The following is a 57,046-nucleotide window of genomic DNA, read 5'->3' as shown; positions in this document are numbered from 1 at the left end:
CGCAGGACGAGACCATGGCCGACCATAAATCCAGAATGCTGATCCTCGGTTCCGGCCCCGCCGGCCTTTCCGCCGCCATCTATGCCGCGCGCGCCAATATGGAGCCGATCGTCATCCAGGGCGTAGAACCCGGCGGGCAGCTGATGACGACGACGGAGGTCGAAAACTATCCGGGCTTCGCCGACATCATCCAGGGTCCCTGGCTGATGGAGCAGATGCAGAAGCAGGCGGAAAATTGCGGCGCCAAGCTCGTCTGGGACAATATCAGCGGAGTCGATTTTTCGGAGCGTCCGTTCAAGCTGATGGGCGATGGCGGCGATGTTTATCATGGCGATGTTGTCGTGATCGCGACGGGCGCGCAGGCGCGCTGGCTGGGCCTTGAGAGCGAGACGCTGCTGCGCGGCAAGGGGCTTTCGGCCTGTGCCACGTGCGACGGCTTTTTCTTCAAGGGCAAGAAGATCGCGGTCATCGGCGGCGGCAATACGGCGGTCGAGGAAGCGCTCTACCTTACCAATCACAGCGACGATGTGACGCTGATCCATCGCCGCGATTCGCTGCGCGCCGAAAAGGTGCTGCAGGACCGGCTTTTCGATCATCCGAATATCAGCGTGATGTGGGACAAGACGGTGGACAAGTTTGTGGGCGACGGCGATCCGCTCGGCCTCGTCGCCATCGATCTCAAGGACACGAAGACCGATGCGATCACGCAGATCGACGCGGAAGGCGCGTTCGTCGCCATCGGCCACGATCCCGCGACAAGCCTGTTCAAGGGGCATCTCGATCTCGACGACGACAACTACATCCAGGTCGCGACGGGCAGCACACGGACGAGCGTTCCGGGCGTGTTTGCCTGCGGTGACGTCATGGACAAGATCTACCGTCAGGCCGTCACGGCGGCCGGGACGGGCTGCATGGCGGCACTCGATGCCGAGCGTTTCCTGACAGGATCTGCTGATCACGCCTGGTAGGCGCGATCGCAGGCGGCTCTATGCGGCCTTAAACCGCTCCAGCGCCGACAGGCAGCTATCGCGCAGCCGTTCGAAATTGCCGTCATGCGCGAAACTGTGGGCGTCGGTATCGATCAGGTCGCAGGTGAAGCGCGGTTCCGATGAAAGAGCCTGCATCGCGCCCTTTCGCCATTCGTGATCGAAGGCGATCGCCGTCGCATCGCCCTCGGCGAGCACGACATGAGCGGGCAGGGGCCCTGACGCCATGGCAGCGGCCGTGCGCTCCGCCAGGCTGCCGGCGCCTTCGGACTTGGGCTTCCTGACGATCTTCATGACGCCGCGGACGGCCTTTCGGTAATCGATCCCGCCCGTCAGCAGGCGCTTCCAGCCATCAAGGCTCATCAATTGCTCACGATAATGTTTGCCGATGGCGGCAGGCGGCGGCTCGTTCGCCTGCGCCTCGACGACCCAGGGATTGGCGAGGATCATGCCGTCCAGCCCAGCCGCCGCGCCGTGCAAGGCCAGCGCCGTCGCGCCGTCGCACAGGCCATAGCCGATCACGCTGCGGACGGACGGGCATTTCTCCCGCAAAGCGCTTGCCGCTGCGCGGATTTCGGGGAGGGTGTCTTCGAAGCCCGGATCTTCGCCCGAACTATCGCCAACACCCCGGCGGTCGAAACGCAGGCAGGGATAGCCGGCCTCTGTCAGCGCCGCAGAGAGCTGTGCAAAGCCCCGATGTGCGCCGATACGCGTCTGACCGCCGCCGATGACCATGAGAACGCCGGTCTCGCCATCCGCGGCGTCCAGCGTGGCGCCGAGCCAATCTTCTTCACATGGAATGGCAAACAGGTTGCGCATCAGGCTAACCAATCGACGATTTTATTGGCGAGCGCGCGCGAGAATTCCGGTGATCCGCTCGGTTCGGCACGCCGCCAGACCGGCGTGCCGTCGATCTTGAAATCGGCGTCGGGAACGTCGCTTTCCAAACGGCCGGTGGTGACATCGGCGCGCTCGGGCAGATCGGCGTCGCGGAGCGCGCGGGCGAGCGCGACCGGCACCGGATAACCGCCGAGCATGGTCGGTCCGGTCTCGAACACGGCCTTCTGCGCTACTGCGTCGAAACCCTTGTCCGTAACGCCGCGCGCGCGGATCAGGTCGCGGATCAGGTTTTTCCCGGCAACGGGCGCAAAGCGCATCGCTTTTACGGTACTGCAGTCGTCGAGCAGGCATCCGCCGCGGAGCGAGAAAATGCCGGAAAACTGCTGCTCCTGGACGAGTGACGTCATGGCGTCACGCCAGTCCTCCCAATCAGTGGCATCGATCGTCTGAAGGCTTTCGCCCGTGCCGAGCAGATCGGGAAGCACGCTGAGGATCCCGGCGACCGCGAGGTCGCGCATCATGTCGGTCAGCAGTTTTCGGGAGCGATTGAGCTCCTCGAGCAGGGGCGGAAGGATCAGCAGCCGCGGACCGTTCTCCGGCCCCAGTTCGAGCATCCATTCGCGCCCGTCGCGCCAGGCATATTCGCGATAGCGCGGCTCAGGCGGGCTCACTGGAGCGCCTTGTCTCGCGAAAAGACGAGGAGATTGCCGTAAGTTTCAAGCATTTCCGCTTCGAATTCGTCATCGTCGATCCAGATGCCGAGCCGTTCCTCGATTTCCGTGAGCAATCCGGCGACCGCCATCGAATCGAGCTCCGGAATCGCGCCGAAAAGCTCGGTTCCCTCGTCGAACTTGCCGACTTCGTCCGCACTCAGCCCCAGCACGTCGACAAGCACCGCCCGCAGCGTTTGATCGACCTTTTCGGCTCCGGTTGACGTCATGAAATTTCCTCACGCCCTGTTTGCGGCTCGCCTAGCCTTGTGCGCCGCGCCGGACAAGGCCGGAAATCAGGCGCTTCGCCAGGGCAAACCATGCACCGGGGCGGCGCGGATTGAACATTTCGATGCGATAGAGCGTCCGGACTTCGTCCATCCAATCGGCTTTGTAGGGCTCGCTGCCCGTCCCATAGTCGATAATGGCGGGCGCATCCTGTTCGATGACATGCCGAAACATCGCCTCTCCAAGGATCGAACCGGGCGAAAGCTTCTTCGAGGCTTCGGTATAGGCGAGCTTGTGGATCGTCGCCTGACCGTTTTCGACCGTCCATAGCTGAGCGGCTACCGGTTCGCCGTCGATATACCCGACGCCCAGCCTGAGTGTCCCGGCTTTTCCTTCCGTCTCTGCGAAGTCGCGCATGAAGGGCCAGCTGCCTTCCTCGCCTTTCCAGCTCTGCGCGTAGATCGTCCGATAATCGTCCCATGCGGCCTCGTCGAACGTCCGATGGATACGAATGTCGAGATTCGCCTTTTTCGCCTTGCGTTTGACCGTGTTGCGCAGCCGGCTCGGCCGGCTCGCCCAATAGGTCTCGAAGTCGTTCGGCATGCGATGGAACCAGTTTTCGGTCTTCGGTTCGACGAACACTTTCCAACCCGCATTCCGAAATGCTCGGGCGATCGGTTCGGGGTCGCCGACGGGCGAGAGTTCGATACGCGCGAGATGCTTGAGGTTGCGCGCCAATGCCTCGGTCGACGCTTCGGTCTCGCCCTCGCCGGAAAGACCGAAATCCAGCGTATACCAGCTTGCCAGCGCTTGGGCGCCGCCAGGCTTGCGATCGAGGAAGAGCCAGGCGCTTCCCTTGGCGTTGCGCGCCCTGGCCACCAATGGCGCATGCGGGTTTCCGTCTTTGACGGTGCGGCGATACCATTCGAGCCGATTGTAGAGACCGGGTTGCTTCGCACGGTCGAGCGCGCCGTCCGCATCGGCGGCGACGGCGTCGAGCGTATCGAATAACTTTACGTCAACCATCTTGGCGCTATCCCGGGCGCCGCACGACGCGGCAATTCGAAACGGGACCTAACGCCAAGCGATGACGAAAGACTTAAATCCCGAGCCCAAGCCGCTCGACCATCTGACGTTGCGCGGCGCGCGCGATGCGATCGCGCTGACGGACAAGACGGGCAGCATGACGCATGGCCAACTCGATGCCGCCGTAGGCGCGATGGCGTCATGGCTGGCGGGGCAGGGGCTCATTCCGGGCGATCGCGTCGCGAGCTGGCTCAACAAGACGCGGCTCGCCTGCATCATGCCGCTGGCCGCCGCGCGGGCGGGTTTGGTGCATGTCCCGGTCAATCCGCTGCTGAAACGGGCGCAAGTCGCGCATATCTTGGCCGATAGCGGAGCCAAGCTGCTCATCGCTGGTGCGAGTCGCCTTAGATCTTTGGAAGAAGGCGACGTGCCGACCGGCTGCCGCACGGCCGATGAAGGTGACGTCGCCCTTGTGGGTGACGCGATGACGCCGTCCAATGCTTCACCCGACGAACTGGCGGCGATTCTCTACACATCGGGCTCGACCGGGCGGCCCAAGGGTGTGATGCTCAGCCATGCCAATATGTGGCTCGGTGCCGTCAGTGTGGCGCATTATCTTGGGCTTGCGGCGGACGACCGGACGTTGTGCGTATTGCCCTTCAGCTTCGACTATGGACAGAATCAGCTGCTTTCCAGCTGGTATGCCGGGGCAAGCGTCATCCCGTTCGATTATCTGATGCCGCGCGACGTGATGAAGGCGGTTGGCCGCTATGACGTCACTGTTCTTGCAGGCGTCCCGCCGCTCTGGGTGCAGCTTGTCGACTTCGAATGGGAGGATGACGTCGCAAGACAGCTCCGCACGCTCACCAATTCCGGCGGCAAGCTGCCCGTGCCGCTGGTACGAAAGATGCGTGACACCTGGCCTGCGGCGCGCATTCACTCCATGTACGGGCTGACCGAAGCGTTTCGCTCCACCACCCTCGATCCCGAGCTGCTGGATGCGATGCCCGAAAGCATCGGCCGGGCTATTCCCTTTGCCGAAACCATGGTCGTCGCGCCGGATGGCAGCGAAGCGGCGCCGGACGAACCGGGCGAACTCGTCCATGCGGGCCCGCTCGTCGCACAAGGCTATTGGCAGGATCCCGAGCGCACGGCGATCCGCTTCAAACCGGCGCCCTCATTTTCCGAATATGGCGGCACGGCCGTTTGGTCGGGCGATACGGTCATACGCGATGCGGAAGGTTTTCTGCGCTTCGTCGGCCGCGATGATTCGATGATAAAAACCGCCGGGAACCGCGTGAGCCCCAGCGAAATCGAAGATGCCGCTGTCGCCAGTGCTATGGTTGCAGAGGCCGTGGCATTCGGGGTGCCCGACGAGCGACTGGGCGCGGCCATCAAGCTGGTGGTCCGGGGCAGCGATGGCGTGCAGGACGAAGCGCTCAGACGCTATTTGAAAGCCGAATTGCCGAATTTCATGCAGCCGCGCGACATTGTGTGGCAGGACGAACTGCCGCGCAATCCGAACGGAAAGCTGGACCGAACGGCCATCGAGAAGGAATTCGCCGCATGAAGCCGATCGGCCCCATTCCACTGGCCTTCGCAAATCAGCGGGGCGAATTGCGGATCGGCGGCTTCACCGTATCCGAATTGGCCGGAAAGGCGGGGAAAACGCCATTCTACGCCTATGATCTCGACCTCGCGACGGCGCAGGTCGAGCGGTTTCGTGGAGCAATCCCTGAAGCCGTGCACCTGCATTTTGCTGTGAAGGCCAATCCTCATCCGGCTGTCATAAAACATTTTATTCCGATCACCGATGGCTTGGACATGGCTTCGGGCGGCGAGCTGGCCACCGTTCGCGATTGCGGCGCGGCTATGGATGACGTCAGCTTTGCCGGCCCCGGCAAGCGCGACGAAGAGATCGAACTGGCGCTCACGCTCGGCGCAACGCTCAATCTGGAATCGGAAACCGAAGCGGATCGGGCGTTGGCAGCGGCTGAACGGGTTGGCGTCACGCCGCGACTGGCCATCCGCGTCAATCCCGATTTCGAGCTGAAGGGGTCGGGGATGAGCATGGGCGGCGGCGCCAAGCCCTTCGGCATCGACCAGGATCGCGTGCCCGCGCTCGGGCGCAAACTGCTCGATGCCGGTGCCGACTGGCGCGGTTTCCATATCTATTCGGGCAGCCAGTCGCTCGACGCCGGCGCGATTGCAGACTGTCAGGCCGCCAGTATCGCATTGGCGGCACACCTGGCGGACGAGATCGGAAAAGCGCCGGAAACCGTGAATCTCGGCGGGGGTTTCGGCATTCCCTATACGGCGAACGATACGCCGCTCGACGTCGATGCGGTCGGCATGACGCTCGATGACGCCTTGACGTCGCGCCCCGATATTCTCCGCGACACGCAGTTCATGATCGAACTCGGCCGCTGGCTGATCGGTGAGGCGGGCGTCTATGTCGCGCAAATCCTCGACCGCAAGCAAAGCAAGGACGAGATATTCCTCGTCACCGATGGCGGGATGCACCACCATCTCGCCGCAACCGGCAATTTCGGTATGGTGATGAAGCGCAACTATCCCGTTGCGATCGCCAGCCAAATGGGTGCCGAGCCGGTCGAAACCGCCTCGATCGTCGGCCCGCTTTGCACGCCCCTCGACCGCCTTGCCAACCAGATCGCCGTGCCGCGCGCGGACATCGGCGATTTCGTCGCCGTCTTCGCCTCGGGCGCATATGGTTTAAGCGCCAGCCCGCAAAACTTCCTCAGCCATCCCAATGCCGCAGAGATCGTGGTTAAGGGCGGAAAAGTAACCATTTAGCTCAACGCGATTTTAACCGTTCGCGCTGCATAGCGGCCCATGACAAGAGGGCCGGAGTGTGCGCGACGATCGAGCGCACCAGAAGACGGCCCGAAACATGAGGGCCCGAAATGCGTAACTTCACCAAGTCGAAATCGCTTCTGTTTCTTGGCCTTTCGGCCACGGCGCTGTCCGGTTGCATGAGCGGCGGTGGACAGGAACTGCCGCCGGCATCGTTCGTCAGCAGCAACCAGGGCCCGGGCGAGGACTATGTCATCGGCCCGCTCGACAAGCTGACCATCTTCGTCTGGCGCAACCCCGAACTGGGCGCCGAGGAAATCCAGGTGCGCCCCGACGGCCGCATCACGACGCCGCTGATCCAGGACATGGTCGCCGTCGGAAAGACGCCGGCCATGCTCGCCGACGACATCGCGGTGATGCTGAGCCAGTATATCACCGAGCCGCGGGTATCCGTCATCGTCAACGAATTTGCCGGCACCTATGCCCAGCGCGTACGCGTGATCGGCGCCACGGAGGAACCGGCCTCGATCCCGTATCGCGCCAATATGACGCTGCTCGACGCGATGATTGCCGTCGGCGGCCTGTCCGAATTCGCTTCGGGCAACCGCGCGCGCCTCGTCCGTTACGATCGGGCCAGCGGGCAGCAGCGCGAATATGCGTTGCGCATTTCGAGCCTGCTCCGCCGCGGCGACACCAGCGCCAATGTCGAGCTGCAGCCCGGCGACGTCATCATCATTCCCGAGAGCATGTTCTGATCGAACGGGCTGATCTCATTTCTCGCGGAAAGGCGAAGCGAACGGCATGAACGGAATTTACGAAGAGATAAGGCTGGCCCTGCACGGCATCTGGCAGCATCGCTGGATGGCGCTGGGCGTCGCCTGGGCCGTGGCCGCGCTCGGCTGGCTCGTGATCGCGCTGATCCCGAACAGCTACCAGTCGCGTTCGCGCATCTATGTCGAACAGCAAAATGTGCTGTCGACCGAAATCGGTGTCTCGGAGCGCGAACAGCGCGCCAATATCGAGCGTATTCGCCAGACGCTCGCCTCGACCGAAAATCTCGAACAGGTCGTACGGCGCACCGAACTCGCCAGCGAAGCGGCGACGCCGGAACAGATTCGTTCGCTCGCAACGCAGCTCAAGGGCCGCGTCACCGTCGCCGCCGAACAGGACCCGACCCGCATCGGCGAGCCGGGCAACATGTTCGAAGTGTCCGTCTCATGGAACGCGCCGGGTCTGGCGCGCGAAATCAACCAGTCGCTGATCGACGTTTTCGTCGAGCGCAACCTTGCCGGCAGCCGGCAGGAAGCGACCCAGTCGGTCGAATTTCTCGATCGTCAGATCGCCGAGCGCGAGAGCCGGTTGCGTGAGCTGGAAGAGCGTCGCGCGGTCTTTGAAACCCAGTTTGCAGGGCTGTTGCCCGGCACCGGCACGATCACCCAGCGTATCGAACAGGCGCGCGCCGAGTTCCGGAACATCGAGTCCGATCTCGCCGCCGCGCAGAGCTCTTTGTCGACCGTACAGGCGCAGCTCGCTGCGACCCCGCCAACGGTCAGCACGCCCGGCACCTATATTCCGGGCGGCGCCGGTGCTGCAGGACCGAACACCGCACGATTGCAGGCGCTCGAATCGCAGCTCGCCGATGCGCGCGGCCGTGGCTGGACCGATTCGCATCCCGATGTGCAGGCGCTCAATCGTCAGATTGCGCGCACCCGTGCCGCAGCGGCGGGCGAAGGCAGCGGCGGAAGCGCAGGCCGCACTGTGGGCGGCGGCTCGACGGCCAATCCGCTGTACATGTCGCTGCGTTCGATGCTGGCCGACCGGCAGGCGCAGGTCGCCGCGCTGACCGCGCGTCGCGACCAGCTTCGGCGTGGGATCCAGATGCTGAACAATGGCGATGCCTCCGATCCGGCATCGCTCGCCGAACAGCAGCAGCTCGATCGCGACTATCAGGCGTTGCAGGCGCAGTATACCGACCTCGTCGCGGACCGCGAACGCATCCGCCTGCGCGGCGATGTCGCGCTCGAAACCGATACCGGGACCTATCGTGTGGTCGATCCGCCCAGCGCGCCGACGGCACCCGTGTCGCCCAATCGTCCGCTGCTGCTGATCCTCGTGCTGTTCGCAGCCATCGGCGCGGGCGTCGCGGCCGCCTTTGCGAAGAGCCAGCTCAAGAACACCTATGCCACCGCGCGTCGGCTCGGCACCGGCACGGGGCTGCCCGTACTCGGTGCGATCACCGAAGTCGTCAGTGCGACGACCGCAGCCTCGCGCCGCCAGAAATTCCGCCGCTTCGCCATTGCCTCGGTCGCGCTTGGCGGCGTGTTCGGCATGCTGATGGCGGTCGAGTTCATTCAACGCGGCATGGCCGCCTGAGGAGCGATACGATGAACAAACACAGCTCCATCCAAGCCTCCGGTTCGCTGCTCGAACGCGCGGCGCAGAAATATGATTTCGCGGCGGCGCTTCGCGGCGCGGCACAGGCCGAAGCCACTCCGGCGGCGCAGCAGCGCGAAGTTTTCACGCCGACGCAGCCCGCGGCGCGCCCGTCCGATATGTTCCGCGAGGCGTTCAACGACACGCCTCCCGCCTCAGGACGTCATGGAACCGTCAATCGCGCCCGGCTTGCCGAGGGTGGTTTCATTCTGCCCGACGAACGCCCCGGCGCGCTCGCCGAGGAGTTCCGCATCGTCAAGCGTCAGTTGCTCTTGCGTGCGGCGGGCGAGGCCGGTCAGCCGATCCAGAATGGCCGCATGATCCTCGTCGGATCGGCCAAGCCCGATGAGGGCAAGACCTTCTGTTCGGTCAATCTCGCGCTCTCGATGGCGCGCGAAAAAGACCTCGATGTCGTGCTCGTCGATTGCGATTTTTCGAAGCCCGAGATTCCAGGCCTGTTCGGCCTTGAGGACGGTCCGGGCATGATGGATGCGCTTGCCGACCCATCGGTCGATGCGGAGAGCTGCATCATCCACACCGACATTCCCAACCTTTCGGTGCTGCCGGCGGGGCGCCAGTCCCACGATGCCACCGAACTGATCGCGTCGCAGCGTACGCGCGACGTGCTCGACCGCCTGATCTCGCGAAGCCCCACGCGGATCATGATCTTCGATTCGCCGCCCGCTCTATCGGCATCGGCCGCCTCCGCGCTTGCCGCGCATGCGGGCCAGGCGGTGATGGTCGTCAAGGCGGACACCACCGACGAAGCGGAACTGCGCGAGGCGCTCGGTCTGCTCGACGGATGCCGGCACATTCAGCTGCTGCTGAATGGCGTCACCTTCACACCGAACGGCAAGAGATTTGCCAGCTATTATGGCTATGGGGACTGAAAATGCGTCGATTTTCAACCAATCTGACTAGCGCTGCGGCGCTCGCCACCGGGGCCGGCTTGATGGCCGCTCCGGCACAGGCGCAGCGCGTGGAGGTCAATCCTTATGTCGAGGTCCAGCAGGTGCTGAGCTTCGATCTGAGCAATGACGATCCGCTCGCCGATGACGTCCTGACCTACACCGCCGTCGCCGCTGGCGTCGATGCGTCGATGGACACGCGCCGCGTCCAAGTGGGAGCCAGCTATCGCTACGAACGGCGTATCGCCTGGGACGACGATCTCGCCGATGACGATGTGCATAGCGGTCTTCTGCGTGCCAATGTCGGCCTGACGCGCGGCCTCAGCCTCGAAGCGGGTGCACTCGCCGCACGGGCACGCACCGAAATCGGCGGCGACGATCTTGGCGCGCTGATCGGCGACAATGCCAACAGCACGCAGGTCTATTCCCTCTACGGCGGGCCGACGCTCTCGACCAATGCGGGTCCGCTTCAGATCGGCGCCGGCTATCGGATCGCCTATACGCATGTCGAAGACAATCTGAACGCGAACACCGATCCCAACCAGCCGGCGGTCGATTATGTCGACCATACGACCTATCATCAGGCTTATGCCAGTGTCGGCATGGTGGCCGGTGAGCAACTGCCCTTCGGCTGGACGGCGACCGGCGGTTACGAGCGCGAGGACGCCGACCAGCTTGATCAGCGTTACGAAGGCACCTATGCCCGCCTTGACGTCACCGTACCCGTGACGCCGGATCTCGCGATCATCGGCGGCGTCGGCTACGAGAATATCGAGGTTACGCAACGCGACGTGCTCGTCGATGCGAACGGCAATCCCGTGCTCGACAATAATGGCCGTTTCCAGAGCGACCCGAACTCGCCGCGCCTGCTCGCCTTCGAGACCGACGGTTTCATTTATGACGGCGGCATCCTGTGGCGCCCGAGCTCGCGTCTCGAACTGATGGCCGTGGTCGGCGATCGTTACGACACGACATACTATGCCGGGTCGCTCAACTATGCGGCGAGCCAGTTCAGCAACCTCAACCTGTCGGTCTACAACACCGTCGAAAGCTTCGGCCGCCAGACGACCAACACGCTGGCCGGTCTGCCGACCGACTTCACCGTCGGCCGCAACGGCTTCAACCAGTTCAACGGCTGCGCCTTCGGCGCGGGTGGCGACAATGCAGGCGGATGTTTCGGCAACGACTTCCAGTCGCTCAACAGCGCCAATTTCCGCAGCCGGGGCGTCAGCCTCGCCTGGTCGGGCGGCCGCGGGCCGTGGAGCTACGGTCTGGGTGGCGGCTATCAGAACCGCCGCTATTTCGCGCCGGCGACGGCCGCCAATTTCGCGCTCGACGCGGTGACCGACGAGGTCTTCGCGCTGCAGGGCGATCTCGGCTACGCGCTCTCTCCGAATTCGAACCTCGGCGGCAGCCTCTACGCGAACTGGTATAATAGCGGGATCGTCGGCGAGCCCGATGTGTTCGGCGCGGGCGGCTCGGCCACCTACAGCGTCAACCTGTATCGGGGTCTGAGCGCGCAGGCCTCTGCCGGCCTCTTCGCCAACCAGATCGAGGATCAGGACACCGACTGGCTCGGCTCGCTGCTCGTCGGCATGCGCTACGGATTTTAGGAACGGGACGAACGCCCGAGAGGAAAGACGATATGTATAGCGATCATTACGGCCTGAACGGCAATCCGTTTCAGCTCACGCCCGATCCGCGTTTCTGGTTCGAAAGCGAGACGCATCGCAAGGCGATGGCCTATCTCGGCTACGGCCTCGCGCAGGGCGAAGGCTTTATCGTCATCACCGGCGATATCGGCGCCGGCAAGACGACGCTGGTCGGCCATCTGATGGCGACGATCGACAGCGCGCGGCTGACGGCCGTGCAGATCGTCTCGACCCAGGTCGAGGGCGATGACATGCTGCGCCTCGTCGCACAGCAGCTCGGCATCGACAGCAATGGCGCGGAAAAGGCGCAGCTGCTCGACCGGATCGAACGCTTCCTCCATGGCCAGGCGCGCGAGGGCAAACGTACGCTGCTCATCGTCGATGAGGCCCAGAATCTCGGCATCTCGGCGCTCGAAGAGTTGCGGATGCTCTCCAACTTCCAGTCGGGCGGGCGGGCGCTCTTGCAGATTTTCCTGCTCGGCCAGCCCGAGTTCCGCGAACGGATCAAATCCGCACCGAACCTCGAACAGCTGCGCCAGCGCGTGATCGCGACGCATCATCTGGAGCCGATGCAGGCGAAAGAAATCGAATCCTATGTCGTTCACCGGCTCTCCATCGCCGGATGGCAGGGCAATCCGCAATTCACGGCCGATGCCTATACCGCTCTCTATGTGGCCACGGGTGGCGTCCCGCGTCGTCTCAACACGTTGATGGCGCGCGTGCTGCTCTTCGGAGCCGTCGAAGAGCGGACGACGATCGACGGCGCGGCGGTGCAGGCCGTGCTCGACGATCTGGCCGGCGAAGAGCCGCGCGAGGCCAATGAACATGCCGCCGAGGCTTCTCAACCAGAGCCGGAGCCGGAACTGGAGCAGGAAGACGAATTTGCCGACGATCCCGTTCTCGAGCGCCCCGATGAATTCGCGTCGCTCGCGCCGCAGCAGCCGGTCCATGATCCGATTGCGCCGGACAACGAGCCCGTTGTTTTCGAGACCGAGGAGCCGGAGACCGAACAGCATTCGGATCACGAGGTCCGCCAGGACGATCGGCTTGCAGCCATCGAGGCCCGCCTCGAAGAACAGGACGCCGCGCTCCGCCGTGTCTTGACGCTGCTTGTCGATTGGGTCGAGGAAGAGGAAGCCCGGCCGCAATTCGGCGTCGTGCGCGGGTCGGCGGCCTGATCGGCCCCGGCAAGGAGGCCCCAACCAGGAGGCAAGCTTCGCCCATGATCAACGCGCTTTCCGTCGATGTCGAAGACTGGTTCCAGGTCGGCGCGTTCGAGACCGTTATCGATCGCGGCGACTGGGACCGGCTGAACCACCGCGTCGAGCGCAATAGCGACGCGGTGCTGGCGCTGTTCGACAGGGCAGGAGTGAAGGCGACCTTTTTCACATTGGGCTGGGTCGCCGAACGCTATCCGCAACTGATCCGCCGTATCGTCGAGGCAGGCCATGAAATCGCCAGCCATGGATGGGATCATCGCCGCGTTTTCACCTTCGAGCCCGAGGAATTCCGCGCCGATCTGCGCCAATCGCGCGCTGCGATCGAACATGCGGCCGGCACGAAGCTGACAGGTTACCGCGCGCCGAGTTTCTCGATCGACGCGCGCACGCCATGGGCACACGAAGTGCTTGCCGAGGAGGGCTATGCCTATTCCTCGAGCGTCGCCCCGGTCGCCCATGATCATTATGGCTGGCCCGAAGCGCCGCGTTTCGCTTTTCGTCCAGTCACCGACACCGATCTGATTGAAATTCCCGTGACGACGGCGAAGCTGGGATCGAAGACGCTGGCTGCGGGCGGCGGCGGGTTTTTCCGCCTGCTGCCCTATCGCTTCTCGCACTGGGCCATCCGGCAGGTAAACGGCGAGGACGGGCGTCCCGCCATTTTCTACTTTCACCCCTGGGAGATCGATCCCGATCAGCCGCGGGTCGACAATGCGCCGATCAAGTCGAAAGTCCGCCACTACAGCCGCCTCCGCGCAATGGAAGGCAAGCTCGAACGCCTGCTCAGGGAATTCGAATGGGGCCGGGTCGATCATGTCGTCGAACTGCAGAAAGCGACGATCCAGTGAATGCACCGCTGACCCTTCACAAATTGCGAGTCCGTGCAGCCGATCTTCACGATGCGGAGGAATGCCGCCGCATCGACGCCTTTGTCCGCGAGATGCCGGAGGGGACGCCGTTTCACCTGACCGATTGGCTCAAGGCGATCGAAGAGGCCTGCGGCCAGACGCCGCATATGCTGCTTGCCGAGCGCGCGGGCGAGCTACGCGGGCTCCTTCCACTGCATGAAATGCACTCGCCACTGTTCGGCCGCGCGCTCGTGTCGAGCGGTTTCGCGGTGGGTGGCGGTGTCCTCGCGCACAATCGCGCCAATTCCAATGCGCTCGCTGACGCGGCTTGGAAATTGGCGCAGCGGCTAAGCTGCCCCGAGGTCGAGCTGCGCGGCGGGGTGCTGCCCAAAGCATGGGCGACGCGCCAAGGCACCTATGCCGGCTTCGTCCGCGATCTCGAAGCGAACGAAGACGACGAACTGAAGGCCGTGCCGCGCAAGCAGCGCGCCGAGATCCGCAAGGCGATGAAGAACGGACTCGAGATCACGACCGGGTCCGGCGAAACCGAACGAGCGGGTCACTATGCCATCTATGCAACGAGCGTCCGCAATCTCGGCACGCCGGTCTTCCCGAAGAGCCTTTTCGATGCTGTGCTCGATCGTTTCGGCGACGATGCGGATGTCCTAACGGTGCGGCACGAGGGCAGGGCGGTCGCCTCCGTCCTCAGCCTGTACTTCAACGGCACGGTCATGCCCTATTGGGGCGGCGGACTGTTCGACGCACGCAACCTGCGCGCGAACGAGATGATGTACTTCGCATTGATGAACCATGCGCGCGCCAAGGGCTGCACTCGGTTCGATTTCGGGCGCTCGAAAGTCGGGACGGGGCCGTATCACTACAAGAAGAATTGGGGCTTCGACCCCGAACCCCTTGTCTATGCCGGCAAGACGGCAGGCGGCGCGGCACCGCGCGAGATGAATCCCAACAGCCCGAAATACCGGCTGCAGGTGAAGCTCTGGCAGAAGCTGCCGCTGGTCGTCGCGAACCGGCTCGGCCCGATGATCGCCAAGGGTCTGGGCTGATGGGCGATATCCTGTTCCTGGTGCATCGCATTCCTTTCCCGCCCGATCGCGGCGACAAGATCCGCTCCTTCAACATCCTCAAAAAGCTGACCACGATCGCGCCAGTACATTGTGTCTGCTTCGCCGATGACGACGAGGATATGGCGCATGGCGAGACGCTGCGGCCGATGGTCTCCTCGCTTCATGTCGAGTCGCGCCGCACTTCGACGGCCGTTTCGTCACTCAAGGCGCTTGCGACCGGAAAGCCGGTATCGCTGACCGCGTTCAACAGCGCAGCCGTCCGCGCAAAGGTATCAGAACTGCTGCGCGAACGGGATATCGACACTGTCTTTGTTTTCTCGGGCCAGATGGCACAATATGTTCCGATCGATCTCGGCGGACGGCAGTTCATCATGGATTTCGTCGACATGGATTCGGCGAAATTTTCGGACTACGCTGACGATGCCCATGGACCGATGCGCTGGATGTATCGCAGAGAGGCCCGCAAGCTGTTCGCCTTTGAAAAGAACGTTGCTCGGCGGGCCAATCGCAGCCTTTTCGTGAGCGAGACCGAGGCGGCATTGTTCCGCGAGCATAGCGGTCTCGGCGCAAACGCCGTCCAGGCGTTGGAAAACGGAATCGACTTTCGCTTTTTCGACCCCAGCTTGGCCATCCCCGATGCCGAGATTCGCAGGAACGGCCCACTAATCGTCTTTACCGGCCAGATGGATTACCGGCCCAATATCGACGCCGTGACAAGTTTCGCTAACGACAGCTTCCCTGCGATCAGAAACGCGGTTCCCGACGCGCGGTTCGCCATCGTCGGGCGCAAACCGACTGCCGAAGTCGAGAAAATCACGGCGCAGCCGGGTGTTATCGTGACGGGCGGCGTGGTGGATATCCGGTCATGGCTGGCCGCCGCCGACGTGATCGTGGCTCCGCTGAGGATCGCGCGCGGCATTCAGAACAAGGTGCTCGAAGCGATGGCGATGGGAAAAGCCATCGTCGCGTCGAAGGCCGCGTTCGAAGGCATCGATGCTGTTCCGGACCGCGATCTGGTCGTCGCGGAAAAGACGGCGGAGGCCGACGCGGTGATCGGGTTGATCGAGGATGCCGAGCGCCGCGATCGACTTGGCGCGGCAGCACGCAAGCATGTCGTTTCGCGATACAGTTGGGACAGCGTCCTCGCACCGCTCGACGACATGCTCGGCGTATCGCCACCAACCGTTGAAACAAGCCAAGCGGCATGACGACGTTGCAGCAGGCGCGCGGGATGGGTCCTATCGCCCTCCCGGACGGTTGGGTGCGGCATCTCACCGCACTCGGCATCGTGGCGGCGCTGATCCTTGCAATCTTCTTCCGCGACGCCGCCGACATGACGGCGATCTGGTGGACGAGTTCGACCTTCAACCACTGTCTTCTGATCCTGCCGTTGCTCGGATGGCTCGTCTGGCAACGCCGCGCCGAACTCGCCGAGCTCACGCCGCAGACGTCTCTACTGGGCCTCGCGATCGTCGGGGCGGGCGCTACGGGCTGGTTGTTGGGCGAAGCCGCGGCGGTCGCCGTGGCACGTCACCTCGGGCTCGTCATGATGCTCCAGGGCAGCGTCGTCGCCATTTTGGGAACCACCGTCGCACGCGGTCTGTTGTTCCCGCTGTTCTATATGTTCTTCCTCGTTCCGGTGGGCGAGGAATTCGTGCCCGCTCTCCAGCTGATCACCGCCGACCTCTCTATGGTCCTGCTCAACCTGTTCGGCCTGCCCGCGCATATCGAGGGCGTCTTCATCACCACACCGTCAGGCTATTTCGAGGTCGCCGAGGCCTGTTCGGGCGTTATGTTCCTGATTGCCATGGTCGCGCTCGGCGCACTGATGGCCAATCTGTGCTTCTCCACCTGGCCGCGCCGTATCGGTTTCATGGCGCTATGTATCGCAGTCCCCATCATCGCCAACGGCATTCGCGCGTTCGGCACGATCTACATCGCAGACAGCAGCGGCATCGGCTTCGCCGAAAGCTTCGACCATGTCGTCTATGGCTGGTTCTTCTTCGCACTGGTCATTGCCATTGTCATGGCGATCGGCTGGCGTTTCATCGATCGCGAGCTGGACGAACCGGCCTTCGATCCGCGACAACTACAGCCGGGATCGGTCGCGCAGGAATCGACAAGCAGGATCGGCATCGTGTCCGGTCTCGCGCTGATCATCGCCATATTGCCGGTCGCGTGGAGCGCCGCGATGGCGCAGAGCGGTCGAGTCCCCGTGCCCACCGGTCTTGCCGCGCCGTCGATCGAGGGTTGGGAGACGATGTCGCAACGCTCGGACACGGAATGGACCGCCACCTATGACGGCGCCGATGCCATCGTCACCGCGCGCTATCGCCATCGCGACCACGCGCCGATCGACCTCGCCATCGGTTACTTCTCCGATCAGGACGAGGGGCGCGAACTGGTGGGTTTCGGCCAGGGCGGGCTGCCGGCGGAAAGCGAGTGGTCCTGGGTCGACGACAGCGCGCCCGTGGAAGGCGGCCATGCCTACCGCATCACCGCACCGGGACCCGTCAATCGCGAAGTGATCGACAGCTATGTCGTCGGCGATGCACCCGCGACGGGAAGTGCCAATCGGGCGAAGCTGACCACTCTTCGGACGCGGCTGATGGGTGGCAGCCGCCGTGCCATCGGTATCACGATTTCCGCCGAAGGGCGCGACGCGCGCGCTGCGATCGACGCCTTTCTCGCCGATAGCGGCGGTATCATGGGACTGGTTGACCGCGTGCCCGGCTTGGCCGACTAGCCGCCCATGTGCGGAATCGCCGGCATCTTCCATCTCGAAACCGCCAAGCCCGTCGATCCGGCCCGGGTCAGGGCGATGACCGATATTCTCGCCCATCGCGGGCCGGACGGATCGGGCGTGTGGACGGCACAGGGCATCGGCCTTGGCCATCGCCGGCTGTCGATCATCGACCTCGCCGGCGGCGACCAGCCGATGGCAACGGCGGACGAACGCTTCGTCATCGTGTTCAACGGCGAGATCTACAATTTCCGCGAGCTGCGCACCGATCTCGAAGCGCTCGGCCATGTCTTTACCACGGCGAGCGATACCGAAGTCATCCTTCACGGCTGGCGGCAATGGGGCGAAGGCTGCGTCGAGAAGCTGCACGGCATGTTCGCCTTCGCGATATACGATCAGCGTGAGCGGACGCTCGGGCTGGTGCGCGACCGTCTCGGCGTCAAACCGCTCTACTATGCGGAGGTTTCGGACGGCAGCCTGATCTTTGCTTCCGAGCTGAAGGGTCTGCTGGCGCATCCCTTGCTGCGGCGGCGGCCCAGCGAACAGGCGATCGAGGATTTCCTCGCCTGGGGCTATGTGCCCGACGACGCCTGCTTCGTCGCGGGTGTCGAGAAACTTCCCGCGGCGCATATGCTCGCACTTCGATCGGGCAACCCGAAGCCGGCGCCGCGCGCCTATTGGGACGCTACGTTCGCGCCCCGACGACGCTCGACCGCCAATGCCGAAGAGGAATGCACGGCGCACATGCGCGAGGCTGTGACGAGCCGGATGATCGCCGACGTTCCGCTGGGCGCGTTCCTTTCGGGTGGCGTCGACAGCAGTTCGGTCGTGGCGCTGATGGCCGAACGCTCGCGCGAGGCCGTGCAGACCTGTTCGATCGGTTTCGACGAAGCCGATCACGACGAAACGAGATTTGCCGACCAGGTGGCCGCCCGCTTCGCGACCGATCATCGCAAACGCATCGTCGCCGCCGACGATTTCGCGCTGATCGATACGCTGGTCGAAGCCTTCGACGAGCCCTTTGCCGACGCCAGCGCGCTGCCGACCTATCGCGTCTGCGAGCTGGCGCGTGAGAAGGTGACGGTGGCGCTGTCAGGCGATGGCGCGGACGAGGCGTTCGCGGGATATCGTCGGCACATCTTTCACGCGGGCGAAGAGCGTGTGCGCGGTTTTGTGCCGTCAGCGTTGCGGAAACCCGTCTTCGGGACGGTAGGCCGCTTCTATCCCAAGCTCGATTGGGCGCCGCAAATGCTGCGCGCGAAATCGACTTTCCAGGGCCTCGCGCGCTCCGGTGCGGAGGCCTATGCGGCATCGGTGGGAGTCACCGGTCCCGCGCAGCGCGACGCACTTTACAGCGATCGATTCCGCGCAGCATTGCAGGGGCATCGTGCCGAGGACCGATACATAAGCTGCATCGAAAACGCGCCCGCGGAAGACGGGTTGGCTGCCGTGCAATATGCCGATCTGAAGATCTGGCTGCCCGGCGATATCCTGACCAAGGTCGATCGCATGAGCATGGCGGTAAGCCTCGAAGCACGCGAACCTTTACTCGATCACCGGCTGGTCGAATTCGCCGCCAGCCTGCCGGTCAAGCAGCGTGTGCGGGGAGGGCAGGGGAAGTGGCTGATGAAGAAGGCAATGGCGGCCTATCTGCCCGATGAGATACTCTACCGTCGTAAACAGGGTTTCGTCACGCCGATCAGCGCCTGGTTTCGCGGCCCGCTGGCAGAAGAAGCGCGGCGCGTCGCCGCGAGCACGACGCTGGCCGAGACGGGCTGGTTCGATCGCGCGGCACTTGGCCGGGTGGTCGAGGAGCACCAGTCGGGACGCGTCGAGCATGGCCGGCTGCTTTGGCAATTGCTGATGCTCGAACGATCGTTCACGCGCATCTTCGCCTGAGCACTACGGGTAAACGGCCTCGACAAAATACAAACCCTCGGGCGGCGCATTCAGGCCGAGCGTCGTCCGATCCGCTGCATCGAGCGCCGCCTTCAAGTCATCCCCGCTCCACTTGCCTTGGCCGACCAGCGCAAGGCATCCAACCATCGACCGCACCTGGTGATGCAGAAAACTGCGCGCCGCCGCATGAACCGTCACACGCTCGCCATCGCGTTCGACATCGAGCCGGTCGAGCGTCCTCACCGGACTGTCCGACTGGCAATGTGCCGACCGGAATGTCGTGAAGTCGTGCCGTCCGACCAGATGCTGCGCAGCATCGTGCATCGCTTCGGCATCGAGCTGTTGCGGAATACGCCAGGCGAGCCCGCGTTCGAGCGCCAGCGGCGCGCGCCGGTTGACGATCCGATAGGCGTAGCGGCGACCGATGCAGGAAAATCGGGCGTGCCAATTGTCATCCACGGCCTCGCAACCGAGTATGGCGATCGGGGCCTCGCGCAACGTGGCATTGATAGCCTCGCCGAGCCGAAACCCCGTGATATCCTTCTCGACATCGACATGCGCCGCCATGGCTTCGGCATGTACGCCCGCATCGGTGCGTCCCGCGCCATAGACGAGGACCGTCTCACCGGTCACTTCGGTTATCGCTTCTTCGATGGCTTGCTGCACGCTGGGGCCGTGCGGCTGGCGCTGCCAGCCCATGAACGGGCCGCCATGATATTCGATCGTCAGCCGGTATCGCGTCATGCGAGACGTGTGCCGAGGGCCACGGGATAGCCACGCAGCAACTCGTCGATCGGCATCGCGCCCTTACCCGCGCGCTGGACCAGTGTCGGCCGGATAGCGCGATCCGCGCAAGCGATGGCCATCCGTTCGTCGATCACGGTGCCGGGCTCGCCGTGTTCATCGACGATGTCGGCGGCGAGGACCTTGAACCGCTCGCCTCCGATTTCGAAGAATGCGCCGGGAATCGGATTGAAGGCGCGGACGCTACGCTCCACCAGAAGCGCTTTCCGCGTGAAATCCAGCCTTGCCTCCGCCTTCTCGATCTTCGCGGCATAGGTCGCCGCTTCCTCATTCTGTTCGGCGGGCGGAAAGGCGATGAGATCGTCGAGCACTTCGACGATCAGCCCGCCGCCCATCGCCGCCAGCTCTTCCGTCAACTCACCGGCTGCCTTGTCTGCGATCGGGGTCAGGCGCTTGGCGAGCATCGGCCCGGTATCGAGGCCGCGTTCCATCTGCATGATCGTGATGCCCGTCTCCGCGTCCCCGGCAAGGATGGCACGCTGGATCGGCGCCGCCCCCCGCCATCGAGGAAGGAGCGAGGCATGGATATTCAGGCAGCCATGGGCGGGCGCGTCGAGGATCGCCTGGTTCAGGATCAGCCCATAGGCCGCGACCACCGCGATATCGGCCTCAAGCGCGGCGAAGGCGGCCTTTTCCTCGTCGCTCTTCAGACTGGCAGGCGTGCGGACTTCGAGCCCCAATGCCGCGGCCCGTTCATGCACAGCCGATGCGCGCAACTGCTTCCCCCGTCCGGCAGGGCGCGGCGGCTGGCTGTAGACGGCGGCAACCTCGTGTCCCGCCTCGACCAGCGCTTCGAGCGCCGGGACGGCGAAATCGGGCGTTCCCATGAAGATGATGCGCATGGCGATTCGATACTTCCGTTTGCCCTGAGCCTGTCGAAGGGCTGTTTTTGCCTTGGGCCGGGTTAGTAGAAAGGGCAGGGCTTCGACAAGCTCAGCCCATACGGTTTTGGGGTGGCGCGCAGTCAGTACCAGCCTCTATATCGCCCGCATGGCATCGCGGGAAATCGATCAGCTGACCCAGGCGCTCGCACGCCTGCCGGGCCTCGGTCCGCGATCGGCGCGGCGGGCGGTGCTGCACCTCCTGAAAAAGCGCGAGGCGGTGCTGACCCCGCTGTTGCGCGCGCTTGAAAACGTCGCGGACAAGCTGGCGACCTGCCATATCTGCGGCAATGTCGACACCAGCGATCCGTGCGGCATCTGCACCGATGCCAAGCGCGACCAGCGATCGCTCTGCGTCGTCGAGGAGGTTGCCGATCTCTGGGCGCTCGATCGGTCGCGGCTGTTTCCCGGCAAGTTTCATGTGCTCGGCGGGAGGCTCTCCGCGTTGGACGGTGTTCAGCCCGAGGATCTCGGCATCGATGCTTTGATCGCCCGCGTGGCGGACGGCGATGTCGACGAGGTGGTCCTGGCGATGAACGCGACGCTGGAGGGGCAGACGACATCGCACTATCTGGCCGAACGGCTCGAGAGCCACCCCGTCCGTGTCACCCAACTCGCCCATGGCCTGCCTGTCGGCGGCGAGCTCGATTATCTCGATGAAGGGACGCTGGCACAGGCGCTCAGGGCGCGGAGACCCGTGTCTTAGCGGCAACTTGAAACGCAACCGCTATCGGCTTAAATTCTCCCTATGGCCATTCTACCGATCCTTGAGGCGCCCGATCCACGGTTGCGCACTGTTTCCGAGCCCATCGACGAGGTGACGGACGAGACACGCACGCTGATCGCCGACATGTTCGAAACGATGTACGATGCGCCGGGCATCGGCCTCGCCGCGATCCAGGTCGGCGTGCCGAAGCGCATTCTCGTCATCGACCTGCAGGAACCGGCGCCGCACGATCACGATCACGCCCATGGCGAACATTGCGATCACGAGCATGAGGTGATCAAGGATCCGCGCGTCTTCATCAATCCCGAGATCCTCGAAACGGCGACCGAAATGCGCGCCTATGAGGAAGGGTGCCTCTCGGTCCCCGACCAGTTCGCCGATGTCGATCGCCCCGATTGGTGCGTCGCTCGCTGGATGGACGAGAATGGCAACCAGTTCGAGGAACGCCTCGAAGGCATGATCGCCACCTGCCTGCAGCACGAGATGGACCATCTCGAAGGCATCCTCTTCATCGACCACCTGTCGCGGATGAAGCGCACCATGTTGATGAAAAAGCTGGAAAAGGCGCGGCGGCTTCAGGCGGCGTAGTTTTATCTCACGCAAAAACGCTAGGGCATGAAGACTCCGCGCGCGGCGTAATCCAATTCTTCTTTGCGTCTTCGCGCCTTTGTGTGAGTCCAATTTCCTGATCTCGCTCACAGCGCCGCCCGGATTGGCGCTTGCGCGCTGCTGTCTCACGGCATAAGTTCCCCTTACGTTCCAACTTGCCGGGAAAACCATGGACCCGCTCATTACCGTCATTCTTGCCATCGTCGCACTTGTCGTTGGCGCATTGCTCGGCTGGTTTGCCGCCGGACGGACGACGGCACCGCTACGCGAGGATAATGCGCGGCTGCGCGAGGAAGTGCGTATCGCCGAAGAGCAGGGGCGGCAGACGGTCGCGGACCTTCGCACCATGCTTGATGGCGTGCGCGACGAGAGGGATGCGGCACAGCGCGAACTATCAGGGTTGAAGGCCGCCGCCGAGGAACGCGACCGGGCCTTCGAGGCGCGCCTCGCCGAATTGCGCGAGGCGAAGGACCTGCTGGCCGGCCAGTTCCGCGAAGTCGGCGAAAAGATGCTCGGCGAAGCACGCAAGAAGTTCATCGAGGACGCCGACAGCCGTTTCAACCAGGCAGGCGAGCGCAACGAGGCCAAGCTGAAGGCGTTACTCCTGCCGGTCGGCGAGCGCTTGAAGGCCTATGAGGAACAGGTCGGCAAGGTCGAGCGCGAGCGCACCGAGGCCTATGGCGACATCAAATCGACGATCGAGCAGATGCGAGCCGGGCAGGAACGCGTTCAGGCCGAGGCCGCCCGACTCGTCAATTCTCTGCGCAACGCACCCAAGGCGCGCGGCCGTTGGGGTGAGCAACAGTTGAGGAATGTTCTCGAAAGCTGCGGGCTAGCCGAACACACCGATTTCGTCACCGAACACAGTATCAACACCGAAGACGGGCGGCTGCGCCCCGATGCGGTCGTGACGGTGCCTGGAGGGCGTTCGCTGGTCATCGATGCAAAGGTGTCGCTCAACGCCTATCAGGACGCGTTCAACGCCGATGACGACGAAGGGCGAGAGGCGGCGCTGGCGCAGCATTGCGCGTCGATGAAAACGCATATCGATGGCTTGTCACGCAAGGCCTATTGGGATCAGTTCGAGGAAGCGCCCGATTATGTCATCATGTTCGTGCCGGGCGAGCATTTCCTGACCGCTGCGCTCGAGCACGACGCGTCGCTTTGGGACCATGCCTTCGACAAGCGTGTCCTTCTCGCGACACCGACAAACCTGATCGCCATTGCGCGCACGGTCGCAGCGGTATGGCGGCAGGAGGGGCTGGCGCGCGAGGCCAAGCAGATCGGCCAGCTCGGCAAGGAGATGTACGACCGCATCGCGGTGGCCGCCGGTCACCTGAAGACGGTCGGCAGCGGGCTCAACACGGCGGTGAACAACTATAACAAGTTCATCGGCAGCTTCGATCGCAATGTGGTCTCAACCGCTCGCAAGTTTCAGGAGCTCGATATCGAGACGGGCAAGCGCGAACTGGAGGACATCCCTCCTGTCGAGACGATCGCGCGCGAATCGCAGATCGATGCCCTGCCGGGGCCCGACAATGACGATGAAGATGCCGACGAGGCGGCGGAATAATCCTCAAATGAGTGCCGCCATTCCAACGGAAGCCGGGACGAGGTTTCTGACCAGGCGGCGCGGCTAATTCACCTCTTCGGCCGAAGCCAATTCCTCGCCGCCGCATCCGCTCAACGACCGCCCATCCTCGATCACGGTGACACTCGCGCCATAACGGGCGCCGCTCATCACATCGGCGCATTCGCCGTCCGCGATCTCGACCGTCAGCTCGTCCGTCACATAGCGGACGGTATCTTCGCCGGCTTCGGCCTCTGGCGTGCGGACGCGGACGGTGCGTTCGCCGTAATCGGCTTCGTAGACGATATAGTCGGGATAGATGCGGACGATCCAGCCGGGTTCCTGACCAACTCCGCGGAAAATGGGCGGGCTCGTCGGTGCCCAGTCGGCATCGCCGGCATCGTCCTCGGCGACGATGCTCGGCGTGTCCTCGACCGAGGTGGAAGGCGCGTCCTCGCACGCGGACAGCGCCAGTGCAGTAGCGGCCGCCGCAATGCCCGGCACGGCCCTAATCATAGATCGGATCCGGATATTGCGGTTCCCCGCCGGCATAGGTCGCACAGGCGGCCAGCGAGAGCATGGCGGCGATGGCCAAAGCCTTGATCATGACCGGTCCCTCCGTTCGAAGTTCAACCTGATACCATTTTCCGACCTCAACGTCAGCCGGGCAATGGGTTCGGGTACATGGCCTTCGACCGGCGTCACGGTCCACTCGCGCAGGATCGTCGCGAGGATGATCACCGCCTCCTGCAGCGCAAAGGCCGCGCCGAGGCAAACACGCGGGCCCTTGGAGAAGGGGAAATAGGCCTTTTGCTCGGACGCCCGCGTTTCAGGGCGCGAGAATCGGTCGGGATCGAACGTGTCGGGATCGTCCCAATGCTCGGTATGCCGGTGTTCGAGCAGCGGGGAGACGAACAGGATCGAGCCGGGCATGATATGCTTGCCGCGCATCACCTGCTCCTCGGTCGCGTCGCGCGGGATGAAGGAGACGGGCGGGTAGAGTCGCAGCGTTTCGCGGAAGACATCGCGCGTGAAACCGAGATGGCGGAGCTTTGCGAATTCCAGCTGGCCGTCGGCGAAAGCCGTATCGGCCTCCGCCTGCATCCGCGCCTGCACATCGGGGCATTGCGCGATCAGATAGAGCGCCCAAGCGAGCGCCGAGGCCGATGTCTCGTGACCGGCAAGGAACATGATGCCGATCTGGTCGACGAGCTCGCGTTCGTCGAAACGTTTGCCGGTTTCGGGATCTTCGGCGCGAATGAAGGCCGAGAGCATGTCCGTCTGCGGCACATCCTCGCCTCGCCCGATCGCCGCCAGCCGTTCGCGCACCGGCGCGTGGAGCAATTCGCGGATCGTCGCCGCGGATTTCTTCGCCCGCAACCGCCCGATCGACAGTTTCTGCGGCACGCCCGCCAGCGTCCAAACACCATGCTGCCAGGCGAGATGCTGGAAAATTTCGAAGTTTTCGAAGATCGTTTCTGCTTCTTCGCGGGTGAACGCGCGCGAATAGATGGTGCGGAAGATCACATCGGCCGTGACATGCGTCATTTCGAGATCGGCTTGCGTGTCCGCCCCGACCGCGCCTTCATCGAACCGCGCCGCCATCGCCTCGGCAGCCTCGCGCATCAGCGGGAAGATCGCCTTGATCCGCGTCGCCTCGAACGCCGGGTCCATCATCCGCCGCTGCTGCTTCCACAGATCGCCGTTCGAAACGAAGATACTCTCGCCAAGCAGCAGTTCGAGCATCGTCGCCATCAGATCCGACTTGGGATAGCGATCGACGTCGCCGAGCAGGATTTCCTGCACCAGATCGGGCTGATTGACGAAATACATGGTGCGGCGCGGCAGGCGGACCTCGCCGAGCTTCATCGAATAGCTGTTGGCGTAGAGCGGCGCTGTCGAGGAATGGAAGCTGCGGAAGAAGCGCGCGACCGGACCGAGCTTCCTGGGATTGCCTGCGGGCTTGGGAGGGACAAAGGCCGTCATCGGACGTCCTTCATAGACCCTCGCCGCAGGCGGGTGAAATCGCGCACCGACGAGCGGGTCGCGAAACGATCGCCAAGCGTCTGCGGTCCCGCTGTAGTGGCGAAATAGTCGTACTCGGCGGGTTTTGCACCGGCCATAATGTACTGGAAATGCAGGCGCATCCAGTCGCGCGAGCCTTTGGCGTAATCCTCATCGGCCATGATCTCGTGGAACTTCGCGTTCAGGAGCTTGGGGTTCTTGCGGTCGGTTTGCCGGTCTCCGATCGCCGTATAGGGGTCGACGAGCGCGAAGCAGGCGCCATCGGGCGGAGCGGAGATGTCGATCCAGTCGATCCGGTCATCGCAGGCCGCCGCCGCGATCTCGGCGCGAGTCCGTTCCGCCTGGGGGAGCCAGGCGAGCCACATCACCGTCTGGCCGAGCGTCAGCAGCGACAGGCGAGGGGTGTCGGCCGTCACCGAACCGAGCGCCCGTGCAACGACCGAGATCGCCAAGGCCGCGCCATAGCTGTGCCCCGCGACGAGAATCTCGTCGACGCCGCCCCGCGCCAGCCGTTCGCGCAACAGGACCGCGAAATCGTCACGGCGCTTTTCGAGCATCTCGGTGCCGCTCTTGTCCTCGGCTTCGTGGAAACCGAGTATCCGCCCGACCCAGGTCAGGTTGAACTTCTGCTCCAGACGATAGGCGAGCCACAACAGGCCGAAGCCGAGGATTAATCCGCCAGCCAGCCCTGCCCATCCGAACAGCGCATAACCCGCGCCGGCAAAGGCGAGCGTCAGCAATATCAGCCCAACCAAGAGCAGCGCCGGCATGGTGGCCGTGACAAAGGCAGGCCAACTCCACCGCAATGTGTTCTGAAAGATCCCGTTCCGCAGCGCATGGAGCGACGCGCTGAGCGTCACGCGCGCCAGCTTCAGCGGATGCTTGACCCAGAAGCGGCGGACGATGTCGTCCCACTCGCAATAGAGATATTCGGTTTCGACTGCGCCCTCAGCGTCTTCATAGCGCAGGTCCCAGCGCAGCAAGTGGTCGTCGATCCGCTCGCGCCTTCCTACCGAAATCCGATAGCCGCCGAGCGCCGCCTGCTTGTCCGCCTCCGCCCGGTAAAGCTGATGATAATAGCGCACGCCGCGCGGATCGAAGCCGCTCAGATAGAGGACGAGGCGGCGGCGAACGGCGCTCATCGGCGAAACTGGTTGAGCAACTCATAGGCCATCACGGCCGTCGCCATCGCCGCGTTCAGGCTGTCCGCCCGGCCCATCATCGGGATTTTGACCGTGATATCGCATTGCGCAGCATAGTCCGCGGGAAGCCCGGCGGATTCATTGCCGACCAACAGGAAGGCCGGTCGCTCATATCGCGGTTCCTGATAGTCGATAGCGCCTTCCAGAGAGGTTCCGATCAATTGCCCGGCGCCGCCGCGAATCCAGGGCAGAAAATCATCCCACCGCGCCATCGCTATGCGTTGCGTAAAGATGGCCCCCATCGAGGCACGCACCGCCTCCACCGAAAAGGGATCCGTACAATCGTCGATCAGGATCAGGCCGCCCGCGCCGACGGCATCGCCGGTTCGCAGGATCGTCCCGAGATTGCCCGGGTCGCGCAGTGCCTGGGCGACGATCCAGATCGGAGCGGTGTCTCGCTCGATCGCTTCAAGCGAAACGTCCCATTCGCGAAAAACGCCGACGACCGACTGCGGATTGTCCTTGCCCGACAATTTGGAGATCAGCGCCGGTGTCGTCCGCACGGCATCGCCACCTGCCGCCTCGACGGCCGCGATCAGGCCATCGACCCGCGCATGCGCTTCGCTCTCGGCCGCGAAGAAGATTTGCTCGGGAAGCCGCCCGCTGTCCTGCGCTTCGGACAGGATGCGCAACCCTTCAACGAGAAACAGGCCTTCACGCCGGCGATGCTTCTTGTCGCGGAGCGAACGGGCCAGTTTGATCGTCGGATTGGAAAACGCCGTGATGTCGCGGGGCAGGGGTCATTCCTCCCCGAATTTGGACTCGACCAGATCGGCGAGCCGATTCACCGCTTCTTCCGCATTGTCCCCCTCAGCGGCGATAACGATTGAATCGCCCATGGCCGCGCCGAGCATCATCAGGTCTAAGATCGACGAACCCGCCACAACATTGCCCTCCCGGCTGACTTCGACCTCCGTCTCGAGCTCGCTGACGAGCGTCACGAATTTGCTGCTCGCGCGCGCGTGCAGACCGCGCTGGTTGGCGATCACGACCGTCCGCTCGACGCGGCTGGTCACGCCGCCTGCCCCAGGATTTCGGAAGCGACGGAGATATATTTCGTTCCTGCCTCACGCGCTGCCGTGACCGCATCGGCGACGTCCATCGACTGCCGCGCGCCGGCCAGCCGAATGAGCATCGGCAGGTTCATCCCGGCGATAACCTCGACCCGATCGGGCTCCATCAGCGAAATCGACAGATTCGACGGCGTTCCGCCGAACAGATCCGTCAGGATGATCACGCCCCGCTCGCTGTCGACCTCTTTCACGGCCCTGGCGATGTCTTCGCGGCGCTCCTCCATATCGTCGTCCGGACCGATGCAGACCGCCTCGATCTGCTTTTGTGCGCCGACAACATGTTCCATCGCGACGATGAACTCGCGGGCAAGATTGCCATGCGTCACCAGAACCAAACCGATCATTCAGCCACCTGCGTTCCCGTTTCCGTCCCCCGCCGTCCGCTCGATCGTATCGAGTGACGGGTGGGCCAAATCGCGGTGCGCGACCGTGGGCGAAAATCCGCTATCACGCAACCGTTGTGCAACACGCTCGGCAACGTGCACCGAACGATGGCGGCCGCCTGTACAGCCGAATGCGATGGTAACATAGGCCTTTCCTTCGGCGCGGTAGCGCGGAAGCAAGGTGACCAGCAGTTCCTCCATCCGCCCGACCGCATCCTCATAGGCCGGATCCTCGGCGATATAGTCGCCCACTGCCTCGTCTTTTCCCGTCATCGGCCTGAGCGTCTCGTCCCAATGCGGATTGCGCAAGAAGCGCATGTCGAACACCATATCGGCGTTACGCAGGATTCCGCGCGCAAAGCCGAAAGAGGCGATGGTCACCGTCATCTCCTGTCCGGCCTGGCGCGAGAAACGGTTGCGCAGCTCGACACGCAGATCGTTCGCGGAGCTGTCGGACGTGTCGATGACATGCTCGGCCCAGCGGCGGAGCGGCATCATCATGTCGCGTTCGATCAGGATTCCCTGCGCGGCGGGCCGGTCCTGCGCCTGCGGATGGCGGCGGCGCGTCTCGGAGAAACGACGTTCCAGCTCGGCAGCGTTGCAATCGAGGAACAGCGTCTCAATCCGGAAATCATGATCGGATTCCAGCGTCTTGATGCGCTCGACGATCGCACCGGCGTCAAAACCGCGCGTGCGGCTGTCGATTCCGATGGCGATCGATCGATCGGCCGCCTGGCGGTCAAGCGACCGGGGCGATTCGAGAAGTTGATCGAACAGGCTCAGCGGCAGATTGTCGACCGTTTCCCAGCCCATATCCTCGAATGTGCGCAGCGCGGTCGACTTGCCCGCACCGGACATGCCGGTAACGAGGAGGATGCGTTGGGGTTCGTCGCGATCGGTCATGATGCCATCGGCAGGATGATAACGAAACGCGCACCGCGCGACGAATCGTCGCGATCCTCGACGCGGATCGTCCCGTCATGGCCTTCGACTATGGTCTTTGCGATAGCGAGACCCAGACCCGAATGCTTGCCGAAATCTTCCTTTTCGGGCCTGATCGAATGGAAGCGCAGGAATATTTCGTCGCGGATATCGGAGGGTACGCCCGGGCCTTCGTCCTCCACGGTCACCACAACATTCTCGCCGTCGCCGGTGGCGCCGATTCGCACGATGCCATTCTCAGGCGAAAAGGACACCGCGTTGTCGAGCAGGTTTCCGATGACGCGCGCCAGCCGCGATTCGTCTCCCAGCACGCGCGCCGCCCCCAATCGCGGACGGGCAAAGGCGATCTTGACGTTGCCGTCGAGGCCCCGTGCCTCGCGCGCTGCGAGGATGGTTTCGACGAGGCGGCCGATATCGACGATTTCGAAGTCGGCGCGGCTGAGTTCCGCATCGAGTCGCGATGCATCAGCGATATCCGTGATCAACCGGTCGAGCCTCCGCGCATCGTCCCGGATCACATCGAGCAGCTGCCTCTGGAGCTCGGGATCGTCGACGCGCGAGAGCGAATCGACGGCCGAATGCAGCGAGGCGAGCGGATTTTTGAGTTCGTGCGCCACATCGGCGGCAAAAGCCTCGGTCGCGTCGATCCTGAGCCGCAAAGCCTGGCTCATGTCCGACAGTGCCCGCGCCAGCAGGCCGATCTCGTCACGGCGCGAGGGAAGGCGCGGCACGACCACCTCACGCGCGCGCCCCAGCCGCACCCGCTGAGCGGCCAAGGCCAGCCGCCGCAAGGGCCGCACGATCGTACGCGCCAGGAAGAGCGAGAGCAGCACCGAGATCAACGCCGCGATCGCGATGATGATGGCCAGCCGCAGCCGCTCGTCGCGCACATTGCCGCGAATGTCGCGCGCATTGCCGGTGACGAGAAGCACCGCACCGTCTTCGTCCTGCATGCGCACGGCCGCCGCGACCATCGGCGTCCGATCCTCGGCCAGCATCAGCCGCGAAGATTCCGGGTTCCCGTCGCGCGCTGCGACCGCGGAAGGCCATTTCGAAAGCGTATCGACGGCAGGATCGGGATAAGGCGGCAGTCTTTCGGCACCGACGACGGTCTCGATGGCCTGATCCATCCACCGGGCAACGTGGCGTTTCCAGGGCTCGGTCGCCGGGTCGCGCATTTCATATGTGGGTGGCCCCAGCGCCCAGCTGTCGAGCAACAACGGGCCCTCCTGGGCATATATCCGAATCCGGTTGCGGCTGCTTTCGCCGAGTTCGACGGCCAGCCGTTCACGTTCGGCGCCCCCGACGCCATCGAGCGCGCTGGCGATCAGCGCGGCCTCTGTCTGGGTCTGGGCGAGGCGTTCGTCGAGCAAGCGGATACGATAGCTGTCGAGCCAGAAGAAGCTCCCGGCCAGCATCGCCAGAGCGAGGATGTTGACAGCGAGAATGCGGCTGGTGAGCGACCATCGGGCCGACCAGCGCAGCTCGAGTTCGTCGCGATGACGCACGTTATTCTTCGGCGAATCGATAGCCGACACCGTAGAGCGTCTCGATCGCGTCGAATTCGGGATCGACCTGGCGGAACTTGCGCCGGAGCCGCTTGATATGGCTGTCGATGGTGCGATCGTCGACATAGACGTCGTCGGTATAGGCGGCGTCCATCAACTGGTCGCGCGATTTCACGATGCCGGGGCGCTGAGCCAGCGATTCGAGGATCATGAATTCGGTCACGGTCAGCGTGACATTGTCGCCGTCCCAGTTCACGCGGTGCCGCGCCGGATCCATTTCGAGGCGGCCGCGCACGATCGTTTCGGCCGGTTCGTCGGTATCACTGTCCCGCTTACCCGCCGACAGCTCGGCCCGCCGGAGAATCGCCTTAATCCGCGCAATCAGCAGCCGCTGCGAAAAGGGTTTGGAGATATAATCGTCGGCTCCCATGGCGAGACCAAGCGCTTCGTCCAGCTCGTCATCCTTCGAGGTCAGGAAGATGACCGGAACGGCCGTTTTTTCGCGCAGGCGCCGGAGCAGCTCCATCCCGTCCATCCGCGGCATCTTGATATCGAGGACGGCGAGATCGGGCGGGTTGTCGACGATCGCCTTCAGCGCGGTCTCGCCATCCGAATAGATGCGCGTCGCAAAGCCCTCTGACTGCAAGGCGATCGATACCGATGTGAGGATGTTCTTGTCGTCGTCGACAAGCGCGATGGTGGCGGTCATGAAATTTTTCGTAATCCTCCGGATCTATGTGCGTGTGACTAGCCATGCACAGAGCGGGGAGCAATGGGCGCGAAATATCCCCCAACCGGCGCTTCATGCGTTGAATTCGTGCCGTAGCCGTGCTTAGGCAAAGGAAAGACAGCGCGGTGCCCGTTCGCCGCCCGCTATGCTGTGCAGATCATCCGGAGGAAAACCGTGTCCGACCGCAAACCCGCATTCGACCTCGCCGCCCAAGGCATTGAAACCGGGGCCGAACTTCACTGGAACTTGGAAACCGCCCCGCTCGTCGAGACATCGCTGCAGCGGGGGGAAGGCCACCTCGCCAAACACGGCCCGCTCGTCGTCGAAACCGGCAAGCACACGGGCCGCTCGGCCAACGACAAGTTCATCGTCAAGGACGCCGAAACCGAGAACACCGTCTGGTGGGGTAAGGTCAACGTACCGATGATGCCGGAGCATTTCGCGGCATTGAAGGAAGATTTCCTGAAAGCCGTGGGCGAGCGCGAAACGCTGTTCGTGCAGGATCTCCATGGCGGTTCGCAGCCTGAACACCGGGTGCGCGTCCGCGTGATCAACGAATTGGCATGGCAGAATCTGTTCATCCGCACGATGCTTTGCCGGCCGGAAGCCGATGAACTTGGCGGTTTCGAACCGGAATATACCATCATCGACCTGCCGAGCTTCAAGGCCGACCCCGATCGGCACGGTACGCGCAGTGAGACCGTGATCGCGGTCAATCTCTCCGAAAAGCTCATCCTGATCGGCGGCACTGCCTATGCCGGCGAAATGAAGAAATCGGTCTTCGGCATCCTCAACTATCTCCTGCCCGCCAAGGGCGTGATGCCGATGCACTGTTCGGCTAATATCGGGCCCGAGGGCGACACGGCGGTCTTCTTCGGTCTGTCGGGCACGGGCAAGACGACGCTGTCGGCCGATGCGAGCCGCACGCTGATCGGCGACGACGAGCATGGCTGGTCGGACACGGCGGTCTTCAACTTCGAGGGCGGCTGCTATGCCAAGATGATCCGGCTGTCGGAAGAGGCGGAACCGGAAATCTATTCGACCACGCGGCGTTTCGGCACCGTACTCGAAAATGTCGTCATGGATCCCGAGACGCGCGAACTCGATTTCGACGATTCGAGCCTCGCCGAGAACAGCCGCGGCGCCTATCCGATCGATTTCATTCCGAACACCTCGGAAGACAATCTCGGCCCGGTGCCGAAGAACATCATCATGCTGACCGCCGACGCGTTCGGCGTGCTGCCCCCGATCGCCAAGCTGACGCCCGACCAGGCAATGTATCATTTCCTGTCCGGCTACACTGCCAAGGTCGCCGGAACCGAGATCGGCGTCACCGAGCCGGAGGCGACCTTCTCGACATGCTTTGGTGCCCCATTCATGCCGCGTCACCCCAGCGTCTACGGCAACCTCCTCAAGGAGCGCATCGCCAAGGGCGGCGTCAATTGCTGGCTCGTCAACACCGGCTGGACCGGCGGCAAATACGGCACCGGCAGCCGGATGCCGATCAAGGCTACGCGCGCGCTGCTCAACGCGGCGCTGGACGGATCGCTCAACGATGCCGAATTCCGCACCGACGAGAATTTCGGCTTCGAGGTTCCGGTTTCCGTGCCGGGTGTCGACGATGCGATCCTCGATCCGCGTTCGACCTGGGACGACGGCACGGCCTATGACGAGACCGCAGCGAAGCTGGTCAAGCTCTTCATCGACAATTTCGCCCAGTTCGAGGAGCATGTCGATCAGGGTGTACGCGAGGCGGCCCCGACGCCCGCGGCCGCTTGACGGACCCGCGACTTAGGAGGAGCAGATTCATGGACCTCAATTCGATCCTGCAAGGCATCGGCGGCGCGCCCGACGATGTGAAAAACCTCGCCGAAAAAGTCGGAATCGATCCCTCGATGGCAGAGAAGGCGATCTCGGCGCTCGGTCTTTCGCATCAGGAGGACGGCGACACGGTGGAACTCGCATCGGCCAAAACGGGTCTCGATACCGGCACGCTGAGCCGGATCGTCGATCAGATCGGCGGCGAAGGCTCGCTGTCGAAATTCTCAGGGATGATCGACAAGGATGGGGACGGCAATCCGATCAACGACCTGACCGATATGGCCAAGGGCCTGTTCAAGCGCTGAGCGAAATCTAGGGTTTAGGCAACGCTTCGACCGGTGCTACTTCGAGCCGGTTGCCTTCGGCGCCGGTGATCTTCATTTTCGTCCCGACTTCGGCATCGGGTCCGCTGGCCGACCACACGCTGTCGCCGACCTTCACGCGCCCCTGGCCGTGCTCGATCGGCTCGACCACCGTGACTGTCTGCCCGATCATCTGCGCGATGCGCGAATTGAGAAGCGGCGAGGACGACAGGATCGGATAGACGTCGAACCAGCGCTTCGCGACATAAACCGATCCCACCGCACAGACAGCGAAGATCGCCAGCTCCGCAATCAACGGAAGCGGGAAGACGAACCCCAATATTCCGGTGAGCAATGCCGCCCCGCCGATGAACATCAGATAGGCGCCGGGCGCGATCATCTCGAGGATCAGCAGGACGAGCCCGACGAGTACCCAGATCGACTCGGCGTTGGTGAAATCCTCCCAGCTCATTCAGCCTAGCTCCCGTCGCGCCGGACCGAGGGGGGACGACCGGGCGCGGTCGTCGAATCATTGTTGCCCAGCGCTTCCCTGGCCAGCTCGCCAATCCCGCCCAGCGTGCCGATGAGCTGCGTCGCTTCGACCGGGAACAGGATCGTCTTGGCGTTGGGCGAGCGGGCGAACTCGCCGACCGTCTTCACATAGTCCTGCGCGATGAAATAGTTGATCGCCTGCGCATTGCCGCCCGCGATCGCGTCGGACACCATCTGCGTGGCCTTCGCTTCGGCCTCGGCCTCGCGCTCGCGCGCCTCGGAATCGCGGAACGCGGCTTCGCGCCGGCCCTCGGCCTCGAGGATGTTAGACTGCTTTTCGCCCTCGGCGCGCAGGATTTCGGACGTTTTCTGCCCCTCGGCCTCAAGGATCACCGCGCGTTTCTCGCGTTCGGCCTTCATCTGCCGCCCCATCGCCTCGACGATATCCATCGGCGGGCGAATGTCCTTGACCTCGACGCGGGTGATCTTAACGCCCCAGGGCGTCGTCGCATCGTCGACGACCGCGAGCAGGCGCGCGTTGATCTCGTCGCGCTTCGAAAGCGTTTCGTCGAGGTCCATCGATCCCATCACCGTACGCAGGTTCGTCGTCACGAGGTTGAGGATCGCCACATACAGGTCCGACACCTCATAGGCCGCCTTCGCCGCATCAAGCACCTGAAAGAACACGACACCGTCGGTAGAGATCATCGCATTGTCCTTGGTGATGATCTCCTGCCCCGGAATGTCGAGCACCTGTTCCATCATGTTCACCTTGCGGCCGACGCGATAGAAGAAGGGCATGTAGAAGTTGAATCCGGGCTGTGCGACGCCGGTGAAACGGCCGAAATACTCGATCGTGTAATTATAGCCCTGCCGGACGATCTTGATCCCAGCGATAACGAAGATGATCGCCAGGATCGCGACAATCCCGAAAAGTGTAACGAGCGCTTCCATGGTTGCTTCTCCCCGCGCGACCGCGTTGTGGGAAACATATTGGAACGGCGCGGGCCCGCTGCCAAGCCTTTCGGTGCACATGATCGACGGTACGCTGGCCGACCAAGGCCGTCATTCGTCGAATCCATGAAGCCGTCACGCTTGCACCGCCCCCGCTTGCACGCCATGGCTCGCGCATGATCAGGCGTATTTTCGCCGCCGTTGCGGCATTTTCCTTCACATTTCCCACCCCGGCGCACAGCGAAGCCAGCGAAGCCGAATATCGCCGCCATGTCGAAATCCTGGCGAGCGAGAATTTCCAGGGCCGCCGACCGGGAACCATCGGCGAAGCGGTGGCCGCCCACTATATCACAGCGCAATTCGCCGAAGCGGGACTTCGCCCCGGATGGAAAGGCAGCTTCTATCAGCCTATCGAACTCATAGAGCGCCGGCCGATACAGGCGACGGGACGATGGGCCGGTGGCGGTCGATCGGGCGAATGGAGTGAAGATGACCTGCTCCTTACCGGCTCCGCTGCGCACGACGTCCTGACCGATGAGCCGGTCGTCTATGCGGGCTACGGGATCGAAGAGGATTATGGTGCGCTCCGCTCGGTCATCGAGGGAGCCATCGTCGTCATTCGCGCCGGTGCACCGGAAGGCGTCCCCGCACCGCCTCGTGCAAGTTCGCGGATCGAGGCTATGGCCGACGCCGGGGCAAAGGCCGTTATCGTGATTGCCGAAAGCGACGAGGATTGGGAGCAATATCAGCGCTATTTCTCTGCTGGCAGCACAACGCTGGAAGGCCGCCGGCATGCCGTCATCGATGGCTATGCCTCGCCTGACGCGGGGAGAACTTTGCTCCGGGCCGGCGGATATGAGCGGGATGTGCCCGACGCACCCGTCGCACTTGACCTGACGATGTCGCTCGATGTGGCAACCGAAGTGCAGCCCTATACCGGATACAATGTCGTTGGCAGGCTGGCGGGCTCGGACGGGGGAGAAGAGGCCGTCGTCTTCATGGCCCATTATGACCATTTCGGTGTCTGCCGGCCCGGTGAAGAAGATGCGATCTGCAATGGCGCCGTCGACAATGCGAGCGGCACCGCCGCATTGATCGAAGTCGCCGACGCGCTGGGAGAGGGGCCACGACCCGCGCGCGACATCTATTTCGTGGCGACCACGGCGGAAGAGCTCGGTCTGCTGGGCGCCGAAGCCTGGGCCGACGATCCATCATTGCCGCTCGACCGGTTGGTGGCGGCGCTCAACCTCGATACCATCGCTATCGGCCCACGCGGCGCCCCGGTGGGGATCGTGGGCCGTGGGATGACGGCGCTCGATCCGATTGTCGACGGTGTCGCCCGGCAGTTGGGCCGCGAAATTTATGACAGCGAAGACCCGAATGCGTTCGTCCGGCGTCAGGACGGCTGGGTGCTGCTGGAACGCGGCGTCCCGTCGATCATGGCGGGCGGTTCCTTCACCGATTACGAGCGTCTCAACGCGTTCCTTCAGGGCCCCTATCACGGACCGGACGACAATTTCGACGACACGCTCGAACTGGGCGGTGCCTATGAGGATGTGCTGCTGCATATCGCGCTCGGCCGCGCGCTCGCCGATCCTGCGCGATATTCTCCCGAGCCGCGCTAGTAACAGCGGCGATGCGCGCCTATAGACGCGCCCACGCGATTCTGGCGGCATGAGAAAGGACGGCGCGGTAATGGAAATCGGCATGGGTCTCACCTTCGACGATGTCCTGTTGCGGCCCGGCGAATCCGAGATTCTCCCTAGCATGGCCGACACGCGAACCCGCGTGACGCGCGAGATCAGCCTGAACATCCCCGTGTGTTCCGCCGCGATGGACACCGTTACCGAGGCCGACATGGCGATCGTCATGGCACAGATGGGCGGCATCGGCGTGCTCCACCGCAACCTCTCGATCGAGGAACAGGCGGCCGCCGTACGCGCGGTCAAGCGGTTCGAATCGGGCATGGTCGTCAACCCGATCACCATGGCGCCGGATCAGACCTTGGCCGAAGCGCTCGATCTGATGGCGCGGCACAGGATTTCCGGCATCCCGATTACCGAGAAATCGGGCAAGCTTGTCGGCATCCTCACCAATCGTGACGTGCGGTTCGCGGAAAACCCGAAGCAACCCGTCTCCGAATTGATGACGAGCGAGAATCTGGCGACGGTAGGCCAGGGCGTGACGCAGGACGAGGCACGGCGCCAGCTCCATCAGCGCCGGATCGAAAAGCTGATCGTCGTCGATGACGACTATCGCTGCGTCGGCCTGATCACGGTCAAGGACATCGAAAAGGCCGTCACCTATCCCGAAGCGACGAAGGATGCCTCGGCACGGCTGCGCGTCGCCGGCGCGACGACCGTCGGCGACAAAGGCTTCGAACGGACCGAGGCACTGATCGACGCCGAATGCGACCTGATCGTCATCGACACGGCGCACGGCCATAACCGTTCGGTCAGCGAGGCCGTCGAACGGGTGAAGAAGCTCTCCAATTCGGTGCAGGTCATTGCCGGCAATGTGGCCACGGCCGAAGGCACGCGCGCGCTGATCGATGCCGGCGCCGACGGCGTCAAGATCGGTATCGGGCCGGGTTCGATCTGCACGACGCGGGTCGTCGCCGGGGTCGGCGTGCCGCAGCTGACCGCGGTGCTGGAATCGGCGGAGGAGGCGGCCAAATCGGACGTGCCCGTGATAGCCGATGGCGGGCTGCGTACATCGGGCGATATTGCAAAGGCGCTGGCGGCGGGTGCATCGAGCGTGATGATCGGATCATTGCTGGCGGGCACTGCCGAAGCGCCGGGCGAGACTTTCCTCTACCAGGGACGCAGCTACAAATCCTATCGCGGCATGGGATCGGTCAGCGCGATGGCGCGCGGATCGGCCGACCGCTATTTCCAGCAGGATGTGTCCGAGCAGCTCAAGCTCGTGCCCGAGGGCATCGAGGGGCAGGTTCCGTTCAAGGGGCCTGCCAAGGACGTCATCCACCAACTTGTCGGCGGCGTGAAGGCGGCGATGGGCTATACGGGCTCGTCCACCATTCCCGAATTGGCGAAGCGCGCCAGGTTCCTGCAGATCACCAATGCCGGTCTCACCGAAAGCCATGTCCATGACGTCTCGATCACGCGCGAGGCGCCGAACTATCCGACACGGTAGGCGCATATGACGCCCGCAGCGCGCGTCCAGACCGCGATAGAGATTCTCGACGAGATCATCGAAGCGACCAAGGGCGACGGCGCTGCGGCCGATGTGATCCTGAAGCGCGCCTTCAAACAACGGCGCTATGCCGGATCGAAGGATCGCCGCGCCATTCGCGAACACGTCTATGACGCGATTCGCCGTCATGGCGCGCCGCCGCAAAGCGGCAGGGCGGCGATGATCGGTCTGGCGGGCGACGAACGCCGGCTGCGCGAGGCCTTCGACGGCTCGGACTATGGGCCGCAACCGATCATGGACGGCGAAGCAGGGGAGCCGGCATCGAATCTGCCCGAATGGCTGCGTGACCGGTTCGATCCCGCGCTGAATCATGGCGATATTCTGGCCCTATCGGACCGCGCGCCGCTCGACATTCGCATCAACCGCTCGAAAATCGGACGCGATGAGGCATTGCAACGGCTCGGCAGCGGTGAACCTGGGAGGCTGAGCGACCGCGCCATCCGCCTGCCATCGGGATTTCCGGTGGAACAGCACGACCTGTTTCACGAAGGCCTGATCGACATTCAGGACGAGGGTAGCCAGTTGGTCGCCGATGCTGCGGGTGCCGAGCGCGGGATGACTGTCGTCGACCTGTGTGCCGGGGCCGGTGGCAAGACGCTGGCCATGCACGATAGGGTGGAGGGCAGGGCGCGCTTCATCGCCTGCGATACCGACCGGCAACGGCTTCGCGCCTTCGCACCGCGCGCCGAACGCACGGGTATCGAAGATGTCGAAACACGCCTCCTTAATCCGGGGCGAGAGAGGGAGGTACTCGGCGACCTTCGGGACACGGCAGACCTTGTCCTGATCGATACGCCTTGCAGCGGTACGGGGACATGGCGCCGCAATCCGGAGGCGCGCTGGCGGCTGACACCGGAGCGGATCGGACGCATTGCCGCGCTGCAGGCCCATATCCTCGATTACGGCGCCGATCTGGTGCGGCCGGGCGGGCATTTGCTATATGCCGTCTGCTCGCTGCTGCACGAAGAGGGGGAGGGGCAGATTTCGGCGTTTCTCGCTCGCCGTTCGGATTTCCGAAAGGTGGAACCGGCTATCGATCATGGAATCGTGACCGCGAACGGGCGGCTTTTGTCTCCGGCGCGGCACGGAACCGACGGCTTTTTCTTCGCAAGGCTGCAACGGGCATGCTAGACGAGGCGAAACAGCCGGAAACAGTGTTGGAGCTGATTATGCGTTTCTCGCCCCTCGCCATTGCCATCTCGCTTGCATTTGCGACCGCTTCGAGCACGGTCTACGGCCAGTTGGCCGACGACCAGATCGATCCGCGTTCCGCTTCGCTGGTCGCCGAAGGCCGCGCCGCGCTGTCGTCCGGCAATGCCGAGATGGCGCAGGATCTGATCGAAACGGGCATCGCGGTCGATCCGCGCAATCGCGACGGCTATGTCGCACTCGCCGAAGTGGCGCTGTCGCAGGAGCTTCCCGGGTTGGCGATCCGCTATTATCGCGAGGCGCTCGAGATCGAGCCAAACGACCTTGCCGCGCTCGAAGGGCAGGGGCAGGTCTTTGTTCAGCGCGGTTCGATGGATCGGGCGCAACGTAATCTCGACCGGATCGAGGCGCTTTGCGAAACGAGCTGCGAAGAGGCGACGAGCCTTGCCGCCACGATTGCCGCCGGGCCACCCGCGCCGCAGCTGGCAGCGCAGGAAGCGACAACGGCTTCCGACGGCGAGCCGGCCAACACGCCCTAGGGGCCGATTTCCCGAGCGATAGCGACGAAATCGTCCACGGCCAGCGTCTCCGCCCGGCGCGTTGGATCGATGCCAAGCGATTCGAGCGCATCAAGCGCACGCGGAACCGATTTCAGACTTTGCCGCAACATCTTGCGCCGCTGCCCGAATGCGGCCTGGGTGACCTGTTCGATGACCGGTCCTTTGACATCCGGCGGAGCGGATCGCGGCACAATGTGCACGACGGCCGACATGACCTTGGGCGGCGGCACGAAAGCCGATCGGTGGACGTTGAGCGCGATCGACGCATCGCTGCGCCATTGCGCGAGAACGGAGAGGCGCCCGAACGCGGCGCTGCCCGGTTTCGCCACGATGCGCTCCGCCACCTCTTTCTGAAACATCAGCGTCGCCGATTTCCACCGGGGAGGCCAGCGTTCCTCCGTCAGCCAGCGCACGAGCAGCGCACTTCCGACATTATAGGGCAGATTGGCGACGATATGCGCAGCGCCGCCCGTAACCTGCGCTTCGTCAACCCTGAGCGCGTCGCCCTCAATAACGGTCAGCCGGCCGTCGAAATGATCCGAGACTTGCTGAAGAGCCGCGAGGCAACGCCGGTCCCTTTCGACCGCGACCACATTGGCACCGCGTGCGAGAAGCGCCCGTGTCAGCCCACCCGGTCCCGGTCCGACTTCATACACCGTCTCATCGGTGAGATCGCCCGGCACCGCAGCGATCCGATCCAGCAATTGCGTATCGAGAAGGAAATTCTGGCCGAGCGCCTTGCTCGCGGACAAACCATGCGCCGCGATCACATCCCGCAGCGGCGGCAGCTCAGTCACGCCGCCGCTTGTTGCGCGTCGTAGGCCGAACGCTTGCGGGCACAGAACGCCGCCAGGCCGATGGCAGCGATCATGGCGCCGGGATTGGCCTTGCCCTTGCCGGCGATCTCGAACGCCGTCCCGTGATCGGGCGCTGTCCGCACGATCGGTAAGCCCAGCGTCATATTGACGCCTTCGTCGAAATGCAGCGTTTTCAAGGGAATCAGCGCCTGGTCGTGCGACGGGCACAGCGCGCAATCATATTTCATCCGCGCCTCGGGATGGAACATCGTGTCGGCGGCGAACGGACCCTTGGCGTCTATGCCTTCCTCGCGTAACTGGCTGATCGCGGGTTCGAGAATGTCGATTTCTTCGCGACCCAGTGCACCGAATTCTCCCGCATGCGGGTTGAGGCCGGAGAAAACGAGGCGCGGACGGGCGATGCCGAAATTGCGCTCCAGTCCGCGGGCCGTCGTACGGCCCTTGGTCATGACAAGATCGGGCGTCAATGCGTCCGGCACGTCGCGCAAGGGCATATGCGTGGTGATCGGGACGGTGCGCAGCGAGGGCCCGGCCAGTAACATCGCCGTGTTCGACAGCGCGACGCCGCAACGTTCGGCGACGAACTCTGTCTGTCCGGGATGGGCAAAGCCGATGTCATAGAGTCGCGATTTCGCGACCGGGCCGGTCACGACCGCCCCCGCGGCACCGGATCGCGCCAGCCCGACCGCCATTTCGAGAGAATCGAGTGCGCAGCGCGCGCCCTGCGCGGTCGGTTCACCGCCGACGACACGCTCGTCATTCTCGACCGCGAGCACGGGCACGCCCTTGTCGAACGCGGCGTCCGCCTCCGCGGGTTCGGAAATTTCGACCACAGGGCCATGCCAGAAGCGCTTGAGCGCGCCGGCATCCCCGACACCGAAGAAAACAGGCAGGCTATGCCGTGTGCGCTCGCTCCACGCCTTGCCGATAATTTCCGGCCCGATCCCTGCCGGGTCGCCGAGCGATACCGCTATCGGCGCCATTGCGGACCCTCCCAGATCAGCGATACTCAATCACCGCATCACGGCGCAGATTGCGGAGATAGTTGCGCGCCATCCGGCTGCTGCGCGAATCCTGGAGCGAGGCCATGATCCGCTCGGGATCGAGGCTCTGGCTCGGCGCACCCGATTCGCGGCCGCACAGGACCAACACGCGCACACCGTCCTCGATCGAGCCGAATGGCGGCGAGGACTGGCCGATCTGGAGGTCCACCATCGCTTGCTGCAGCGCCGGCGGAAGATCGCGCATCTGCACCGAATCATTCTGCACCACGGTCCCGCCGACGCTTTGCGCCAGCGCTTCGGCCGCACCGCAGCCACCGCTGGATTGCGAGGCCTCGGCAAGCTGCGTGACGACCGGCGTCGCATCCGCCTCGGTAGTGCCGGGAGGGAAGTTCACGGTGATCTGCTTCAGGCTCAGCACCGCATTGCGCGGATCGGCCGAAAGGATCTGGCGCTGGTCGACCATCGCGATGATCGAAAAGCCGCCGGGTACGGGAATGGGCGGGCTCACCGCGCCGACGGGAATTTGCGGCAGCACCTGAGCGAGTTCCGTCGGCAACTGGCCGGGCAGCACCCAGCCGAGATCGCCACCCACAGCAGCCGTCGACGCTTCGGAATATTGCCGCGCATAGGCCGGGAACGACGCGCCTCGGCGAAGCTGCTCGAGAATTTGCTCGGCATTGGCCCGGACCTGCGCTTCATTGTCCGGCCGCGCGCTCAGATAGATTTCCGCGATCCGGTATTCGGTCTGGCCGCGCGAGGCTTCGAGCCGCTCGCGGACGGCCTCGACCTCGGCATCGCTGACGTTAATTCGCGGATTAACGTAGCGACGCAGCAGGCGGTTCCAAGCCAGCTCGCCTTCGATCTGGCGTTCGATCGAGCGCTGCGAGGAGCCCTGCTGGCGAAGATAATCGGCGAAGTTCACGTCTTCGGACGCAAAGTTTCCGCTCACGCGCTGCAGCGTCTGCTCGACTTCGGCATCGGTGATCTCGATTTCATTCGCGGCCGCTTCCTGGATCTGCAACGTCTCGTCGATCAGGTTGCTGAGCACTTGGATGCGCAGCCGTTGCAATTCCTCTTCGGAAATCTGGACGTCGCCATTGGCCGCGAGGACGAGCGCAAGGCGCTGGTCCACATCGGTTCGCGTGATGATCTCGCCATTGACGATCGCCGTTGGCTTGCGAATGTTCGGGTCATATTCGCTGAACACGCGAAACTGTTCGGGCAGGTCGAGGACCGAGGCGCTGTTCAGATCGTCCATCGGTGATTGTGCGGCGGCACCAAAGGCAAGCAGGCCGAGGCCCGCCGTCGAGGCAATGGCAATCATCCCGCGCTTAAAACGCTGTGCATTCATGGTCGTCATTTCTAGTAGCAATGTCCGTTCTGTTGCCAGTCGCAACCGGCAAATGTCGTGGATGAGCTCAAACAGATTTATCCTGAACGCAGGCTTAGCGTCCAAGATTGCGTAACGCCACCCGGAAGAGGAAGGTGTCGCCGCGGCGCGCATCGCCGGTGTCGTCATAGTCTCGCCGCCAGGTGAACCCGAATTCGAGCCCTTCGTCCTCATAGCCGAAGCCCAGACGCGTTCGAACAGGATCGAACCCGTCGGCAAGCGATAGCGGGTCTTCTCTGCGGCTGGTGAGATCGACGACGGCCGAACCGAAGATCGACCAGTAATCGCCGATCGCGACGCGCGCCGCCGCGCGCAATTCCTCGCGATCGCGCAAATCCTCGATGTTGAGGGTGATATCCCTGTCGAGAAGCAAATAGCCCAGCTCGACATAGGTCGTGCGCGATCCCACCGTCAGGTCGAGTTCGGCACGACGGATATCGAGATTGTCCTTGTCGATCCGATAACGGCTGGTGAGCGCAAGGAACCGCCCATAGCGAATCTCGGTCCGGCCCACGACATCGGAAAAGCGCGATGAAAGTCCGGTTCCGGACGGAAACAGGGTGGGTTTGCGCGTGAGACGGTAGCTCTGGCCAAGGCTGGTCCGCAGCGAGAAGCGTGGGAGATCGAGCGCATATTCGCCGCCATAGGTCATGCGAACCCCATCCTCGAACCGGTCGTAACCGGGAAAGCGGTTGATCGCGAAGATGCTGGCATTTTCCAGCTCGATCGACCGCGAATCCTCGTTCGGCACTTCGAGGTTCGACAGATCGGGCGTGGCGACGATCTGGACGCGCGGCGTCACGCGCTGGATACCGCCGAACAGTTCGCCGACGAACGGCCAGCGGATATCGGCGGCGACCGCACCGATTCCGCGAAACTGCCAGCCTTCCTCGCCGGCATAGAGCCCGGTGATGGTGTCGGCGTTCTCGTCCGAATGATAGGCATCGCCGCGCACCAATGCCGTCAGGGAGAATTCCTGACCGAGACTCGTGATCCGGCGATAGTCCCATTGCGCGCTGGCGAATGCCCGCTGCGTGTCCTGTCCGTCGGTGCGGATGATGCCAAGGCTGTTCGCCTGCAGATTGACCGTGCCGCCAATCAGTCCGTCCGCGAAACGCTGGCGATAGTCGATCGCGGGGATGGCGATGGGCTGCTGGCCGCCGTCCGCTGTCGCGCGCAAATCCTGCACAGCCCAGCCGGCGATCGAGAAATAGCTGTTCTCGCCGATCCGCTCGGCCTCGACCGTCGACCGCAACCGGTCGTCGCGCGAGATATCGTAACGACGCAGGAAAGTGTCGTCCGTCGTCAGCCGGGTAGAACCGGTGACCGACCAATATGGCGTAAACTGAAAGCGGCCGTTGGCCTCGATATAGCCGCGAAAGTCATTGTCGCCATCGAAGACGAAGCCGGCGGGCGGATTGATGGGGCGCCGCGAGCTGTATGTGGCGATGCCGGCAATCTGAAACGCACCCTCGGCAGCGAGATGCCGGTATTCCGCCTCGATCGCGGGGAGCACACCGGTATAGATATGCGGCGTGATCGTCGCGTCACGATTGGGCGCGAGATTGATATAATAGGGAAATTCGACTTCGAGCCCGTTTGAGCGGCTGAGCCGGAAATCGGGGACCAGAAAGCCGGTCGAGCCGCCCTCGGACCCATCGGGATGAGAAAAGCTCGGCAAAGCGGCAATGGTCAGCCCGAAAAGATTGAACCGCGCGTCTTCGTATCGGATCCGGTTGGTTTCGGGATCGTGGATGACGCGCGCGGCGGTGATATACCAGCTCGGCTCCTGCGGCTCGCCTTCGTCGTCGAGCGCGCGATAGGGGGTGTAGGCCGCGTTATCGAGGATCGAGACGCCGTCGTCGCGCGCTCCGGCCTGCGCGGCCAGTCTGCCGCCATTTTCCAGCACGATCAGCAGATTGTCGACCATGCCGTCGCGCAGCGTATCGGTCAGTTCGGCCCGCTCGGCATAGGCGGAATCGCCCTCGGGCGAGCGCACCGCGACATTGCCGCTGGCGATCACCTCGCCGGTATTCCGGTTCCAGACGACCTGGTCGGCACGCAAACGGACGCCGTCGCGCACGAGATGAACGTCGCCGCTCGCGGTCACGACATCGCTCGCCTGGTTGTATTCGATCATCTGAGCGCTGAAGACGATCTCGTCGGGCTCCATCGAGGCTTCGAGCGGCGGAAGCTCCTCATCCGTCAGATCCACCGGCGGGATCAACCGGGAGGCATCGGGATCGAACGGATCGCCGTCGCCCGTGCCCTGCGCCATGGCGGCTTGCGCCACCATCGCCAACGGAAGCACGCTGAGGCAGAATATCGTCTTACGCGTCACTGAATACCTGTATCGGATGAAAGTCCGGCTTCTGCCGCGCCTATCGCACCCGCGCGCCCGCGCTGCAATCGTCTTTGCCAGACGCCCGCCGTTCCGCTATCCGGACAGATCAATTCCGTTGTGATTTCAATTCCCGACAGGAGAATAGCGATTTCGATCTCCGTACGTTTTGCCTCGTCCCGTCCCGACAGCCCCGATGCGCTCGTCCTGCCCGTCAGCAAGAAGGGCGGGATCGATGCCGCACTGGACGGCTTGAGTGAGGAAGTCGCGGCGCATTTGCGCCGGGCGGCGCAGGCGGCGCGTTTCAACGGCGACACGGCATCCATCGTGGAGATTGTCACCGATTATGACGGCGAGCCCCGGCGCGTTCTGCTCGCCGGCGTCGGGTCGGGTGAAGATCACGGCTATGAAAATGCCGGCGGAGCGGTGGCGGCGAAACTGCTCACATCGGGCGAAAAGACGATGATCATCGACGCGTCGTCGGATAGCAGCACGGACACCGGATCGCGCATGGCCTATGGCGCTTTGCAGCGCGGTTGGCGGCTCGATCGATATCGCACGCGGCAAAAGGCCAAGGCGAAACCGACCCTGCGAACGATCACGGTCGTCGCGGACGAGGATGAGGCCGGTCGCTGGGCGGCGCATGAGCATGTCTTCGCCGGGATCGCCTTTGCGCGCGAACTGGTTACCGAACCGCCGAACATCCTTTACCCGAAGAGCTTCGTCGAACGGTGCAGGCCGCTCGAGGAACTCGGCGTAAAGATAGAGGTGTTGGGCCGCGACGAAATGGCCGAACTCGGCATGGGCGCGCTGCTCGGCGTGGCCCAGGGTTCGGTGCGCGAGCCGCAACTGCTCGTCATGCGCTGGGACGGTACCGATGGCGAACAGAATAAGCCGCTGGCCCTTGTCGGTAAAGGCGTCACATTCGATACCGGCGGCATATCGATCAAGCCGGGGCCGGGCATGGAGGACATGAAGTTCGACATGGGCGGAGCGGGCGCCGTCGCGGGCGCCATGCGCGCGCTGGCGGGACGCAAGGCCAAGGCGCACGTCATCGGCGTGTGCGGGCTTGTCGAGAATATGCCCGACGGAAATGCACAACGGCCTGCGGATGTCGTCACGACGATGTCGGGTCAGACGGTCGAGGTGTTGAACACCGATGCCGAAGGGCGCTTGGTGCTGTGCGACGCGATGCACTGGGTGCAGGAGAATTACCGGCCCGATGTGATGATCGATCTCGCCACACTGACCGGGGCGATGATCATCGCGCTCGGTTTCGAGCATGGCGGATGCTTCGCGAACGATGACGGGCTGGCGGAACAGCTGCTTGCGGCGGGCACCTCGAGCGGCGACAAGCTGTGGCGGATGCCGCTCGGCAAGGCCTATGACAAGCTGCTCGATTCGCCGATCGCCGATATGAAGAATGTCGGTCCGCGCGAGGCCGGTTCGATCACGGCGGCGCAATATCTGCAGCGCTTCGTGCAGGACGGCGTCAAATGGGCGCATCTCGACATTGCCGGGATGGTCTGGATGAAGAGTGCGTCGAACCTTTGGGACAAGGGCGCGACGGGCTTCGGCGTCCGGCTGCTCGACCGCTTCGTCGCCGACAATTTCGAAAGCTGATCGCGGGCGCGTGCAGGTCGATTTCTATGAACTTGCCGGTACACCGATCGAGGATGTCGTACCGCAGCTGGCCGAGAAAGTGCTGGAAACGGGCGAGAGGCTGTTGCTGATCTGCGGCGACGATCGCTTGCGTGCGCTGCTCGACGAGCAGCTCTGGACGCGTGACCCGGCCTCGTACCTCCCGCACGCGCAGTCGAAAGGGAAGGGCGATGCGAACCAGCCGATCCTCCTCTCGGATGCCGTCGACGCGCCCAATGGCGCTAGGTTCGCGATGATCGCGGACGGCCATTGGCGCGATGAAGCACTCGGTTTCGAGCGTGTCTTCTACCTGTTCGACAATGCAACGCTCGACGAGGCGCGCCAGGCATGGCGATCGCTTGCCGGCAAGGACGATGCGGAGCCCCGCTACTGGAAGCGCGAGGGCGGCCGCTGGCGGCAGGGCCCGTAAGACGCCAAGAAGGCTTGCACGCGCGCACATCTGCCCCTATCGGGCGCAGCAATCCCCAACTTCAGACTTTTTCGGAGCATTCGCCGCCATGGCCGTGACACGCACTTTCTCGATCATCAAACCCGACGCCACGCGCCGCAACCTGACGGGCGCCGTCACCAAGATGCTGGAAGAGGCCGGCCTGCGCGTTGTCGCCTCAAAGCGCATCCATATGACGCAGGAACAGGCCGAGGGCTTCTACGCCGTTCACAAGGAACGCCCGTTCTTCGGCGAACTCGTCGAGTTCATGACCTCGGGCCCGGTGGTCGTGCAGGTGCTCGAAGGCGAAGACGCCGTCGTCCGCAACCGCAAGATCATGGGCGCCACCAACCCCGCCGACGCCGATGAAGGCACCATCCGCAAGACCTTCGCCGAGTCGATCGAGGCCAACAGCGTTCACGGCTCGGACAGCGACGAGAATGCCGCAATCGAGATCGCCTTCTTCTTCGACGAGGATGAAATCGTCGGTTAGGAACGAATGGACTATATCGCCTTCTACAAAGCTCGTTTCGAGGCCGTTGAGGACGGTTTTTTGCTCGCAACGCCTGACGGAAAGAAGCTCGTCACGGCTGAACAACGTAAGCAGCTTATTGACCGATATCGCGAATTGATTTTGCCGACCGGTTGGCCATTTTGGCGCCAAGTGATTATCAGCTTTTTGACAATCGTGTCATTGGTCGTGATCGTCGTATTGATAGACATAGAGAATGCGACTGATCAACGCATCATCTGGGCCATCATGTTGATCGGAATTGCGCCAGTCTTTGTTCGACAAATCATGGCCTACCGCGCTTTCGCAGCCTTCAGAGACAGTCTTCTGCGCGATGCACCGCTCGTTGGTCCGCGCCGCTCGGATTATTTTCCTTCACTGACGCGTCTCCCTTGGCGAGCGATCATCGGAGTGATCGTCATTTGTACGGCTATTGCAGGCTCTAGGATTTCCGGCTGGGGTGGTAGTCTGGCTGATACGATCCTCGTATCATCGGCAGGGCTTGTTGCAGTGCTCTACTTGGTCGTGGCTGTACTGAAATTGCGAAAGCAGCAAAGCTGAGGATTTTTGCTATAGATTTTCAAAACTCTTCCGCCACAGCAATCAACCCGGAGATCTTCTTTGGAGCAACCGCGCTCCAACTCTTCCGGAGCCATCCGGCAATGTGGTCCCAGTCTACGGTGCCGGTGTCGAGCCGTACTGCGATCCATCCCGACGCCCCGTAATAGGCGGGCTTGTAGTAGAGATCGGGTTCGGCTTCGATCAGTGCAGCCATTTCGTCGGGTCCGCTGGTTTTGACGAGCAGCGCGACGGTCTCCTCGCCATGATGGTGGATCGAGACATAGGCAAAGAACTTGCCCGATTTCTCTGTGCCCACCCGCCAGCCGGGCGCACCGTGCGAGGTTCGCGCGTGCGTTTCCGGCAGCTCCAGCGCCAGTTCGCCGACTTTCTGGACGAGCCAATCCGGATCGAGCTCGCGCGACACATAATCGGCTAGAACGCGCGGATAGAGCTGGTGCTCGGCGATCAGGATCCGGCTCGCCAGCCGATCCGGCGTGTCGTCCGGCAGGATCGCCACCTCGGTCTGTCCGAGGATCGGGCCGCTATCGAGCTCGCCGGTAACAAGGTGGACCGTGCAACCCGATAGGGAATCGCCGGCTTCAATGGCCCGTGCATAGGTGTCGAGCCCTGGATATTTGGGCAGCAGGGAAGGGTGAATGTTGAGCATCCGCCCTTTCCAGCGCGACACGAACGCCTCCGACAGGATCCGCATATAGCCGGCGAGAACGATGTAATCGGCGCCGGCATCGCGCGCCGCATGCTCCATGATCTCGTCGAACGCGGCCCGCTCGTGCCCCTTATGGCTTTGCACGAAGGTGTCGATACCTTCGGCCCGGGCCAAGGCGATTCCGCGCGCTTCGGGATCATTCGATGCGACGAGCACCACCTCGAACGGACACTCTTCGTGCTTGGCGGCATAGATCAGCGCCGCCATGTTCGACCCGCGGCCGGAGATGAAAATGGCGACGCGGGCGCGTTCAGCCATTATGCGTGGTGCTCCAGTCCTCGAGCGCGGCCCAGCTGTCGGCAGAGCCGGAGACGGTGCAGCCTTTCGTCCCCGCTTCGATCGTCCCGATACGCTCGACCGTTTCGTCGGCTCTCTCGAGCGCCGCCGCCACGTCATCGGCCATGTCCGGCGCCACGATCAACGCCATGCCGATTCCGCAATTGAAGGTGCGCGCCAACTCGGCAGGCTCGATATTACCCTGCGCCTGTAGGAAGGCCATGAGCGCAGTCTGCTCCCAGGCATCGGTATCGATCCGGGCATGACAGCCATCGGGCAACACACGGGGGATATTTTCGAGGAGCCCGCCACCCGTAATATGCGCGAGCCCCTTGATCCGGCCCTCGCGGATCAGCGGCAGCAGAGATTTGACATAGATTCGCGTCGGCGCGATCAGCGCGTCGACGAGTAGCGTTTCGTGGTCGAACGGGGCAGGGCGGTCGAGCTTCCAGCCCTTGTCGGCGGCGAGACGCCGTACCAGCGAATAGCCGTTCGAATGGACGCCCGACGAAGCGAGACCAAGCACCATATCGCCCGGCGCAATGCCTTCGCCCGTCAACTGCTCGCCGCGTTCGACGGCCCCGACGCAGAAACCGGCAAGGTCGTAATCGCCCGCGGCATACATGCCCGGCATTTCCGCGGTCTCGCCACCGATCAGCGCGCAACCGGCAATCTTGCAGCCCTCTGCGATCCCTGCGACGACCCGTTCGGCGACGCCGTTGTCGAGCTTCCCGGTGGCGAAATAATCGAGAAAGAAGAGCGGCTCGGCGCCCTGCACGATCAGATCGTTGACGCACATGGCGACCAGGTCGATCCCGATCGCATCATGCCGGTCATGATCGATCGCCAGCTTCACCTTCGTCCCGACCCCATCGTTCGCCGCCACCAGTAGCGGATCGGCATATCCCGCCGCCTTCGGATCAAAGAAGCCGCCGAAGCCGCCGAGATCGGCATCCGCGCCCGGACGCGCCGTCGCGCGAGCAAGCGGCGCGATCGCCTTCACCAACGCATTTCCCGCGGCAATCGACACCCCGGCCTTTTCATAGCTATAGGGTTCGGGCTGATTATGCTTGGCGTTCATGCGCCAAGCGACTAGCCGCATTACACTTGGATTTCCAACCCCAACTCGCCATTAGACACCGCATGTTTTTCCTCCGCCGCCCCGTCATCGCGACGCTGACAATTCTGGCGCTGCTCGCAGGCGCTGGATCGCTCGTGCTGGCGCAGCGCGGCGAAGGCGGGAGCGAGACAGGGGTTTCGACCGACAGCTCGAGCAATTTCGAAGTGACCGGGATCACCGTCGATGTCACGGGCGAGGATGCGTTCGACGCGCAACGCAAGGGCTGGGAGGAAGCACAGCGGCAGGGCTGGCGAATGCTCTACGCGCGAATGACCGGCGGATCGGCGAGCGGCGCACCCGCGCTCAGCGACAGCGCACTGGACGGCATCGTTTCGGGAATCATCATCGAGGAAGAACAGATCGGCCCGACGCGCTATGTCGCGCGGCTCGGAGTGATGTTCGACCGTGCGCGCGTCAGCCAGTATCTGGGTTCGCGCGGGCAGGTCAGCCGCTCGCCGCCGCTGCTCACCGTTCCCGTCATGTGGATCGGCAACACGCCGCAGAGCTTCGAGGAACGTAACGCCTGGATGCGCGCCTGGGTGCGCTTCCGCACCGGCGACAGCTCGATCGACTATGTGCGCGCCGCGGCAACCAATCCGACACCGCTGCTGCTTACCGTCGGACAGACGCAGCGGCCCGGGCGGGGATGGTGGCGTTTCCTGCTCGATTCCTATGGCGCTGCGGACGTTATCATCCCGGTCGTCCACCTTCGCTACAGCTATCCCGGCGGCCCGGTGACCGGCACGTTTATCGGCTATCATGGTCCCGACCGGCGCAAGCTCGGCCAGTTTTCGCTCCGCGTCCGCAATGCCGATAGCCTGGATCGGCTGCTCGATGCCGGGGTTCAGCGTATGGACCAGCTGTTCCGACAGGCGCTTGCCGATGGCCGGTTGACCCCCGATCCGTCGCTGCAGTTTGAATTCGGTATCGACGAAGAGGAACTCGAGGACGAATTCGAAGAAATGGAAGCCAGTATTGCGGATCGCACGCCGCCCGAAGCCGTCAATGACGAGCAGGCGACGGCCACGGGCCGCTATACCATCCAGGTCGCAACGCCCAATGCCGATGCGGTTCGCAGCTCCGAAGCTGCCGTCCGCGGCACACCGGGCGTCCGCGCGGCCACGACATCGAGCCTGGCGATCGGCGGGCTTTCGCTGATGGAGGTCACCTATATCGGCGATCTCGACGCACTCGCCTCGGCGTTGGCCGCACGCGGGTTCCAGGTACAGCGCGGAGCGGGGACGCTGCGTATCAGCCGCGCCGCCCCGCCACCGCAACCGACTCCCCAGCAACCTCCGGCGCAAGAGGGCGGCGGCAGCGAGGACGAATGAGGCAGATCCCGCTACCGCTCGATTGGCCCGATCAAGCGGATGACGATGCCTTCATCCTTGACGAGAGCAACCGGGACGCCGTCCGCCATCTCGAACACTGGTCGCTCTGGCCGGTTCGCATCAGCCTGCTGACCGGGCCGCGCAAGTCCGGCCGCTCGACTCTGGCACGACTGTTCGCGCGGAAAAGCGGCGGCGATGTCTTCGACGACGCCGATCTGGGCGATGAAGAGGAGATCTTCCACGCGTGGAACCGCGCCCAGGCCGAGCACAAGCCGCTGCTTATCGTCGCCAACGCCCCGCCACCGGTCTGGCATATCCGGTTGCCCGACCTGCGATCGCGCATGGCCGCAACGCCCAAGGTCGAGATCGGCGAACCGAGCGACATGCTGATCGGTGGCAGGATTGTCCGGCACTTTGCCTCGCGCGGCCTCGATGTCGGGCCCGATGTCGTCGACTATTTGCTGACCCGTATGGAGCGCACGCATTTCGGCCTGTTTCGGCTGATCGAGGCGATGGACCGGATCGCGATGGAAAGCGGCCGCCGAATCAGCCGTGCGTTGGCGCGCGACGCATTGGACGAACTGCGGCCGTCACGAGATCGTTGATCGCCATCACCGCGCGATTTCATCGACCTGCAACAGTTTTCGGATTAGAACCGTGCGATGGACGACTATAATCCCGAGCATATCACCGAGGATTTCTCGCGTGAGATCGAGACCGAACCGGGCTCGGAGAACACCTATTTCAATCGCGAACTGTCCTGGCTGCAGTTCAACGAACGCGTGCTTGAGGAAGCGTGCAACCCGGCGCACCCGCTGCTCGAACGGCTGCGTTTCCTGTCAATCTCGGGCAACAATCTCGACGAATTCTTCATGGTCCGCGTGGCGGGGCTCAAAGGCCAGCAACTCCAGGGTGTCGAGCTGCGGTCGTTCGACGGACTGACGCCGACGCAGCAGCTGAGCGCGATCGCCACGCGCGTCAATTCGCTGATGGATACGCAACAGGGGGTTTGGGAAGAACTGCGCGCGGCTCTGACCGACGCCGATATCCATGTCCTCAATCAGGACGGCGTGGAGCCGGAAACCGATGCCTGGCTCGAAAACCATTTTCGCGAGCACATCTTTCCGGTGCTGACGCCGCAGGCGCTCGATCCCGCTCACCCCTTTCCGTTCATCCCGAACAAAGGGCTGAGCCTCGTTTTCGATCTGGAGCGCAAGTCCGATGGCGCGCCCATCCGCGAATTGCTGATGCTGCCGACGACCTTGCCGCGCTTCGTCCGCGTGCCGGGCGAGACTGCCTGTTACATCGCGATCGAGACCATCATCCGCCGCTTTACCGGGCTGCTCTTCCCCGGCTATGAGGTCAAAGGGCAGGGCGGATTCCGGATCATCCGCGACAGCGATATCGAGGTCGAGGAAGAGGCCGAAGACCTCGTCCGCTATTTCCGCAGCGCCATCAAGCGCCGCCGTCGCGGCCGTGTCATCCGGCTCAAACTCGAAGCCGATATTCCCGATGAGCTCGACGAGCTGATCCGCCGCGAAATGGGCGGCGAGGACGCCATCGTCGCCGAATCGAGCGGTTTTCTCGGCATTGCCGACCTCGAATTCCTGGTCGAGGAAGACCGGCCCGATCTCAAATTCACGCCGTTCAGCCCGCGCTTCCCCGAGCGCATTCGTGAGCATGGCGGCGATTGTTTTGCGGCGATCAAGGCGAAGGACATCGTCGTCCACCACCCCTATGAGACCTTCGACGTCGTCGTCGCGCTGTTGAAACAGGCCGCAGACGACCCCGATGTCGTGGCGATCAAACAGACGCTTTACCGAGCCGGCAAACAATCGGCGGTGATCCGCGCGCTGATCGACGCGGCGGAAGCGGGCAAATCGGTGACCGCCGTGGTCGAACTGAAGGCGCGGTTCGATGAGGAACAGAATCTGCTCTGGGCCAATGCGCTCGAACGCGCGGGCGTACAGGTCGTCTATGGTTTCATCGAGTGGAAGACGCACGCCAAGGTGACGACGGTCGTGCGCAAGGAAGGCGAGGGCTATACCAGCTACTGCCATTTCGGCACCGGCAACTATCACCCCGTCACCGCCAAGATTTACACCGATTTGAGCTTCTTCACCGCAAACCCGAAGGCGGGGCGCGATGCGGCGCAGCTGTTCAATTACATCACCGGCTATGTGCAGCCGGAGAATTTCGAGCTGATCTCGATGGCCCCGCGCGACATGCGCAATGACCTGATGAAGCTGATCGACGACGAGATCGCGCATGAGAAAGCTGGGCGCGACGGCGCGGTCTGGGCGAAAATGAACTCGCTCGTCGATCCGTTGATCATCGACAAGCTGTACGAGGCAAGCCAGGCCGGCGTGCAGATCGATCTCGTCATTCGCGGCATTTGCTGTCTGAAGCCGGGTATCGACGGCCTGTCCGAGAATATCCGCGTCAAATCGGTGATCGGGCGTTTCCTAGAACACAGCCGCATCTTCTGTTTCGGCAATGGCGCCGACCTGCCGAACAAGAAGGCCAAGGTCTTCATCAGCTCGTCCGACTGGATGCCCCGCAATTTCGACCGCCGCGTCGAATATATGATGCCGATCGAGAACGAGACTGTCCACGCTCAGATCCTCGATCAGGTCATGGTCGCCAACCTGATCGACAATGAACAGAGCTGGGAGCTTGACGGCGAGGGCAACTATACCCGCGTCGAGCCACAGGGACGGCCGTTCAACCTGCATCGCTATTTCATGACCAACCCCTCGCTTTCGGGCCGCGGCGCGGCGCTGCAGGAACAGGGATCGATGCCGAAAAAGCTCCGCGTCGCGCGGCGTGGATAAGCCGGTGGCCGGTACGGACCCTACAGCCTAGAGACTCGTTTACACCGAGGGAGAAACGCTATGCGTGCGATCCGGGGAGACGATACGGGCTGATATGGCGACCGTTTCCTATATTACGCCGGCAAGGGCGCCGATCGTCCCGGGCCTCGGGCGGGTCGCCGTCATCGACATCGGGTCGAACTCGATCCGCCTCGTCGTCTTCGACGGGCCGGGCCGGATGCCGAGTTTCCTCTTCAACGAAAAGGTGATGATCGGCCTCGGCAAGCGGATGCGCGAGGATGGCGGGCTTTCCGACGAGGCGATCGAGGATGCCATGGTCACGCTGCGCCGCTTTCGCATGCTGGCGACAGCGATGGACGTCACCGACCTGCGCACCGTGGCGACGGCGGCGGTCCGCGATGCGCCCAATGGCGGCGATTTCATCGCCATGCTGGAGCAGATCGGCCTTTCGGTGCGCTTGCTTTCGGGCGAGGACGAAGCCTGCCTCGCCGCCATGGGGGTCCTTTCGGCAATTCCCGATGCAAACGGCCTGGTCGGCGATCTGGGAGGCGGAAGCCTGGAGCTGGCACGCGTCAAGAATGGTGAGGTCAGAGAAACCGTGTCCTTTCCGCTCGGTGTCCTGCGCGTTGCCGATCTGCGCGAAAAACGGAAGAAGGGCGCGCTCAAACGCGCCGTTGCCAAGGCGCTGAAGCAGGCGGACTGGGTGCACAAATGCGAGGGAAAACCGCTCTATCTGGTGGGCGGCTCATGGCGCGCGCTTGCGCGGCTCGACATGCACCGGACCAAGTTTCCGCTGCCGATCGTCCATCATTATGTGATGAAGCCAGACCGACCCGCAGCACTGGTCAGGCTGCTCGCCCGCATCGACATGTCGAAACTGTCGGTCGTTCCCTCAATCGCCTCGCAGCGTATTCCGAACCTGACGGACGGCGCGGCTATCCTCTCTCAACTCGTCAAGCAGGCCAATCTCGGAAATCTGATCGTATCCGCCTATGGACTGAGGGAAGGGCTGCTCTACGAGCGCCTTGACGTCGAAACCCGCAAGCTCGACCCACTGATCGCCGCGACCCGGGAAGAGGGCGAGCGCCAGGGGCGGGACGACGCGGATGAAGGTGGCGCCGACCATGTCCAGTGCGCAGGTTTCCGAAGCGAAGATCACGGCATCGCCCAGCGAACCCATGACCAGCGGACGGATACCGTAGGGGTCGCGCGCCGCGATCAGCCGGTCATTGACCAGCGCCACGAAGGCGAAGGCGCCCTGGACCTGTTTGAGCGCCTGCAGGACGCGATTGGTCAGCTTGGTCTTTTTCGACTGGGCGGCCAGATGCAGCACGACCTCCGAATCGGAGGTCGACTGGAAGATGGCGCCGTGGCTGACGAGTTCCTCGCGCAGCACGCGGGCATTGGTCAGATTGCCATTATGGGCGAGGGCGATACCGCCACCGCGGACATCCGCGAAGAGCGGCTGGACATTGCGCAAGACCGATGCACCCTGCGTGGAATAGCGGGCATGGCCGATCGCGACACGGCCCGGCAGGCGCTGCGGCATGTCGGGCGAGGTGAAATTCTCCCCGACCAGGCCGAGATAGCGCTCGATGTGAAAACGCGATCCGTCATGGGTCGCGATCCCGCACGCTTCCTGGCCCCGATGCTGGAGGGCGTGGAGGCCGAGCGCGGTCAGGATGGCAGCGTCGTCGGCGCCATATA

Annotated in this window: 53 protein-coding genes and 1 pseudogene; 30 read left to right on the top strand and 24 right to left on the bottom strand. The window is 63.5% G+C overall.

What is annotated here, in order from left to right; translation table 11 throughout:
- Positions 1–14 precede the first annotated feature (14 nt).
- On the top strand, positions 15–968 hold the full coding sequence (gene trxB / locus Q0139_RS03330) for a thioredoxin-disulfide reductase (protein ID WP_298017324.1): 954 nt from the start codon (positions 15–17) through the stop codon (positions 966–968).
- A gap of 18 nt (positions 969–986) precedes the next feature.
- Here trxB and Q0139_RS03325 read toward each other — a convergent pair whose 3' ends face one another.
- From Q0139_RS03325 to Q0139_RS03310, 4 genes are read right to left on the bottom strand one after another with little or no spacing between them, the layout of a single operon-like run.
- Positions 987–1,805 (bottom strand): hydrolase 1, exosortase A system-associated, encoded by an 819-nt coding sequence (locus tag Q0139_RS03325; RefSeq protein WP_298017267.1) that lies wholly within the window; start codon positions 1,803–1,805, stop codon positions 987–989.
- Positions 1,805–2,497, bottom strand: a complete 693-nt coding sequence (locus tag Q0139_RS03320) for a hypothetical protein (RefSeq protein ID WP_298017264.1) — start codon at positions 2,495–2,497, stop codon at positions 1,805–1,807. Before Q0139_RS03320 ends, Q0139_RS03325 begins: the two co-directional genes overlap by 1 nt.
- Positions 2,494–2,766, bottom strand: coding sequence for an acyl carrier protein (locus tag Q0139_RS03315; protein WP_298017261.1), 273 nt, complete (start codon positions 2,764–2,766; stop codon positions 2,494–2,496). The genes Q0139_RS03320 and Q0139_RS03315 overlap by 4 nt, the downstream gene beginning before the upstream one ends.
- A gap of 31 nt (positions 2,767–2,797) precedes the next feature.
- The gene (locus tag Q0139_RS03310; protein ID WP_298017258.1) at positions 2,798–3,790 is read right to left on the bottom strand and encodes a GNAT family N-acetyltransferase; all 993 of its coding nucleotides are present in this window, start codon (positions 3,788–3,790) and stop codon (positions 2,798–2,800) included.
- 61 nt (positions 3,791–3,851) lie between these two features.
- On the opposite strand from Q0139_RS03310, the gene Q0139_RS03305 reads away from it, so the two are divergent.
- The 12 genes from Q0139_RS03305 (at position 3,852) to Q0139_RS03250 (ending at position 19,392) form a co-directional block, all read left to right on the top strand.
- Positions 3,852–5,360 carry an acyl-CoA ligase (AMP-forming), exosortase A system-associated gene (locus Q0139_RS03305; protein ID WP_298017255.1) on the top strand — a complete coding sequence of 503 codons (1,509 nt, stop codon included), beginning with the start codon at positions 3,852–3,854 and terminating at the stop codon, positions 5,358–5,360.
- The gene (locus Q0139_RS03300; RefSeq protein ID WP_298017252.1) at positions 5,357–6,604 is read left to right on the top strand and encodes a pyridoxal-dependent decarboxylase, exosortase A system-associated; all 1,248 of its coding nucleotides are present in this window, start codon (positions 5,357–5,359) and stop codon (positions 6,602–6,604) included. Before Q0139_RS03305 ends, Q0139_RS03300 begins: the two co-directional genes overlap by 4 nt.
- A gap of 110 nt (positions 6,605–6,714) precedes the next feature.
- Entirely contained in the window at positions 6,715–7,359 is a 645-nt protein-coding gene (locus Q0139_RS03295; RefSeq protein WP_298017249.1) for an XrtA/PEP-CTERM system exopolysaccharide export protein, read from the top strand.
- Positions 7,360–7,405: 46 nt separating this feature from the next.
- On the top strand, positions 7,406–8,977 hold the full coding sequence (locus tag Q0139_RS03290) for an XrtA system polysaccharide chain length determinant (protein WP_298017247.1): 1,572 nt from the start codon (positions 7,406–7,408) through the stop codon (positions 8,975–8,977).
- Positions 8,978–8,988: 11 nt separating this feature from the next.
- Positions 8,989–9,927, top strand: coding sequence for an AAA family ATPase (locus Q0139_RS03285; RefSeq protein WP_298017244.1), 939 nt, complete (start codon positions 8,989–8,991; stop codon positions 9,925–9,927).
- Between the two features lie 2 nt (positions 9,928–9,929).
- A complete protein-coding gene (locus Q0139_RS03280; protein WP_298017241.1) occupies positions 9,930–11,558 on the top strand; it encodes a hypothetical protein in 1,629 nt (542 codons plus the stop codon).
- 32 nt (positions 11,559–11,590) lie between these two features.
- Positions 11,591–12,775 carry an XrtA/PEP-CTERM system-associated ATPase gene (locus tag Q0139_RS03275; RefSeq protein ID WP_298017238.1) on the top strand — a complete coding sequence of 395 codons (1,185 nt, stop codon included), beginning with the start codon at positions 11,591–11,593 and terminating at the stop codon, positions 12,773–12,775.
- Positions 12,776–12,819: 44 nt separating this feature from the next.
- Complete coding sequence (locus tag Q0139_RS03270; RefSeq protein ID WP_298017235.1) at positions 12,820–13,665, top strand: XrtA system polysaccharide deacetylase; 846 nt, start codon at positions 12,820–12,822, stop codon at positions 13,663–13,665.
- The gene (locus Q0139_RS03265; protein ID WP_298017231.1) at positions 13,662–14,729 is read left to right on the top strand and encodes a FemAB family XrtA/PEP-CTERM system-associated protein; all 1,068 of its coding nucleotides are present in this window, start codon (positions 13,662–13,664) and stop codon (positions 14,727–14,729) included. Before Q0139_RS03270 ends, Q0139_RS03265 begins: the two co-directional genes overlap by 4 nt.
- Positions 14,726–15,958 carry a TIGR03087 family PEP-CTERM/XrtA system glycosyltransferase gene (locus Q0139_RS03260; RefSeq protein WP_298017322.1) on the top strand — a complete coding sequence of 411 codons (1,233 nt, stop codon included), beginning with the start codon at positions 14,726–14,728 and terminating at the stop codon, positions 15,956–15,958. The genes Q0139_RS03265 and Q0139_RS03260 overlap by 4 nt, the downstream gene beginning before the upstream one ends.
- A complete protein-coding gene (xrtA, locus tag Q0139_RS03255; protein WP_298017228.1) occupies positions 15,955–17,496 on the top strand; it encodes an exosortase A in 1,542 nt (513 codons plus the stop codon). The genes Q0139_RS03260 and xrtA overlap by 4 nt, the downstream gene beginning before the upstream one ends.
- 6 nt (positions 17,497–17,502) lie before the next feature.
- Complete coding sequence (locus Q0139_RS03250) at positions 17,503–19,392, top strand: XrtA/PEP-CTERM system amidotransferase (protein ID WP_298017225.1); 1,890 nt, start codon at positions 17,503–17,505, stop codon at positions 19,390–19,392.
- 3 nt (positions 19,393–19,395) lie between these two features.
- Here Q0139_RS03250 and truA read toward each other — a convergent pair whose 3' ends face one another.
- The gene (gene truA, locus Q0139_RS03245; protein WP_298017222.1) at positions 19,396–20,136 is read right to left on the bottom strand and encodes a tRNA pseudouridine(38-40) synthase TruA; all 741 of its coding nucleotides are present in this window, start codon (positions 20,134–20,136) and stop codon (positions 19,396–19,398) included.
- On the bottom strand, positions 20,133–21,038 hold the full coding sequence (gene fmt, locus Q0139_RS03240) for a methionyl-tRNA formyltransferase (RefSeq protein WP_298017219.1): 906 nt from the start codon (positions 21,036–21,038) through the stop codon (positions 20,133–20,135). The genes truA and fmt overlap by 4 nt, the downstream gene beginning before the upstream one ends.
- A 148-nt stretch (positions 21,039–21,186) precedes the next feature.
- On the opposite strand from fmt, the gene recR reads away from it, so the two are divergent.
- The 3 genes from recR to rmuC all read left to right on the top strand — a co-directional run bounded on the left by recR (position 21,187) and on the right by rmuC (position 23,986).
- Complete coding sequence (recR, locus tag Q0139_RS03235) at positions 21,187–21,783, top strand: recombination mediator RecR (protein WP_298017216.1); 597 nt, start codon at positions 21,187–21,189, stop codon at positions 21,781–21,783.
- A gap of 42 nt (positions 21,784–21,825) precedes the next feature.
- On the top strand, positions 21,826–22,392 hold the full coding sequence (locus tag Q0139_RS03230; protein WP_298017213.1) for a peptide deformylase: 567 nt from the start codon (positions 21,826–21,828) through the stop codon (positions 22,390–22,392).
- Positions 22,393–22,582: 190 nt separating this feature from the next.
- A complete protein-coding gene (gene rmuC / locus Q0139_RS03225) occupies positions 22,583–23,986 on the top strand; it encodes a DNA recombination protein RmuC (protein ID WP_298017210.1) in 1,404 nt (467 codons plus the stop codon).
- Positions 23,987–24,049: 63 nt separating this feature from the next.
- Here rmuC and Q0139_RS03220 read toward each other — a convergent pair whose 3' ends face one another.
- The 9 genes from Q0139_RS03220 to Q0139_RS03180 form a co-directional block, all read right to left on the bottom strand.
- Positions 24,050–24,499 carry a hypothetical protein gene (locus Q0139_RS03220; protein ID WP_298017206.1) on the bottom strand — a complete coding sequence of 150 codons (450 nt, stop codon included), beginning with the start codon at positions 24,497–24,499 and terminating at the stop codon, positions 24,050–24,052.
- Positions 24,500–24,586: 87 nt separating this feature from the next.
- Complete coding sequence (locus tag Q0139_RS03215) at positions 24,587–25,969, bottom strand: cytochrome P450 (RefSeq protein ID WP_298017204.1); 1,383 nt, start codon at positions 25,967–25,969, stop codon at positions 24,587–24,589.
- Positions 25,966–27,150, bottom strand: a complete 1,185-nt coding sequence (locus Q0139_RS03210; RefSeq protein WP_298017201.1) for a hypothetical protein — start codon at positions 27,148–27,150, stop codon at positions 25,966–25,968. The genes Q0139_RS03215 and Q0139_RS03210 overlap by 4 nt, the downstream gene beginning before the upstream one ends.
- Positions 27,147–27,947 carry an RNA methyltransferase gene (locus Q0139_RS03205; RefSeq protein ID WP_298017319.1) on the bottom strand — a complete coding sequence of 267 codons (801 nt, stop codon included), beginning with the start codon at positions 27,945–27,947 and terminating at the stop codon, positions 27,147–27,149. Before Q0139_RS03205 ends, Q0139_RS03210 begins: the two co-directional genes overlap by 4 nt.
- 3 nt (positions 27,948–27,950) lie before the next feature.
- Positions 27,951–28,226 (bottom strand): HPr family phosphocarrier protein, encoded by a 276-nt coding sequence (locus tag Q0139_RS03200; protein WP_298017194.1) that lies wholly within the window; start codon positions 28,224–28,226, stop codon positions 27,951–27,953.
- Entirely contained in the window at positions 28,223–28,627 is a 405-nt protein-coding gene (locus tag Q0139_RS03195) for a PTS sugar transporter subunit IIA (protein ID WP_298017191.1), read from the bottom strand. Before Q0139_RS03195 ends, Q0139_RS03200 begins: the two co-directional genes overlap by 4 nt.
- Positions 28,628–29,569 (bottom strand): RNase adapter RapZ, encoded by a 942-nt coding sequence (rapZ, locus tag Q0139_RS03190; RefSeq protein WP_298017188.1) that lies wholly within the window; start codon positions 29,567–29,569, stop codon positions 28,628–28,630.
- The gene (locus tag Q0139_RS03185) at positions 29,566–31,116 is read right to left on the bottom strand and encodes a stimulus-sensing domain-containing protein (RefSeq protein WP_298017186.1); all 1,551 of its coding nucleotides are present in this window, start codon (positions 31,114–31,116) and stop codon (positions 29,566–29,568) included. Before Q0139_RS03185 ends, rapZ begins: the two co-directional genes overlap by 4 nt.
- 1 nt (position 31,117) lies before the next feature.
- A complete protein-coding gene (locus Q0139_RS03180; RefSeq protein WP_298017183.1) occupies positions 31,118–31,825 on the bottom strand; it encodes a response regulator transcription factor in 708 nt (235 codons plus the stop codon).
- Between the two features lie 195 nt (positions 31,826–32,020).
- Here Q0139_RS03180 and Q0139_RS03175 point away from each other — a divergent pair, with 195 nt between their 5' ends.
- Entirely contained in the window at positions 32,021–33,625 is a 1,605-nt protein-coding gene (locus Q0139_RS03175; protein WP_298017180.1) for a phosphoenolpyruvate carboxykinase, read from the top strand.
- 29 nt (positions 33,626–33,654) lie between these two features.
- Complete coding sequence (locus Q0139_RS03170) at positions 33,655–33,972, top strand: hypothetical protein (RefSeq protein WP_298017176.1); 318 nt, start codon at positions 33,655–33,657, stop codon at positions 33,970–33,972.
- 7 nt (positions 33,973–33,979) lie between these two features.
- Here Q0139_RS03170 and Q0139_RS03165 read toward each other — a convergent pair whose 3' ends face one another.
- Entirely contained in the window at positions 33,980–34,441 is a 462-nt protein-coding gene (locus tag Q0139_RS03165) for an NfeD family protein (RefSeq protein WP_298017174.1), read from the bottom strand.
- A gap of 5 nt (positions 34,442–34,446) precedes the next feature.
- Complete coding sequence (locus Q0139_RS03160; RefSeq protein WP_298017171.1) at positions 34,447–35,415, bottom strand: SPFH domain-containing protein; 969 nt, start codon at positions 35,413–35,415, stop codon at positions 34,447–34,449.
- A 176-nt stretch (positions 35,416–35,591) separates the two neighbouring features.
- On the opposite strand from Q0139_RS03160, the gene Q0139_RS03155 reads away from it, so the two are divergent.
- The 4 genes from Q0139_RS03155 to Q0139_RS03140 all read left to right on the top strand — a co-directional run bounded on the left by Q0139_RS03155 (position 35,592) and on the right by Q0139_RS03140 (position 40,316).
- Entirely contained in the window at positions 35,592–37,040 is a 1,449-nt protein-coding gene (locus Q0139_RS03155; RefSeq protein ID WP_298017168.1) for a M28 family peptidase, read from the top strand.
- A gap of 70 nt (positions 37,041–37,110) precedes the next feature.
- Positions 37,111–38,568, top strand: a complete 1,458-nt coding sequence (gene guaB, locus Q0139_RS03150; protein ID WP_298017165.1) for an IMP dehydrogenase — start codon at positions 37,111–37,113, stop codon at positions 38,566–38,568.
- Between the two features lie 6 nt (positions 38,569–38,574).
- Positions 38,575–39,759, top strand: a complete 1,185-nt coding sequence (locus Q0139_RS03145) for an RsmB/NOP family class I SAM-dependent RNA methyltransferase (RefSeq protein WP_298017162.1) — start codon at positions 38,575–38,577, stop codon at positions 39,757–39,759.
- A gap of 38 nt (positions 39,760–39,797) precedes the next feature.
- A complete protein-coding gene (locus tag Q0139_RS03140) occupies positions 39,798–40,316 on the top strand; it encodes a tetratricopeptide repeat protein (RefSeq protein WP_298017160.1) in 519 nt (172 codons plus the stop codon).
- Here the strand turns inward: Q0139_RS03140 and rsmA are convergent.
- The 4 genes from rsmA to Q0139_RS03120 all read right to left on the bottom strand — a co-directional run bounded on the left by rsmA (position 40,313) and on the right by Q0139_RS03120 (position 45,890).
- A complete protein-coding gene (rsmA, locus tag Q0139_RS03135) occupies positions 40,313–41,134 on the bottom strand; it encodes a 16S rRNA (adenine(1518)-N(6)/adenine(1519)-N(6))-dimethyltransferase RsmA (RefSeq protein ID WP_298017158.1) in 822 nt (273 codons plus the stop codon). The genes Q0139_RS03140 and rsmA overlap by 4 nt on opposite strands.
- Entirely contained in the window at positions 41,131–42,138 is a 1,008-nt protein-coding gene (gene pdxA, locus Q0139_RS03130) for a 4-hydroxythreonine-4-phosphate dehydrogenase PdxA (RefSeq protein ID WP_298017155.1), read from the bottom strand. Before pdxA ends, rsmA begins: the two co-directional genes overlap by 4 nt.
- A 16-nt stretch (positions 42,139–42,154) precedes the next feature.
- Complete coding sequence (locus Q0139_RS03125) at positions 42,155–43,519, bottom strand: peptidylprolyl isomerase (RefSeq protein ID WP_298017152.1); 1,365 nt, start codon at positions 43,517–43,519, stop codon at positions 42,155–42,157.
- Positions 43,520–43,604: 85 nt separating this feature from the next.
- Complete coding sequence (locus Q0139_RS03120; protein ID WP_367180717.1) at positions 43,605–45,890, bottom strand: LPS-assembly protein LptD; 2,286 nt, start codon at positions 45,888–45,890, stop codon at positions 43,605–43,607.
- Between the two features lie 156 nt (positions 45,891–46,046).
- Between Q0139_RS03120 and Q0139_RS03115 the strand changes: the two genes are divergently transcribed.
- The 4 genes from Q0139_RS03115 to Q0139_RS03100 all read left to right on the top strand — a co-directional run bounded on the left by Q0139_RS03115 (position 46,047) and on the right by Q0139_RS03100 (position 49,051).
- Positions 46,047–47,513 carry a leucyl aminopeptidase gene (locus Q0139_RS03115; RefSeq protein ID WP_298017314.1) on the top strand — a complete coding sequence of 489 codons (1,467 nt, stop codon included), beginning with the start codon at positions 46,047–46,049 and terminating at the stop codon, positions 47,511–47,513.
- A gap of 10 nt (positions 47,514–47,523) precedes the next feature.
- A complete protein-coding gene (locus Q0139_RS03110; RefSeq protein ID WP_298017148.1) occupies positions 47,524–47,961 on the top strand; it encodes a DNA polymerase III subunit chi in 438 nt (145 codons plus the stop codon).
- An 88-nt stretch (positions 47,962–48,049) separates the two neighbouring features.
- Positions 48,050–48,472: a nucleoside-diphosphate kinase gene (gene ndk / locus Q0139_RS03105; RefSeq protein WP_298017146.1), complete on the top strand. Its 423-nt coding sequence runs from the start codon at positions 48,050–48,052 to the stop codon at positions 48,470–48,472.
- 6 nt (positions 48,473–48,478) lie between these two features.
- A complete protein-coding gene (locus Q0139_RS03100) occupies positions 48,479–49,051 on the top strand; it encodes a hypothetical protein (protein ID WP_298017143.1) in 573 nt (190 codons plus the stop codon).
- Positions 49,052–49,070: 19 nt separating this feature from the next.
- Here Q0139_RS03100 and purN read toward each other — a convergent pair whose 3' ends face one another.
- Both purN and purM read right to left on the bottom strand, forming a co-directional pair.
- Positions 49,071–50,036: a phosphoribosylglycinamide formyltransferase gene (purN, locus tag Q0139_RS03095; RefSeq protein WP_298017140.1), complete on the bottom strand. Its 966-nt coding sequence runs from the start codon at positions 50,034–50,036 to the stop codon at positions 49,071–49,073.
- The gene (purM, locus tag Q0139_RS03090) at positions 50,029–51,135 is read right to left on the bottom strand and encodes a phosphoribosylformylglycinamidine cyclo-ligase (RefSeq protein ID WP_298017137.1); all 1,107 of its coding nucleotides are present in this window, start codon (positions 51,133–51,135) and stop codon (positions 50,029–50,031) included. The genes purN and purM overlap by 8 nt, the downstream gene beginning before the upstream one ends.
- 62 nt (positions 51,136–51,197) lie before the next feature.
- On the opposite strand from purM, the gene Q0139_RS03085 reads away from it, so the two are divergent.
- The 4 genes and pseudogenes from Q0139_RS03085 to Q0139_RS03070 form a co-directional block, all read left to right on the top strand.
- The gene (locus Q0139_RS03085; protein ID WP_298017133.1) at positions 51,198–52,505 is read left to right on the top strand and encodes a heavy-metal-associated domain-containing protein; all 1,308 of its coding nucleotides are present in this window, start codon (positions 51,198–51,200) and stop codon (positions 52,503–52,505) included.
- Positions 52,502–53,110 (top strand): chromosomal replication initiator DnaA, encoded by a 609-nt coding sequence (locus Q0139_RS03080; RefSeq protein ID WP_298017129.1) that lies wholly within the window; start codon positions 52,502–52,504, stop codon positions 53,108–53,110. Before Q0139_RS03085 ends, Q0139_RS03080 begins: the two co-directional genes overlap by 4 nt.
- 57 nt (positions 53,111–53,167) lie before the next feature.
- Entirely contained in the window at positions 53,168–55,339 is a 2,172-nt protein-coding gene (locus Q0139_RS03075; RefSeq protein WP_298017126.1) for an RNA degradosome polyphosphate kinase, read from the top strand.
- 94 nt (positions 55,340–55,433) lie between these two features.
- Positions 55,434–56,309 (top strand): annotated as a pseudogene (locus tag Q0139_RS03070) (Ppx/GppA family phosphatase); the annotation flags it as partial.
- Here Q0139_RS03070 and Q0139_RS03065 read toward each other — a convergent pair.
- Positions 56,232–56,888 (bottom strand): class II glutamine amidotransferase, encoded by a 657-nt coding sequence (locus tag Q0139_RS03065; protein ID WP_298017312.1) that lies wholly within the window; start codon positions 56,886–56,888, stop codon positions 56,232–56,234. The pseudogene Q0139_RS03070 and the gene Q0139_RS03065 sit on opposite strands and share 78 nt — an antisense overlap.
- Positions 56,889–57,046 lie beyond the last annotated feature (158 nt).

The organism is uncultured Parasphingopyxis sp. (genome assembly GCF_937129435.1).
Classification (GTDB): domain Bacteria; phylum Pseudomonadota; class Alphaproteobacteria; order Sphingomonadales; family Sphingomonadaceae; genus Parasphingopyxis.
This window is presented reverse-complemented; position numbering and strand designations above follow the sequence as displayed.

What these genes read in the sequence shown, in the direction of transcription:
- trxB (WP_298017324.1), top strand. Translation starts at nt 15, where the DNA reads ATGGCCGACCATAAATCCAGAATGCTGATCCTCGGTTCCGGCCCCGCC.
- Q0139_RS03325 (WP_298017267.1), bottom strand. Translation starts at nt 1,805, where the DNA reads ATGCGCAACCTGTTTGCCATTCCATGTGAAGAAGATTGGCTCGGCGCC.
- Q0139_RS03315 (WP_298017261.1), bottom strand. Translation starts at nt 2,766, where the DNA reads ATGACGTCAACCGGAGCCGAAAAGGTCGATCAAACGCTGCGGGCGGTG.
- Q0139_RS03310 (WP_298017258.1), bottom strand. Translation starts at nt 3,790, where the DNA reads ATGGTTGACGTAAAGTTATTCGATACGCTCGACGCCGTCGCCGCCGAT.
- Q0139_RS03305 (WP_298017255.1), top strand. Translation starts at nt 3,852, where the DNA reads ATGACGAAAGACTTAAATCCCGAGCCCAAGCCGCTCGACCATCTGACG.
- Q0139_RS03300 (WP_298017252.1), top strand. Translation starts at nt 5,357, where the DNA reads ATGAAGCCGATCGGCCCCATTCCACTGGCCTTCGCAAATCAGCGGGGC.
- Q0139_RS03295 (WP_298017249.1), top strand. Translation starts at nt 6,715, where the DNA reads ATGCGTAACTTCACCAAGTCGAAATCGCTTCTGTTTCTTGGCCTTTCG.
- Q0139_RS03290 (WP_298017247.1), top strand. Translation starts at nt 7,406, where the DNA reads ATGAACGGAATTTACGAAGAGATAAGGCTGGCCCTGCACGGCATCTGG.
- Q0139_RS03285 (WP_298017244.1), top strand. Translation starts at nt 8,989, where the DNA reads ATGAACAAACACAGCTCCATCCAAGCCTCCGGTTCGCTGCTCGAACGC.
- Q0139_RS03280 (WP_298017241.1), top strand. Translation starts at nt 9,930, where the DNA reads ATGCGTCGATTTTCAACCAATCTGACTAGCGCTGCGGCGCTCGCCACC.
- Q0139_RS03275 (WP_298017238.1), top strand. Translation starts at nt 11,591, where the DNA reads ATGTATAGCGATCATTACGGCCTGAACGGCAATCCGTTTCAGCTCACG.
- Q0139_RS03270 (WP_298017235.1), top strand. Translation starts at nt 12,820, where the DNA reads ATGATCAACGCGCTTTCCGTCGATGTCGAAGACTGGTTCCAGGTCGGC.
- xrtA (WP_298017228.1), top strand. Translation starts at nt 15,955, where the DNA reads ATGACGACGTTGCAGCAGGCGCGCGGGATGGGTCCTATCGCCCTCCCG.
- Q0139_RS03250 (WP_298017225.1), top strand. Translation starts at nt 17,503, where the DNA reads ATGTGCGGAATCGCCGGCATCTTCCATCTCGAAACCGCCAAGCCCGTC.
- truA (WP_298017222.1), bottom strand. Translation starts at nt 20,136, where the DNA reads ATGACGCGATACCGGCTGACGATCGAATATCATGGCGGCCCGTTCATG.
- fmt (WP_298017219.1), bottom strand. Translation starts at nt 21,038, where the DNA reads ATGCGCATCATCTTCATGGGAACGCCCGATTTCGCCGTCCCGGCGCTC.
- recR (WP_298017216.1), top strand. Translation starts at nt 21,187, where the DNA reads ATGGCATCGCGGGAAATCGATCAGCTGACCCAGGCGCTCGCACGCCTG.
- Q0139_RS03230 (WP_298017213.1), top strand. Translation starts at nt 21,826, where the DNA reads ATGGCCATTCTACCGATCCTTGAGGCGCCCGATCCACGGTTGCGCACT.
- rmuC (WP_298017210.1), top strand. Translation starts at nt 22,583, where the DNA reads ATGGACCCGCTCATTACCGTCATTCTTGCCATCGTCGCACTTGTCGTT.
- Q0139_RS03220 (WP_298017206.1), bottom strand. Translation starts at nt 24,499, where the DNA reads ATGATTAGGGCCGTGCCGGGCATTGCGGCGGCCGCTACTGCACTGGCG.
- Q0139_RS03215 (WP_298017204.1), bottom strand. Translation starts at nt 25,969, where the DNA reads ATGACGGCCTTTGTCCCTCCCAAGCCCGCAGGCAATCCCAGGAAGCTC.
- Q0139_RS03210 (WP_298017201.1), bottom strand. Translation starts at nt 27,150, where the DNA reads ATGAGCGCCGTTCGCCGCCGCCTCGTCCTCTATCTGAGCGGCTTCGAT.
- Q0139_RS03195 (WP_298017191.1), bottom strand. Translation starts at nt 28,627, where the DNA reads ATGATCGGTTTGGTTCTGGTGACGCATGGCAATCTTGCCCGCGAGTTC.
- rapZ (WP_298017188.1), bottom strand. Translation starts at nt 29,569, where the DNA reads ATGACCGATCGCGACGAACCCCAACGCATCCTCCTCGTTACCGGCATG.
- Q0139_RS03180 (WP_298017183.1), bottom strand. Translation starts at nt 31,825, where the DNA reads ATGACCGCCACCATCGCGCTTGTCGACGACGACAAGAACATCCTCACA.
- Q0139_RS03170 (WP_298017176.1), top strand. Translation starts at nt 33,655, where the DNA reads ATGGACCTCAATTCGATCCTGCAAGGCATCGGCGGCGCGCCCGACGAT.
- Q0139_RS03165 (WP_298017174.1), bottom strand. Translation starts at nt 34,441, where the DNA reads ATGAGCTGGGAGGATTTCACCAACGCCGAGTCGATCTGGGTACTCGTC.
- Q0139_RS03160 (WP_298017171.1), bottom strand. Translation starts at nt 35,415, where the DNA reads ATGGAAGCGCTCGTTACACTTTTCGGGATTGTCGCGATCCTGGCGATC.
- Q0139_RS03155 (WP_298017168.1), top strand. Translation starts at nt 35,592, where the DNA reads ATGATCAGGCGTATTTTCGCCGCCGTTGCGGCATTTTCCTTCACATTT.
- guaB (WP_298017165.1), top strand. Translation starts at nt 37,111, where the DNA reads ATGGAAATCGGCATGGGTCTCACCTTCGACGATGTCCTGTTGCGGCCC.
- Q0139_RS03145 (WP_298017162.1), top strand. Translation starts at nt 38,575, where the DNA reads ATGACGCCCGCAGCGCGCGTCCAGACCGCGATAGAGATTCTCGACGAG.
- Q0139_RS03140 (WP_298017160.1), top strand. Translation starts at nt 39,798, where the DNA reads ATGCGTTTCTCGCCCCTCGCCATTGCCATCTCGCTTGCATTTGCGACC.
- pdxA (WP_298017155.1), bottom strand. Translation starts at nt 42,138, where the DNA reads ATGGCGCCGATAGCGGTATCGCTCGGCGACCCGGCAGGGATCGGGCCG.
- Q0139_RS03125 (WP_298017152.1), bottom strand. Translation starts at nt 43,519, where the DNA reads ATGACGACCATGAATGCACAGCGTTTTAAGCGCGGGATGATTGCCATT.
- ndk (WP_298017146.1), top strand. Translation starts at nt 48,050, where the DNA reads ATGGCCGTGACACGCACTTTCTCGATCATCAAACCCGACGCCACGCGC.
- Q0139_RS03100 (WP_298017143.1), top strand. Translation starts at nt 48,479, where the DNA reads ATGGACTATATCGCCTTCTACAAAGCTCGTTTCGAGGCCGTTGAGGAC.
- purN (WP_298017140.1), bottom strand. Translation starts at nt 50,036, where the DNA reads ATGGCTGAACGCGCCCGCGTCGCCATTTTCATCTCCGGCCGCGGGTCG.
- purM (WP_298017137.1), bottom strand. Translation starts at nt 51,135, where the DNA reads ATGAACGCCAAGCATAATCAGCCCGAACCCTATAGCTATGAAAAGGCC.
- Q0139_RS03085 (WP_298017133.1), top strand. Translation starts at nt 51,198, where the DNA reads ATGTTTTTCCTCCGCCGCCCCGTCATCGCGACGCTGACAATTCTGGCG.
- Q0139_RS03080 (WP_298017129.1), top strand. Translation starts at nt 52,502, where the DNA reads ATGAGGCAGATCCCGCTACCGCTCGATTGGCCCGATCAAGCGGATGAC.
- Q0139_RS03075 (WP_298017126.1), top strand. Translation starts at nt 53,168, where the DNA reads ATGGACGACTATAATCCCGAGCATATCACCGAGGATTTCTCGCGTGAG.
- Q0139_RS03065 (WP_298017312.1), bottom strand. Translation starts at nt 56,888, where the DNA reads ATGCCGCAGCGCCTGCCGGGCCGTGTCGCGATCGGCCATGCCCGCTAT.